Consider the following 57,671-nt stretch of genomic DNA (forward strand, 5'->3'; position numbering starts at 1 on the left):
AGTTGTATTTGAATAGAATCGGCATTACTGTCTGACCGCTATTCCTTGCCCACAGCCCATTTAAGATGCGTTTGCCCTGTTACTCCATTTAATTGGTACATTCAAATTGTCCAATAACTTACCTGCTTTATCTCTGATTGCGTCCTGTTCCCAGCTTAAGCCTAGGCTGTTGACTTTGATGGTTTTTGACCGTTTTTTATTCACGCTCTAATTGTGCCAATAAATTTATCACTCAAAAGCCTGTTTAGCTTGGGTTTTTGACCAAAGTTGACATCACAGATTTTGCGTGAACTTTTACCCCCTAAAAAGGTACAGAGTCAACACCCTAGCTTAAGCCTCCGAAATTCCGAGTTCGGTCACTCTGGGCAGGTAGAGATTCACTTGTACTCCTCAAGGGTGGGACTTACACCCACATATCAAGAACAGTTATGTATTAGTAAAGTGACTTTATTAATACACCTTAGCCATACTTCGCTATTTAAGGGCGTATCCTGCTAAGAACGAGCCGCACCCCTGTTAATCTTCCAGGCGCCTGTCCTAAGATATTGTAAAAAATGGAAATTAATTATCCAACTAATTTAAAAGCTATTAGTATCCATGCACGATTCGCATATGCTATCTGTGTTGGCTTGAAAAAAGAAGAATATAGAACACAACCTACTAAACGTAGAGGTTGGGTGCTGGTACATGCGTCTTTATCAAAAGCCAGTGATGAATATTGTTTTTTGATTGATATAGTCAGGAATGCTAATAATTTTATAGTTGGCAAACTTTTTATAGTCATTCAAGGCGCCGAAATCATGTATAGTACAAAATAGCTTAACTACCGCACCCTAATTAAACTGATTAATAATCAAAAACTTTCAGTTGGCGCCTATTCTTAAAAACGGCGCCTGTTCTAGTTTTGTGAGATTATGGTAGTAACTTTTGTGTAAACTAAAGTTAATTAGTTTTCTTGGAGTGCAAAGGGATGTCAATTAGCATCGAATCAGCCCGTCATATTTTCCCTGAAACACTTGCAGCGGATGTAGTTCCAGCGATTGTCGCCCGTTTCAAGCAATTGACAATTGAAGATAGATTGGCATTAATTTGGTTTGCCTATTTGGAAATGGGCAAAAAACTCTCAATCGCAACTCCCGATGCAGTGAACATGCAATTTGTGAGTAGCACCCTCAGTCAAATCGAGCGGATGAGTTTTACCGAGCAAGAAGAATTAATGCGCGACCTAGCGAGCGGTACGGATCGACCCATTTGTCGCATCTACGCAACCTGGTCGGTAAATATCAAACTCGGCTTCTGGTTCCAACTAGGGAAGTGGATGGAAGCGGGGATTGTCAGCCCAATACCCCAAGGTTACCAACTTTCAGGCAATGCCCTGGCAGTCTTGCAAGCAATTCGCAATGTAGACCCCGGTCAACAAATTACCGTTCTTCGCAATACAGTGGTGGACATGGGCTTTGACGCATCCCAATTAGGTAGTTACAGTCGCGTTGCCGAACCTGTAGCCCCACCCCAAGAAATATCCTCTTCAAACCGAATTACGGCGATTCCTGGTGTCGAAAACCCGATAATTTTGGAATACATGAACAACATGAACGCCAATCAATTCGATGCCTTGATTCAAATGTTTGCTCCCGACGGTGGTTTACAACCTCCATTCGAGCGTCCAGTTGTGGGTCGCTCGGAGATTCTCCGCTTTTTCCGGGAAGACTGCCAGAACTTAAAATTGATGCCAGAACGGGGAGTTACCGAACCTACGGAAGATGGTTATACCCGGATTAAAGTAACTGGCAAAGTGCAAACTCCTTGGTTTGGACAAGATGTGGGCATGAATATTGCTTGGCGATTTCTGCTCAATCCAGAAAATCAGATTTTCTTTGTGGCAATCGATTTATTGGCTTCTTCTAAGGAGTTGCTCAACCTAAGTCGTTAAGCCCACTATAAACAATTCGCTTTATCCATAATCAAATTGCCTTTCGTTGGAAAGCGGTTATGTAGGCTTTTGTACGGATTGTACAAATAATTATTTAATTACTGAGAATTTAAACGATTATTGACGCTACCAATTCTCAATGTGAGGATTGTAGGGGAATTAAGTAACTTTGTGGTGGTAAGTTTATGGACGTTCGGGAAGTTGAAATTAGTAACGAAGGAATTGAGAACGGTTGGTCTTTGCAGGAGCAGACAACCGCGCATCACTGTTTTGACCTAGCCTACGAGCGGGAAAGTGCTGGATTGATGCAATCGGTTCGCTCGAGGGCAAACATTATTACTACTATCGATGATATGTGGCATTTACACGATTTTTTAAGTGCAAGACGACACGACCTTGATGGTAAATACGATTTTCGCTATCCTTTTTTGATTATGGTGTTTGCCCAATTAGTTAAAGAAGGCTGGCTGCAACTTCAGGAACTGGAAGGATTGGACTCCTTAAAGCTCGCCAAAATTGGCGCCCTTTCCAAGATGTGAAGTAACTTTTGGTCACAGGTCAAATTAAAGTCTTGCCAGTATCAAAATAGTTTGCAATTGCTTTCATCTATAAAACAATCAGGAATGCCAATAATTTCATAGTTGGCAAACTTTCAATAAGTTACTGCATGTCGGCGGCGCCTGTTATTTATGAATATCCAGATATCTATAGTCACATCTAACCATAAGCTTGGATGCGGGAAATCCTGTATCCCAAATTATAGTACTTTAGTTCGTGCAATATTTTGGGAGTAGAAGTGGAGTAGTAATAATGTTCATAAAAATATTCGCACAATGTTCTAAGGACAACAGGCGCCTTTCCAAATTGTAATGTATCTAAATAAATGCTGAGGGAGTTCTTGTAGTTTAAGTATTACCCTTAGTTCTGAAATGTAGCAGCGCCTGTATTCGGTACTGATGTATTGCAGAGTGGGGAATTCGAGATGTATCTATATATAGGCGTCTGTTACTAATTATTCATGTAACGATTAAATTCTTACAAGTAGCTTTGGCAGCGGATGCAGTCAGAAAATATATGTAACAGTGGCGCCTGCTTTTTGCGTACTTAGATATTTAGATATCTGAGTATTTATAATATTGGCGCCGTATTACATGGAAAGTACTAGAATAATTACTCAAGCGCGGAGAATAAGGTAAGAGTTAAATAGGCGCCTGCTTTTCCTGACTGTATCTATAACAAGCGCGTGTTATGGCATTTGTTACAACTCTCGCTCACATACATCATAAGCCGTGGTTCAAGCTTCTGTTCTGTAACGGCGCCTGTTCCATCAGTTAAATTTAAGTCTTTAATTTTACATACAAAAACTTGACAGTACAGTAAGCTTCTGTACCAAAGCAAGTATTTATGTATAAATTATGTGTTTAGGTGCTTACTAAATTAGTGTTAGTGGCTTTCACCGCAGATGCAAATTCATCAAACGATGCTCCATAAAGGTTTAGTAGCTTCTCTGTTTGGAGAATATTAAGTGTTGGAATTGTTCTCCCCTGCTCCCAGTTGCGAACTGTCGCATATGAGACACCTACATACGCAGCCACTTCCTCAGCCCTCAATCCTGCTTTACGTCTTAATTCTTTTAGAGTCATATATAACAACTAATAATCTATTTATAGTATTGCATTTGTACGAATGGGTTAGTAGTATATAAGCATAAAGGCGAATGTACCAATGCCACTCGGACTTCGCCCTTATGTTAACCAGTTAGTACAGGTTAAATCTATTATGACCCAAATTATTGTTGACTCTCAAGTACTCATAAAACTTGAGCAGCATGACCATGAGCAATTTGAGCAACTTCCAGACGGGTATGAGGTTGATTCTGTAGAAAATACAGGCGCCCGTGGCTGGGGCATAGCTACGCCATACCCTTCGCCTTTGTTAAATTTTAGTATTTATGTATTATATTAATCTTTTTTAAGAAGGAATTAGTTTTATTTTTATATAGTTAAATAGTTGAGCATTGTTTGATAGTTGTACTTGGAGAGAGTTGACGCTGTTCTGTAACCCCTATTCCTTACCCTAAGCCAATTTAAGATGCATTTGCCCTGCCGAGAAGTAATAGTGCTTTGAGCAGCAGAAGCTGATTACCTTGTCACCAAGTGCTTCTGCTAGCTTTGATAAAACCGGATGAATAAAAAATTTGATTGGAACCAATTAGTAATTAGAAGTTTTACGTTGCTGACGATGCCATATATGGAAAAAACAGGTTCTAACAACCGTATTAAGTCAAGACAAGCAATTATTCGGTACAATGCACTGCTCATTACTGTTTCTAGTCTTGGATTATTTTTAACTGGATGTGGTGGTACAAACGCTCTTTATCCTGGCGCCTCTAATCAACCAATCTTGAAAAAAGTCTACACATAAATAATTTTAAAGCAATTCAAAATTATAAGCACTAAACATTATGTTTACCCATCTAAGATATTCACTGGAGATTTCTAAAAAAAAATTGTTGCCATGTTTACTATTAATTCTCATGATTTTTAGTTTTATTCTGACTTTACTGGTAGGAAGTTATAATCCTACCTTTGGGTTAAGAACAACTGAAATACTTTGGGATACTTATGGTATTCCCCATGTTTACGGCAAAGATGCACAAAGCGCTTTTTATGCGTTTGGTTGGGCACAAATGCAAAGTCATGGGAACCTGATTTTACGCCTATACGGACAGGCGCGCGGACGAGCCGGCGAATATTTCGGGGAGAAGTACTTAAAATCAGATCAATGGGTGAGAACAATGGGTATCCCGGTTCGCGCTCGCTCTTGGTACAACGCACAAAATCCGAAATTTCGTCAGTATCTTGATGCCTTTGCTGCCGGAATTAATACTTATGCTCAACAACATGCCGATCAGATTGATGAAGAAGCAAAAGCTGTACTACCAATCAATGGGGTGGACTTGCTAGCTCATACTCAACGTGTACTTAATTTCACTTTTGTAGTAGATCCACGAGACCTTGCTGGTATAAGTGATAAAGCTCCTTCAGTAGGTTCTAACGGCTGGGCAATCGCACCAGCACATTCTGCTAGTGGTAACGCGATGCTACTGGCAAACCCACATCTTCCTTGGTCAAATTTATTTCTCTGGTATGAAACCCATCTAACTGCCCCTGGTATTAATACTTACGGTGCAGCACTTGTTGGTGTTCCTGTTCTAGCTATTGCTTTCAACGATTATTTAGGCTGGACTCACACTGTGAACACACACGATGGTTGGGATGCTTACGAACTTACGCTGTCTGACGGAGGCTACCGTTTTGACGGCAAAGTTAAAGCCTTTGAGACAGAAGAACAAATTTTAAAGGTAAAGCAAAATGATGCCACGCTACGCTCGGAAAAACTTGTCGTAAAGCGCTCAATACACGGACCTGTTATTAAAGGAAAAGATAACAAAACTGTTGCACTCCGAGTTGTCGGATTAGATCACCCTAATGTACTAGAGCAGTGGTGGGATATGGGGCGTGCTACAAATCTTACCGAGTTTGAGACTGCACTTAAGCGCTTGCAGTTGCCTATGTTTACAGTATTGTACGCGGATCGAGAAGGGCATATCATGCACTTGTTTAACGGTCTTGTCCCAGTTCACTCTCAAGGCGATTTTGAATACTGGTCGGGCATTGTTCCTGGGAATACTTCTACTACTTTATGGACTAAAACTCACCCTTACCATGACCTACCGCGCGTACTCGATCCACCAAGCGGTTGGTTACAAAATGCAAACGACCCGCCTTGGACAACAACATTTCCACAGGTGCTTAACCCAGATAAATATCCATCTTACATGGCGCCACGCAGTCCTATGTCCTTCCGGGCACAGCGTTCAGCCAAGATGCTAGCTGAAGATGAACAAATCTCTTTCCAAGAAATGATTAAATATAAGCACTCAACACGCATGGAACTAGCCGATCGCCTGCTTGATGAGCTAATTCCCGTTGCACGCGAATCAAATAACTCCTTAGTGCGGCGGGCAGCTGATGTACTGCAAACTTGGGATCGTCAAGCCGATGCCAATAGCCGTGGCGCCGTACTCTTTTCCTTTTGGGTTAATAAAATCGACTTAGACGAATCATTCGCTATTCCTTGGAACGAGAAATCTCCACTCACCACACCCGATGGTTTAGCAGATCCAAAGAACGCAGTAACTGCCCTTAATGCAGCTGCTACCATTGTAGAAAAATCTTATGGTGCGCTTGATGTACCGTGGGGAGAGGTCTTCCGGTTGCGCTATCAAAAAATCGATTTACCCGCCAATGGAGGTGATGGAAATCTCGGTATCTTCCGGGTTCTCGATTTTGCACCTACTTCAGATGGACGATTTGCCCCCTTAGAAGGCGATAGTTATGTCGCTGCGATTGAATTTTCCAATCCAGTAAAAGCTATGGCACTCACCAGCTATGGCAACGCTACTCAACCTAAGTCGCAGCACATAGGTGACCAGTTGAAGTTATTCGCTCGTAAAGAGTTGCGGCAAGTTTTGCGAACCCGACAAGAAATTCAAGCCAATTTGGTCAAGCGCGAAGTTCTATAACTTTCTGAAAGTGAATATTTTGATTTCACTCATACATATTGATCATATAGAAAGCATTCCAACCAAACACAAAAATAAGTAGATTAGAACTAAAACAATTGTTATAGTAAATTTGCAAATCTAGTTGCGAGAGCTAATTATGGAATTACAAAAATGTGGTGCAGCGTATAGTAAAGCAAATCTACGAATATTTTGATCACAACTACTCTGAGCAGATGGAAAAAAACATCCAACAGTATATTAGAGAAAATCAGCAACACAAACATGGTGTTCATCGCTATAGCCTTGAACAATTTGGACTGAATACTGACGATGTTAACGAAAAATTTAAAGATTACTGTTAGTATTTATGCATATCTTGCTAAATACAGCGAATTTGTGTATTTGTGGTACATGTAGAGACGCGATAAATCGCGTCTCTACGAGGTTTTGGACATGAGTCATTTGCTCACCCAGTCGTCCGCCATACCTGATTGGGGAGAGGCTGCAAAAAATGCTCTCGAATCTTTTTTCCCTCAACTAGTAGTGTCTCTTCTTTTACTTAGTATTGAGCGTTTGATTCACCTTGCACGTAGTTATGGTTTTGACATCAATATTTCCAGGTGCAAGATATGAGCCTCCGACTAGCGGACTACGCCGCAAGTGATATATGAAAGAAACACAAGGAATACTAAGGAAAATTCTAGAGATTGATACTATAATTAGTAGTTACCCTGACAGTCAAAACCGTGTTTACAGTGGTGTTAGTTACGCCCGTATATGAGCCTGGTTCTGAGTGAAAAAGGTGAATTTATTGGTGAAGTGAGTGTTGAACATCACTATCCCGTGCGCGAAGATTAGATTTGGACACCACACTCAGGTTAGGGTACTTATTTACTGTTCAGAAATGCGATTGCGATGACGGAGGTCACCATGAGCAAAAAAGAATTGCAATCAAAATCACCAAATTCTAATTTACCACTAATTAACCTGAATGCGGCAGGTATAGATATTGGTGCAGATAGACACTGGGTAAGTGTTCCCGTAGACAGGGATAAAGATTTTGTACGGAGTTTCGGCTGTTTTACTGCTGACTTGTATGCGATGGCAAACTGGTTAAAATCATGCCGAATTGAAACAGTGGCAATGGAATCAACGGGAGTTTATTGGATACCTGTATTTCAAATTCTGGAAAGTAGCGGGTTTGAAGTAAAACGATGTTTTTGCTCATTACGTAAAAACTGTACCAGGTCGTAAAACTGACGTACTAGATTGCCAGTGGTTACAACAGTTGCATACTTACGGTTTGTTGGCAGGTTCCGAAGCGTCCAGACGACCAAATTTGTGTCCTCCGTAGTTACATGAGACAACGGGACAACTTAATTAAAAGTGCTTGTGTCCACGTACAAAGGATGCAAAAAGCTTTGACTGAAATGAATATACAACTACACCGAGTTATTAGTGATATTACAGGTACTACAGGTATGGCAATTATCAATGCCATTGTTTCTGGTGAGCGTGACCCAAAGAAGTTAGCTGAACTAAAAGACGAACATATTAGAGCAAGTTGTACGAGTATTGCTGCTGCTTTGACTGGAGACTATAGACCAGAACTTGTGTTTGTTTTGTCGCAGGAACTAGGACTTTATAAATTCTACCAGACACAAATAACTGAATGCGATGCTCAAATAGAGGAGTGTCTAGCTCGGTTTGCAGATAAAATAGACGTTAAAATTAATCCTCGCGGGCTCGCCAAAACGTCGTGGCAAAAAGCAACCAGGAAATGCTCCCCAGTTTGATTTACGTACTCCTGCAATACCGAATTACAGGCGTTGATTTTACTCAAATCAACGGTCTTGGAGCTTTAACTGTATTGGTTATATTGTCTGAAGTCGGATTAGACCCATCTCGTTTTCCTACGGTTAAGCATTTCGTTTCTTGGTTGGGGTTGTGTCCAGGTAGTCGTGTAACTGGTGGCAAAGTCAAAAGCTCCAAAACTCGCCCTGTTATCAATCGGGCTGCCAATGCTTTCCGTATGGCAGCACAAACACTTTGTCGCAGCGATTCAGCCCTAGGTGGTTTTTACAGACGAATGCAATCTCGCATGGGGGCGCTCCTCGGCAATTACTGCGGCGGCTCACAAAGAAAGCACGTATTTTCTACCGTCTTTGGACATCAGGAGCAGCCTATGTAGACCCAGGTGTTGATGCTTATGAACAAAAGTTCCATGAACGTATGGTGAACAACTTAAAGAAAAAAGCTCACGATGCAGGGGTTTGATTTAGTTGCTCAACCTACAATCACTGAGGAACAGTGCGCTGTATAAGATGCTTTCATTGCATGACTAAGGCGACGGCTTAACTCCCAATCACTTCGTCCATATAAAAACGCTCATCTCGTGCGCTGTTTTTTGATAATCAAGCGTGATAATTATCATGAAAATTTAACCGCCAATTTAAATCGTTACGCTCCTACCAAATCTATTGCTCCGGGGATGTGTTTCTTAGAAGAAGCAAACAAATTGGTGAAGCGAAAGTTGGGTTACAAAAAATTAATACTACTGGTATCAAGCAAATTAGTGAGGCAAGTCAAATGTGTTTCTTTTATGTTTCACTAACGCACGAAGCGCGCTAGTGAGGGGATCATATCTTGTACCTGCGGGGGGTCAGGGGGGATCAGATTTCAAAAAAATTTCTATCCCTCAAGCTCATCTTCAACGGGGTTAGAGAAGCCGTATTCTTCGAGTTGACCCTCGCGCCGCACGTCACAAGTAGCGCAGTGGAATGACCCGCCGAAAGTGTAGACATGACGGAAATCAACGGGAATCACTTTAAAACCTAAATCTTTTAAAAGCTTCTGCATGGGTTGCTCTTGTTTTTCCACAACAATTGTTTCGGGGTCTAAGCTCAAGATATTCATGCACACCCAACTACTGCACATATACATAGGCCAGTTGTCGGGAAGGGTAGAAGGAGCGGCTTCTACTAAATCCCAGCCGGCTTTTTTGAAAAGATCAGTTTGGATGCAAGGTCTGGCAGGGTTAATTAAAGCTAATCCTGGTCTGAGAGGAACTAGGGAAGCGTCAATGTGCATTGGATTTAAGTCTGGGAAGTTGATTTCATGAACCCGGAATTTGTCGCCTAGATTCCGTTTGAGCCAAGTAATTCCTATGTTGTTGGTAACGTGGCTACGCTGGACAAACAAATCTCGCCCAAAGCGCACAATATCAGCCGCATCGAAGCTGGGTTCAGTATCTCGGCTCACAAAATGCCCTTTTTCAGTCAGGGCATACCGTACTTCTACGGGTTTTGTGGCGAAGTCAACATCATAAAATTCGTCTGACATGGAAGGCTTAGGCGCCGTTGTCCACTTAGCCCCCCGCCGTAAGTAATCAAGCATCAAAGAGCGGTATGCGCGGTATTCAAAAAAGCGGGAGCGCCAAGCCATTGGGGCTTCAATAATCTCATTGCCAACAACGATCAGGATATCGCGAGGCATAGCGGCATAGAACCCATTCGCCTCAAAATCTGGAGTTTTGTAAGGCTGAGTAAAGTCGATGACATCAGGGCGCCGCACCGTCACACCCTCCGCTTCTAAAATCCGGCAAAACTCGTTCAATTCTTTAGCGGCAGCTTCTATAAGTTCTTGTGGGAACGGTTGACCCCCATACTTTTGGAAAAACCACAAGTTGCTTGGATATGAGTTGGTTTCCAAAGCTGGCTCTAATTTTGGAACTGCGGCGCCTTCAACGCGACCAACAATAACTTCTTTTAAGGGGTCCCATTCGTTGTAGCTGTTAACGACTGGTAGCTGTTGGTTAGATACTAAGCTTGGGGTTGGTTTGAGTTGTAAAAGTGTTTCCATTTTTAGTTATTGGATGATAGTTTGGATGAAAGTAGGGTGAAAGTAGGGTGGCTTAAGCCACCTTACAAATATGTGGATATTCATTTACGATGAAAGAGGTTTTGTTTTAGCACCGAAATTTTCTCCTGTGGATTGACTGCAATAATTGTTTCCAACACATTCTTAAAATCTCCAAGTAAACAATTAATTTCATCAGCGTCAAAGTATTGACAAGAATACGAAATCGCAATATTTAACTCGACACCAGGCACTACTTTTACCATCAGGGGATAGTCTAATTTTTCATCATAATCAATGAATTTTATTTCTAAATTATCCGGCAACTCTTGCAAGGCATCTATGACTGGGTAATTCTGAAATATTAATAAGCTATCGAACCAAGGCGATTCAGGCATCTTAACCCACTCTTCAACATGACTTATTAAAGGAAAGTAATCGTACTGGCGTAATTTAGCATGTTTAATTTGGATTTCTTTGAGCCAACTGAGCAATGGGTTTTCAACAGATACTTGTAGTTGCAGAAAAACTTCATTAATGAAAAGTCCTACCATTTCCTCAACTCCTGTCACAGTTGCAGGACGACCAGAAACAACAGTCCAAAAAAGAACTTGTTCTTGCTTAGAGTAGCGGCTCAAAAGCAATGCCCAAACCGCTTGCACAATTGTGTTTAAAGTTAGATGATGTTGTTGTACCCAAGTGTTAATATCTGTTGTTGTTAGTTGTGATAGGGCGATTTCTCGCGTATTGTAATATTCCTCCTCGTCTGAAAAAGGACTAGGTTCTTCGTCAACATCTACAGTAGTTAACTTAGTTAAACCTTGTAATTCCTGGCGCCATAATTTCTCAGCTTTTAATAGGTCTTGTTCCTGTAACCAAGCGATGTAATCCCGGTAAGGACGGGGTTTTTCTAAATATACATCTTTGCCTTGGCAGAATTCTCTGTACAAGATACTAGCTTCTTTGAAGACAAGAGATAAAGACCATCCATCCGTTAATAATTGGTGTTGAGTCCATATAAATTGATGGACATTTTCAGCCGTTTGTATAATATCAAAGCGCATCAGTGGCGCTTTAGAAAGGTCAAAGCTTTGATTCAGTTCTTTTCCTAAGAATTTTTTCAAACGCTTGGACTGCACTTTCGGAGATAACCCGCGCCAATCTTGTTGCTCCCAAGGTAGTGTAACTTGTTTATATACAACCTGGAGCGATTTATCTAGTTCTTCCCATAAAAAAGCAGTACGGAAAATCGAATGTCGAGCTACAACTTCCTGCCAAGCACGTTTGAACGCCGGGACATTTAAGGCGCCATGTAACTCCAAATGCAGACGAGATAGAAATATTCCCGGTTGCGAATCTTCATAATATTCCGTAAACTCAAATATCATCTCATCTTGTAGGGGCGAGGCGGGATAGATATCTTCAATTTGTCGGTTGTTGCCAAGTAATTTCTTAATTTTCTGCAAATTAAGTCCAGAATAGGGAAAATCTGAAGGTGTGTAGCCACCTGCTTCAGGTGACTGGCAATGAACGATAAGGTTTTGCAATGCTGCTATAAACTCTTGAGCGAGGTTTTCAATTGTTGCCCGATGATGAACCGCTTCGCTGTATGTCCAATTCAATTGCAGTTGTCCTCCACTTACCAAAGCGTTTATTTCCAGTAGATGACTACGGTTGCCTTGTGGGTTAGACTCTGCTCCGATGGACTGTTGTGCAATTTCAAATAGTGAACTCGATGATATTACTGTATCGAATTGACCAAGGTAGTTAAAAAGTACTTCAGCCTGGGGCATAGCTTGTAGTCGCGCGGAAATTGCTTTATCTTGCTTTAAGTAACGCAATAGACCGTAGTTTATCCCCTGCTTAGGAATTTGGCGCAACTGTTCTTTGACAGATTTTAAGGCTTCTCCTGGAATGATTGTCTCCTCCAAATCTAACAGCACTGGGAAAATTGTTGTAAACCACCCAACTGTGCGTGATAGGTTTACCCCTTGAAAGAGGTTTTCTCGTCCGTGTCCTTCCAAGTCAACTAATAGGCGCCTTTTTCCGAACGACGAATTAAAAGCTAGCACTAAGGCTGTTAGCAGTACATCGTTAATTTGAGTATTGTATACTTGTGGTACTTCCTGTAGCAAAGCTTTGGTATCTGCACTACTTAGCGCCACAGATACTGTACGACTCGATGCGACAGTATTATTCTCTTTAACAAACAAATGCTCTACTGGTAGAGAGGGAACCTCAAACCGAGGTTTTGCTAGCCAGTACTTCAGTTCCTCCTCTAGCTCTGGTGATTGTGTATACTCGCTTAAAGATTGTGACCAATGTTTGAAAGAGGTCGTTTTTGGAGGTAAAGCGATTGGCTCACCTTGATTAAGCTGCTGGTAAACAGTTTGCAAATCCTCTAGCAAAATGCGCCAGGAAACACCATCCACTACTAAGTGATGGATAACCCACAGTAACTTATTTGGTTGAGCAGAGCCGAGGTCAAATAAAGTGACTCTCATCAGTGGTGCATTTGACAGGTTCAAACTCGCCTGTAAGTCATTAGCTGCTGCCTCTAAGGCTAGTTTTTGTTCTGCTTCTGACAGTGCTGACAAATCAACTCGATCAAGAGATACAGCGACATTGGTATCGGCGTTGAATTGCTGCCAATGTGAGGCTTCTTGCACAAAATGTAGCCGGAGCGCATCGTGGTGGATAATTAATTGTTGTATGGCTTTTTCCAATCGATCAGGATCAAAATCCTGCTGCAAGTCTAGTAGAAGCGATTGGTTAAAGTGATGTTGTTCGGGAAGATTTTGTTCAAAAAACCAATGTTGGATAGGTGTTAATGGTACTGAGCCTACGATTGTATCTTGTTCCACTTGAACAAAGGGGATCGTCTCGGTTACAGTTGCTAACTCGGCAATGGTTTGGTGCTGAAAAAGCTGCCTTGGACTGATCTGCAAACCAGCTTGGTTCGCGCGAGCAGTAATTTGGATGCTCTGGATCGAATCCCCACCCAGTTCAAAGAAGTTATCGTAAATGCTGACTTGTTTTAGTCCCAAAACTTGAGTCCAAATAGTGGCTAAAATTTCTTCCGTTTGGGTGCGGGGTAGCACAAAGTCTTTTTCCAAACTTTTACTAGTATCTGGTACGGGTAGGGCAGAGTGATTAATTTTCCCGTTAGGTGTCAGGGGTAGCGTGTCAATGAACACAAAGATATTTGGCGCCATATACTCAGGCAACTTCTGCTTCACGAAGTCGGACAATTCACCTGTAGTGGATTGTTTTTGATCAGGAATAACATAAGCTACTAAACGTTTATTGCCTAATGTGTCTTCACGAACAATAACGACTGCTTTTTGTACCTGTGGATGTTGCTTAAGTACTGCCTCAATTTCTTCTAATTCAATCCGAAAACCACGTATTTTTACTTGAGAGTCAACACGACCGAGGAAATTAATGTTGCCGTCAGGTAAATAACAAGCTAAGTCACCAGTCTTGTACAGGCGCCCTCCTTTTTCTTGGCAAAAGGGGTTAGGGATAAATTTCTCAGCAGTTAACTCTGGACGGTTGAGATAGCCTCGGGCTATACCAGCACCTCCTATATACAGTTCGCCACTGGCGCCAATAGGAACTGGTTGCAAGTATTCATCCAATATATAAAGCTGAACATTCGCAATCGGACGACCAATGGGAATTGAATTTGCCAAGGAGCTTTGCTGCGGAACCTCATAGACACAACATCCAACAACAGTTTCTGTTGGGCCATATTCGTTGATTAATTTAGTGTGGGGTGCGTGCGTCTGCCAAAATGCAACACTTGTTGGTGGTAAAGCCTCACCACCAATAATAAAGGCTTTAGTTCGAGTTGGAACTTGGTTCTGCGGTAACAATTCGCTGAGTATTTCCAGATGAGCTGGTGTAATTTTAACAAGACTAAAATCATTTTTAGAGCTTAATAAATTACTAAGATATTCTATCTTTTGATTCTCTGGTAGCAATATTACTTTCTGCCCAACTAATAATGGAGAGAATAAGCTGGTGATTGTTGCGTCAAACCCAATCGAAGAGTTCACTGGGGCGCCTTCCCCATCTGCTACTGCATAAGCCTTTGCACACCAAGTTACATAATTAACTAGTCCTTGGTGAGAAATCATTGTTCCCTTGGGCTTCCCAGTAGAACCCGAAGTGTAAATTACATAAGCCAAATTTTCGGGTTTTACTGTACTAACTGGCTTTTTGTTGCTATCGTATGTAATTGCTTCCCAATCCTTGTCCAAACAAATTACTCGTGATTTGTCGGGAAGACTTTTTACAAGCTTTTGTTGAGTTAACACCAGCTGAACCTGGGCATCTTCTAACATAAAGGCCAGCCGTTCCTGTGGATATGACGAGTCTAACGGTACATAGGCGCCACCAGCTTTAAGGATACCAAAAATTCCAATAACCATTTCTAGGGAAGGCTCTAAGTAAATAGCTACTAATGCTTCTGGTTTTACTCCTAACTCCTGTAGTTCATGGGCTAGTTGATTGGATCGAGCATTTAGTTCTGCGTAAGTTAAATGCTCGTTTTCAAACACAACAGCAATGCTATCTGGTGTGCGTTCTACCTGTTCTTCAAATAATTGATGGATGCATTTGTGTTCGGGGTAGTCGGTTTTTGTATTATTGAACTCAATTAACAACTGCTGTTGCTGTATCTTACTAAGAATCTCTAAATCAGAGATTGCAGCTTCAGGGTTATTGATAGCACTTTCCAGTAATGTACAATATTGTTCTGACAAAGTTTTGATATCATCAACTAAAAATAAGCTAGAATCAAAGAAAAAATCTAAGAGCAAAAAGTCATCTCTACAAACACTAGAAAGTTTGACTTTGAATCTATCTGTACATGCGTATTGCTTGTAAACTGAAAACGATACGTCACCAGTAGTATATTTCTCAGCTTGCTCTGTAAAATCGAAACAGAAAGGGAAAAAGTGTGGTGCTAAGTCAGTATCAGTTACTGCAAGCTCCCAAGCAAAATACTCTTGCCATGTATCGATATTGTGTAAAGACCGACTAATTTGTTCTAGAACTTCTTGGAATTTAAAATTAGCCTTGAGATTAAAATGAATGGGTACATACTTTGCTAACAGTCCGAAAGCGTTTTTCAATTCCTGATGTTTACGCCCTTCACAGGCGGTTCCAATTACAACTTCTGACTTTTCAGTTAGGCGCCAAAGTAAAACTTGCCAGCAAGCTAGTAAAAATGCAGAAATCGAGGTATTATACTTTTGAGCAAGCTTTTTAATCTTTACTACCGTATCAGAATTAATGTTTAAGCTTAGAGATTGAGGTTCAAATCGCTCTTTCCCAGAAGGTTGACTTTCCAAAGGAAGTTTCAAGTTTAAAAGAGAAGAGATATTTTGTTGGCGCCAATACTCTATTCCTGTTTTTGTGTCTTCTGACTCAAGTAATTCATTCAGCCATTCAGAAATATCTGCATATTGCATTGATTCATCAGATATTTCCTGACCATGCAAGTAAGCTGTATAGGAACGACCTATTTCATAAACCAGATTATTGAGTGTCACCCAATCTGCACAAAGAACTGGTAAGCTAACAAATAAAATATGCTCATATGATGACAGCTTAATTAAAGCTATATGCAAAATTTGGCTTTTTTCCAGGTTAATATCTTGTAATCTTGCCTCTTCAAAAAGTGCATTTATTTTAGTTTGTTGTTCTTGAGCAGCAAGACCACTAAAGTCGTAATTATAAATCGATACCGTTTTGCTTTCAATTATACTCTGAACCGGAACAGTATCTCCAGGCAAGCAATAAAAATTAGTACGAAAAATTTCTTGTCGATTAACGATACTTTCTAAGGCTGCTTTTAAAATGTCTGGCTGAATATCTCCCTCAATGTGTACTCCAATTTGAGATAAATAGCTATGGCTGTTATCACTTTCTTGTAACAACCATACATGCTTTTGCTGAGGCGAAATCCGAAAAGCATTACCTGTTAAACTTTGCATAATTCTACTCCAGTTTTATATTCAAATGTTTAAATTGACTTGCGCTTGGCTTTATTTAGCTTCTGGGCAGTAGCCTCTTCCAGTTTTTTATCTTTAATGAGTTGTTTTTGTCTGTCCGCTTCAGCAAGTATCTGTTCTAGTGCATTTAGCCTGGTATTTAGCGGCTGTGTTACAACACTGTGTAAAAGCATTTCAAAATGTTCTAACAGTCGGGCAATGGTAGAAGCTTCAAACAGGTCTGTGTTGTATTCCAACGCTCCAACTAGCCCTTGTTCTGTCTCCTCCATGTCCAATAGCAGGTCTAACTTTGTCGTCCCGTAATTAACCTCTAAGAAACTTACATTAAGCTCCGAAAATTCTAAGGCTGATATTGGAGTATTTTGAAGGACGAATTTTATCTGAAACAGGGGTGTACGGCTGATATCTCGCTTTAGATTTAAGGCGCCTACTAGTTTATCAAATGGTAAATCTTGGTGGGTATAAGCTTCTAGTGACACCTCACGGGTTTGTGTTAGCAATTCTTGAAAAGTAGGGTTGCCGCTAAGGTTTGTACGCAATACTAACTGGTTAACAAAGAAGCCAATCACCTTTTCAATATCAGTATGGTTACGGTTGGCTACATCAGTACCTACGACAATATCATTCTGACCCGTATAATAATGTAATAATATCTGAAACACTGTAAGCATTGTTATGAACAAGGTGACTTGCTCCCTATGGCTTAATGCTTTTAGTTCCTCAGTTAGAGTTTTAGGCAGGTGCAGAAATTGCCTTGTCCCGCGAAAGGACTGGACTGCGGGTCGTGGGCGATTTGTAGGTAATTCCAGTATAGGTATATTGGCAAGCTGCTTCTTCCAGTAAGACAAGTTTGTTTCCAGCACCTCAGTTTGTAGCCATTGATGCTGCCAGCAAGCGAAATCAGCATATTGAATAGGTAAGTCTGGTAGGGGGGAAGGCGCACCTTTTGAAAAAGCTTTGTAGAGGATGGAAAACTCTTGAATGAATATCCCAATAGACCAGCCATCGGAGATAATGTGATGCATTGTAACAAGCAGCACATGAAATTTTTCGTTCAGCCGCAATAGTGTGACTCTCAGCAAGGGGTCCTTAGTTAAGTCAAAAGGTCGTTGACCCTCTGCGATTGCTAACCGTTGCACCTCGGTAGACTGCTCAACTTCTGGCAACGCCTGCAAGTTTACCAATGGTAAGGTCATTGCCCTAGCAGGATTAATTACTTGTACTGGGGCGCCATTGATTGCAACGAAATTGGTTCGCAAAACTTCGTGGCGCCGCACGATTTCCCGTAGGGTTTGTTCCAAAGCAGTTATCTCAATTGTTCCAGTCAACTGTAAAGCAGCAGGCATATTGTAAGCATCGCTTCCCTCTTCTAGTTGGCTCAAAAACCACAGGCGCCGTTGGGAGAAAGATAAGGGATAATAGTTTAATTCACTCTTGCGGGGGGTAATTACTTGTGTTTTGAGAGTATTTTGACCCTTTTCTCTAAGGAGTTTAGAAAGCAATGCAAGCTTTTTTGGAGAAATATCTGAAATGTTTTGTGATAATTCGCTCATATGAATTAGCATAATTTTTTAGAAGAGAACTCTAGAGGTAACAGTCGGACGAATACTTCGTGATTTTCTTAAATCTCTAGTTATGTTTATCCGTTTAAGCCAACGGTCTTTTCCATCAAAATTCGCTTTGAAACTTTTTCGACCATGCACTGCTTTGTAATTGTCAATAAAGCAAAAATCTCCTGGCTGTAAAACAAGGTTTATTAAGTTGCCTTCAATTACTTTGACTAATTGGTTAAGTGCATTTGCTGCCTCTTTATCATTTTCTAAATCATCCATGTAATATGGGTCAATACGAATGTATGGAGATTCAAAATCACCATATAATAGTGGTAGTTTTTGGGGGTTTATATTCATGTTATTTATTCGATTATAGGCAGATTCTAGAAACTGCTCACAATTCGTTGGCAGTGTGTTTAAGCTAAACTTATGTTTTTCTAAATGTGATTCATCTGGATGAATAGTAAAACGTTCTTCAAACAAAGTTTGGACTAGCTCTCGTTGGAGTTGTCCCTTCTCTATAGCTCCAACAGTAGTAGGAACTTGGTCTGGATTTCGTAAACACATTAGACCAATATAGTCACCTCTATAAGGATGAAATGCATCTTCGTTGTGCCACCAAAGTGGTTGTTCACTACTACTACCAATCTGCTCGTTTTCATGACCCTTAATTGGGCAAATATTATGGACGATATGTCCAGCTTGCTGAGTAGACCAACCAATAGCTTCACCTAATAATGAACCCAATAGCATAAAAAGAATTTCTTCTTCTAAAGTAGGTGAAGTTTCTGGTCTATCCTTCCAATGAGATGGTGTTTTTCCTATTTTACTATCTGAAATTGGATATCCGGAAATTAAGCAAATCCCTGATGATGGTTCTAATAATTTAAAGTTATTAATAAATGCACGTAATCTTTTAGGCAGTTCATGAGCTTCGGTGTTGACATTGTTCAGAAACTCGACATCTTCTACTGATGTATATTGAGAAGTAAGCCTCTCTAGAATTATTTTAATATGCTTTACTTCTTGCTCGGATAAAACAATCTTTTCCATTTTACTTTCTTCTTCTCTTTTGTTTGCTTGTTGTATTGCTGTTTCTTTTTTCTCAGCTATAGTGGTGAACCAATGGTTACAATGGTTTGGCTTGATAATTTACTAAGGCTTTTGACAGACGATTAAGACCTTCAATTAATTGAGGTGTAGAGCTTCCAAAACCCAACCTTACATAGTTGTCATAGTTAAAACAATTACCTGGTACAAGTAAGACTCCATAAACGTTAGCTAAATAACGACAAAATGCTTCGGAGTTTGAAATAGTGTGCAAACGTAAGAACCCACAAACTCCTCCTTGAGGATATGCCCAATCTACAAACTCTTTATGTCGGTAGATCCACTCAGATAAAATTTTTAAATTGGTATGTGCTTGATGTAAACGAATATTGAGAAAGCTATCTACTTTGTGTATAACCCTCTGTGCAATTAGTTCGACTAATGGTGAAAGGTGAAGGGTGATGTAGTCGCGCCTATAAACAAAACGTTCTAATATATTTGATGAAGCTATACACCAACCAAATCTTAATCCTGGCAATCCGTAGGCTTTGGAAAGGGTTCCTAGTGAAATAGAATTTTTGTACCATAAGTTGGGATTAGGAAGTGGGGAATCTTTATAAACAAGTTCGGCAAAAGCAGCGTCCCATACAAGATAAGCTCCAACCTCAGCTACTGCGTTAATAAGCTCTTGTTGTTCCTCTAAAGTGAGGGAAGCGCCAGTGGGATTATGAGGAAAGTTTACCACGACCATACGAGTATTTGGGGTGATTAAGCTTTTAACTTCCTCAATATTAGGAACAAAATTATACTCAGGTCGTAGGCGCCAAGGTTTCAACTTACATCCTATAGATTCAGCAATAGAATACAGCTGTTGGTAACAAGGGTCTAATACAACTACCTCATCATTAGCATTAAGAAGCGTACTCATAATTAAGTATATAGCCTCGCTAGAGCCATGAGTTACCATAACTTGTTCGGGGTTTTCATTTCCCCAACGGAAGGCAATTTCCTTACGTAAATCAAAACTACCATAGCTAGAACTGTCATTGAAAACAACACTATCAAGTTCTTTTTGTGTAAGGTCGGTAAGTTGGCGAATGTCGGCTAGCGAAAAACTTTCTACACTACTACTGCTAATATCAATATTAGTATTGAAGTAATAATTTCTCATCCAGCATTCTAAATGAGCAGGGGGAATTGTATTCATTATACTTCCTTTCTTTGTATTAATTGAAATAAAATGTGTTTATTTTTCTTTGCGTTAACTGGTTAGCATTGACTCTATTTCATCTTCCGAGAGGTCTTTAATATCTACCAGAAATTGTCCGATGTCTTCGATATTGCCTTGTTTAAGTTGATTTTGTACAACAGCTATACTTAAACCTGCCACAGTCGGGAATTCAAATAATGAACGCAACGGTATATTTACCTGAAAAACATCACTTAGACGCGAAACTATTTGAGTCGCTATTAGTGAGTGTCCGCCTAAATTAAAGAAATTATCGTGAATACCTACTTTTTTTAGCTGAAGTATTTCTTGCCATACAGTAGCAATAGTTTGCTCTATTTCGCTACGAGGTGCCACATAAGTTTCTGCTAACTCCAATCTAGTTTGATCTGGCGCCGGTAAAGCACGTCGATTCACTTTTCCATTTGGCGTTAGAGGCAGCGAATCGAGCAACACAAAGGCAGAAGGTACCATGTATTCAGGTAACTTTTGCTTTAGATTATCTCTGAGAGTTTGGTGGAAGTTGTTTGGATATTTTTTGGGAACAATATAGGCAACCAGACGCTTGTTGCCTGGTACGTCCTCACGCGCTAAAACTATACTTTGTTGCACAGACGGATGCTGGCTTAGAACTGCCTCAATCTCTCCCAACTCAATCCGGAAACCTCGAATTTTTACCTGTTCATCCAATCGTCCCAAAAATTGAAGGTTTCCACAAGGCAGGTAGCGAGCTAAATCACCAGTTTTATACAAACGTTCACCAGTGACATTACTGAAAGGGTTGGGAATAAATCGCTCTGCTGTAAGGTCAGAACGATTAAGATAGCCACGACCCAACCCCATACCACCAATATATACCTCACCTGGTACTCCAACACATGTCAATTGCAGATTAGAGTCAAGTATGTAAATTTGGGTGTTGGCAATAGGGCGACCAATTGGTAACTCAGACCAAACTGGTTGTATTTCTGTACCACCAGCTATATGATAAAGCGTTGATGTTACCGTTGTTTCGGTTAGTCCATAAACGTGGATTAAGGGAATGCAAAACTTTTGCCAATCTGCCAATCGTTCTGGTGATACTTTTTCTCCACCAATAATTACTAAACGCACACAAGCAGGCGGGCTTTTTTGTAAACGGGATAGTTCATATACCCATTGATTCCAGTAAGCTGTTGGCAGTTCAAATACTGTTAACTTTTGTTGCTCTATGAGTTGCAGAAAATCGGCATAAGAAATTATCTCGCTACTTTCTGGGAGGACGACCGTGGCGCCACTTAACCAAGTCGGAAAAATTTCTTCAACAACAACGTCAAAGCCAATTGCTGCAAATTGCAAAAAGCGATCGCTTTGTTGTAGATTAAATTGTTTAATAATATCTAAAGCATAATGTACCAAAGATTGGTGCGTGATTAGTACTCCTTTAGGTTGACCTGTTGAGCCTGAAGTATAAATTGCATAAGCCAAATTCTCTGGGTTAACGCTACTACTAAGATTTTCTTGGCTTTCAGTAGCAATTGCTTCCCATTCTGTATCCAAACAAACAATACGCCCTTGATAATCAGGTAATTCTTTAACTAGTTTCTGCTGAGTCAACAAAATTGGTACTTGTGAATCAGACAGCATATAAGCTAAACGCTCTTTGGGTAATTGCGGGTCATAAGGTATATAAGCCCCTCCTGCCTTAAGAACCCCCAACAGTCCTACTGCCATCTCTAAGGAGCGTTCCACAAAAACGCCTACTGGTACCTCTGGTTTTACCCCTAGTGTTTGCAAGTAACGAGCTAGTTGATTAGCCCGACTATTTAGTCCCTGATAAGTCAATTTTTGATCTGCAAAGACCACCGCTTCTGCATCTGGTGTCCGTTCTACTTGAGCTTCAAATAAATGATGAATACATTGCTCATTTGGAGACTCAGTTTTAGTAGAGTTCCATTCTACCAAAAGTTGATGCTGCTCGGCTTCCTTCAATAGCGATAAGTTAGAAATTCGTTGCTGTGGATTGGCAACAATGCTTTCAAGCAAAGTTTGGAAATATCCCGCCATTCGAGTTATTGTGGTTGCATCAAACAAATCGCTATTGTAGTCCCATCGTGCCTGAAGCCCCTCTTGGGTCTCCATCATTGATAAAGACAAATCAAACTTGGCGGCGATGTCCTCAACTTCCAATGGAGTTAGGGTTAAATCAGGCATTTCCATTCTTCCCACTGGAGCATTTTGCAAAATAAACATCACTTGGAATAAGGGGTGATGGCTCAAATTCCTTTCTGGCTGCAAAACTTCTACTAATTTTTCAAACGGTGCATCCTGATGGGAATAAGCATCTAAAGCAACCTGCCGGACTTGTTGAAGCAACTCTAAAAAACTTGGATTTTCTTTGATGTTTATACGTAGCACTAAAGAATTGATAAAGCAACCAATTAAAGGCTCTATTTCTGGATAGTTACGGTTAGCAATTGGCGACCCCATAACAATGTCTTTCTGACCACTGTAGCGAAACAGTAAAGTCGCAAAAGCTGCTAACAGGGTCATAAATAAAGTTGCTTCCGACTGTTGGCTCAATATTTTCAGCTTCTGAGTTAAATCTGAATTGAGTTGAAATTGTTGGGCGCCACCACGGAAAGTTTGTACAGAAGGACGCGGGCGATCTGTAGGAAGTTCTAAAAGGGGAGGAGCATCGGCTAACTGTTGTTTCCAATAGTTAAGTTGAGTATCTAACACTTCCCCACTCAGCCATTCCTGTTGCCAAACAGCATAATCTGCATATTGTACCGACAATTCTGGTAAGGGAGAAGGCATTCCGCAAGAAAAAGCTTTATAAAGTGCAGATAACTCTTGGATAAATATTCCCGTTGACCATCGATCCCAAACGATGTGATGTATGGTAAGCAGCATTAAGTGCTTTTCTTCCCCCAGCCTTAATAAAGTCATTCGCAGCAAAGGACCACTAGTAAGATCGAAGGGGCAACTTTGCTCTTTAACCATCAACCGTTGTACAACAGTTGACTGCTCCTGTTCTGGTAACGCTTGCAAATCCACAATCGGTATTACGCTTGAAGTACAGGTAATTTCTTGGACTGGGCGCCCATCAACAACCCGGAAAGTAGTACGCAAAACTTCATGGCGCCGAACAATTTCTGCCAAACTTTGTTTTAAAACATCGACTCGCAGCAAACCGACAATCTCTATAGCCTCAAATTCATTGTAGGTAACACTCTCAGCCTCAAGTTCGTTGAGAAACCATAGTCTAGCCTGGGCAAAGGATAGAGAAAAACAGCTACTATCTCTGTTTTGAGGCTTTATTTGTGTTTGTAAAACCTTTCCTTTATTAAGCTTTTGCATCAGAAGCTTACGTTTTTCTAAGGAAAGACCTGCAATACGTTTGTTAAAATCTGTCGTCATTTAAACCTCTTGTTTTAACAAGTTATTTATCTTCTCTTTCTTCGCGTCCTTTGCGTCTTTGCGGTTATTTTTTTAACGAACCGCTAAGGACGCAAAGTACGCTAAGGGGAAGATTTTAGTTCTATTCCTTGTTGTATTAATGTCAGTGCCTCATCTTCTGTAAGCTGCTCAATATCTGCTAAAGCTTTAGCCAGTTCTTCTTGTTCTGCCTGCTCAGACATTTTTTGTACGAGAATCTCAGCGATTTTAGCTATAGTTGGCTCATCAAAGAAGCTTTTATAGGGCAGTTCTATCTCGAATGATTTACGCAGTCGAGATAGGACAACAGTGGCAAGTAAAGAATCTCCTCCCAACTCAAAAAAGTTATCGTAAATACCTACCTGTTCAATACCAAAAGTTTCTTGCCAAATATCGGCTAAAGTGTTCTCAATCTCGTTACTCGGAGGAACATAAGCATTCGCTAGGTTAGGACGCTTGTGAGTTGATTTAGCTTGGCTAGCCTTACTAAATTCTTCTTCTAAAGAATTGAGCGTCGAGTGCAAATTAATTAGGTTTCGATTAATCAACTCATTAAAATCGCTGTTTGAGACAACTATCTGAGGCACTGTGCTACTATACAAAATACGCTTTAATGCCTCCATGCCCTCTTCAAGCGTTAAACCTGATTGTTCAAGTGTTAATCCTTGTGACACACGTTCTAAGTTTGCCTTAGCTATCCATTCAGGTGTCTTCCATCTATTCCAATTTATCGATTTAATCAACCTGCTGTGTTTAGAAGCACTATAGTGAGCAAATGCATCAAGAAAGGCACATGTAGCAGTATATTCAGCTTGTCCAATTCCACCTAAAATTGAAGCTTGAGATGAAGTCAGTATCAAAAAATCTAAATCGACATCTTGGAATATTTGGTTTAGCACTAAAGTGCCAAGAATTTTGGGTGAAAAAACAATTCCTCTTGTTGAAAGCGTTGTTTGTGCAATTAATTCTTGTTTGTCTTCAGCAGCATTATGGATAACCCCATGAATTTGACCAAATCGATTTTTGGCTTGAGTAATTGCTGCTTCCATTTGTTCTCGCTCAGTAACGTCGGCGTTCAGCACCAAAATCTCTGCACCTAACGCCTCAAGTGCCTGTATTTTCCGAATTTTACAACTAATGCTATCATCCGGCTCATGACTTGAGAGCCATTGTAACCACTCGTCTCGCTCAGGGAAGACAGAGCGTCCTATCAATATTAGCTTTGCGTGTACTGTTTTTGCCAAATATTCTGCATTAAATAGACCAACACCCCCCAATCCACCTGTAATTAAATAAACTCCTCCTTCTCTTAACTGCGGTGTTTCTTCTACGGTTTCATTCAAGCGGACGGGTTCAAAAGTCTGTACCCAACGATGAAGACCACGGTAGGCTACAACTCGATCTGATAATTCGCTCTTTAGTTCTGCTAGCAATTGATTTACAAGTTTTTTGTTTTGCCAATTTTCTGTTTTGGGAATAACATCAATATCAATGCTACGACAGAGAATGTTTCGGTACTCTTGCTCAATAACTTTACATGCTCCCAACACAAAAGCTTTTTCTGGACACATTAACTCCGAGCTTGTCACTTCTTGCATATTGTTTGAGACAATTGCAATTTCCAGGGAATGTGTTTGATTATTTTCACTAAGCGCTTGCGTTAAAAATAGCAAGCTGTAGAAGCTTTCGTATTGAGAATTTTCTAAGGAATCAATTGATAATTCTTCAAGGTTTGGTGTAACGCTCCATAAATGAACAATCGTTTTTGGAATTAAGTTCAGTGTGCGGAGTTCCTTAAATAGTTTATTATAATCATCCTGATGTTGAGGGTTTATTCTATATACCCGTTGAGGAAATTCGCTGTCTTGACTAAATTGCTCTCCTACTTTGACAGTAATTATATCTTGACCTAATGATGCAAGTTGTTGTGTAATTTCTTCACCTAAGCCGTACTCATCAGTAAACACTAACCAGCATCCCGGCTTTGTTTGAACTTTTACGTCAAAACGCTGCGGCGCCATCGTGCGTTTCCATGATGGAACATAAAACCAATCGGCAATGTCAGGTTTTTGCTCTAATGATTGAGGTATTTGGTCAGCATTTTTTGGAACTAATACAGTAAATGCTGAAGGTGTAGATAAATTTGTTAACGTCGAAGCTTGAGCTACTAAAACATCGTGCCCAAAAGCTTCAGTTTCAGATAAAGTTACTACCTCAACAAATCCACTATCGCGTAGTGCTTTATGCCACTGCTCTTTTGATAAAAATGGATTTCCTTGGCTGCGTTCTTCATCAGTAATCGGATTCATTAGCAACCCGTCTGTTATGTCAAATGATACTTCAGGTTGTGTAATTTCCCAGAGTAGTAACAACCCTCCAGGCGCCAACAAAGAGCGTACATGCTCTAAAGTTTGTGTCATGTTTCGGGTTACGTGCAGCACATTCACAGCTATCACGACATCAAAGCTGTGTGTTGAGTAGCCTTGCTCAGTTGGAGGTTGCTCAATGTCTAACAAGCGATATTCAACAAAGGGATAGGCACCAAATTTCTGTTGGGCTAATCGTAGGAACAAACTGCCTACGTCCGTAAAAGTGTAGTTAGTTTGTGGTGGCAATATTGGCAGCAAAGCTTCTGTAGCTATCCCCTGTCCACCGCCAATTTCCAAAATTCTAAGATTCACGTCTGGGGGCAATAACTTTACTACCTGTTCCAGACTAGTCTTGATTATATCTTTATAGTATTCGTATAAAGGTAACTTTTGATTTAAATTTTCTGTGTTTTGAGTCGAGCCTGCATACAATTCTAACGGTTCTTTTTCTCCAGTTAGTACACTTTCAAGATTTTCTCCACAGTGCTGAACAATATCTACAACTTCGGGTGTGTCAGCAAATTTGCTTCTGACTTCTTTTAAAAGAGCATTAAGAGAGTCATCAGAAAATGGCACAAAATTAGTAAATAAATCCTGGTCTTTATGCAGTTGACTTTGCTCTACTAATATATTAAGCCAACGACATAACAATTGACGGTAGCGAGGAATAATTTGACATTTCTCAAACAACTGCTCAATAGAATAGTTTTTATTAGGATTACTAAAAACACCACTATGGTTTAGATAAAGGTTTATATAGGCAGCGCATAACCGATCCAAGCAGTGTTGATTCGCCAGATAAGTTTGCTCATCAAATCCCTTAATTTCTGCACGAGCTTGGCTTTGAGCAGCTTTTACCAATTTCGACAGAATCGAATTGGGACTGCAAAAGCTGTGTTTGCTGTCGCTTGTTCGTTGTACCTGTTGCTGTGGTTCAATCCAGTAACGCTGACGTTCAAAAGGATACGTCGGTAAAGGGATACGATGACGCTGTTCATAAGCATAAAAACCAGACCAATCGATCTTAACCCCAAACAGCCAGAGGCGCCCCAAAGTATTGAGAATAAATGCTACATCTGAATGTTGTTCTTGGGGATGGCGCAGTGATGTTAACGCTACCAGTTCTTGAGTTTGATGCTGAAGAGCAAAGCTGCTCAAAGTTCGTCCTGGACCTACCTCTAGTAATATGCGTTCTGGCTCTTTGAGTATCTCAACAATTCCTTCGTTAAAACGTACTGTTTGTCTCAAATGTTTCGCCCAATAGTTGGGGTCTGTTGCTTCGGCTGCTGTAATCCAAGTTCCACTAACGTTGGAGACAAACGGAATTTTTGGGGGATTAAGTGCAACGTTTAACAATTGGGTAAATGGCTCAATGATGGGTTCCATCATTTGGGAATGAAAAGCATGGGAAACATGCAGGCGCCGACATATTACATTTTTTTGTTCTAAGTGCTGTTGCAATTGTTCCACCGCTTCGGTTGTACCCGACACCACGCAGTAGGAAGGTCCATTGCTTGCAGCTAAGGATAGTTCTGGCGCCAACAGGGGTTTTACTTCCTGTTCGGAAAGTTGAACCGATAGCATTGCACCACTCTTGCACTGCTGCATCAGTTTTCCTCTATTCGCCACTATTATAAGGGCATCTTCGAGTGAGAAAACCCCAGCTAATGTAGCAGCGACATATTCGCCAATGCTATGACCAATCATTGCCTCCGGATGCACACCCCACGCCATCCACAACTGAGCGAGGGCGTACTCAATTACAAACAGCGCTGGTTGGGCAATGGCGGTTTGTTGTAACAACTGTGTCGCCTCATCAACTTTTTGTTCGGGATATAACACAGTTCGCAAATCCAGACCAATGTGAAGTTTGAGGAGTTCGCAGCACTTATCAACTTGCTCTTTAAAAATAGGCTCACTCTCGTAGAGTGATCTGCCCATATTAACGTATTGCGCCCCTTGTCCAGAAAACATAAATATAACAGGTCGTTCTTTAGAATCTTGGAAGTTGTTTAAAACTCGTTTTGAATCTAAAGTTTTGAGTGCTGTAACTGCATCATCAAAATTCTCACAAATAACTAGTCTTCGATGACTAAAAGCACTACGACCAATATTTAGCGTATAAGCAACATCAGCGAGATTGAGATCGGGGTGTTTTTGATCGGTGTGTTTTTGATCGGTGTGTTTTTGATCGGGGTGTTTTTGTAGATGCTCAACTAAATTTTTAGTTGCATCTTCAAGAGCGGAGCTAGTTTTTGCTGATAGCAATAACAGTTGCCAAGGTCTAGATTTTCCAGAGGGTTTATCAAAACACGCTTCTTCTATAACAACATGGCTGTTAGTGCCGCCAATGCCAAAAGAACTGACGCCAGCACGGCGCGGAGTTTTATCTGTTTTCCATTCAGACAATGTAGTATTAACATAAAAAGGGCTATTTGCAAAATCTATCTTTGGATTTGGTTTTTCAAAGTGCAGGCTGGGCGGAATCATCTTGTGTTTGAGTGCCAAGACAGTTTTAATTAGACCTGTTACACCAGCCGCTGCATCTAAATGTCCAATATTAGTTTTTACCGAACCGATAGCACAAAACCCTTTTTTCTCGGTAGTCACACGAAAAGCTTTTGTTAAAGCTGCAATTTCAATGGGGTCTCCCAAAACTGTGCCGGTTCCATGAGTTTCTACATAAGTGATTGTTTCTGCTTCTACCCCAGCTATTGCTTGCGCTTCGGAAATGACCGCTTTCTGACCATCTACACTAGGCGCCGTATAGCCAACTTTTACAGAACCGTCATTATTAATAGCAGAACCTTTGATTATTGCATGGATGCAATCGCCATCGGTAATTGCATCTGCCAGCCGCTTCAAAACTACAATTCCAACTCCACTACCGTTGACAGTTCCTTGAGCGTTAGCATCAAAAGCGCGACAGTGCCCATCAGGAGAAAGAATCATACCCTCTTGATACAAATAACCAATTTCTTGGGGTATGTTAATGGAAATGCCACCTGCCAAAGCAATATCGCATTCTCCATTTAATAAACTCTGGCAAGCCAAATGGACGGCAACTAATGAAGTAGAACAAGCAGTTTGAATAGTAATACTTGGACCAGTGAGGTTGAGTTTGTAAGAAACACGTGTAGAGAGAAAATCTTTATCGTTTGTAATTGTCGCTTGGTAAATAGCCGTTGGTTCGCTAAGGTCAAGATTTGACAACAGGTTATTTAGCAAGTAAGTATTCATTCCTACACCTGCATAAATACCAATCGCACCATTATAAGTTTCTGTATTGTAACCAGCACTTTCAATTGCGTTCCAAGCACACTCCAAAAAAATACGGTGTTGTGGATCGGTCATTTCAGCTTCTCTGGCTCTAAAGCCAAAGAAAGAAGCATCAAACAGATCGATGTCTGGTAAAATAGCATTTGCTTTAACGTAATTAGAGTTATTTAGCACAGCAGGGTTTACACCTGAAGAATTTAATTCTTCATCTGAGAAAAATGAAATAGATTCTACTCCGTGCTGTAAATTTCGCCAGAACTCGTCAATGTCTTTAGCTCCAGGAAAACGACCAGTCATACCAATAATAGCTATTTCTGAAGGATTTAAAAAATCATTATTTAAATCATTGGTTAAAGGAAGAGATGGTTTATTCATTTGGAACTCCTTTCGCGTTAGTTTGCGCTCTGTGCGTTTGCCTAAGTTGTTTTTGTTGATTCCTCAAAGTTTGGCGGTCGCTGCGAATTTCAAGGCGAGAGCGGTTTTCTGAAACAATTTCTTCGCTGTGTTTGTTACTTAAGTATTTAGCTAACGTGTGTATACTTGGATACTTAAACATGTCAAGAATTGAAATATTGTCCAATATTGCTATTAATCTGCTGTGTATTTGAACCATGAGTAATGAATGTCCTCCTAGTTCAAAAAAATTGTCATAAATACCAACTTTTTCTACCTGAAGCATTTCTTGCCAAACAGCAGCAATTAAGCGCTCAATTTTTGTTTGCGGCATTACATAAGCCACATTTAACTCGGGGCGAAGACTTTCTGGTTCTGGCAACGCGCGGCGATTTATTTTACCATTGGGTAAGAAAGGCAAAGCTTCCAACATCACAAAAATTGCAGGAATCATATATTCAGGCAATTTTTCATTTAAAAAGTTCCGCAGTGTTGTAGTGGTTAAAGCTTGCTTCTTGGGAACAACATAAGCTATTAAACATTTATCGTTAAGTTGGTTTTCCTGAACAATAACCACAGCTTGTGCTACTTCTGGATGTTGAGTTAAAATTGCCTCAATTTCTGGAAGTTCAATGCGGAAACCGCGAATTTTGACTTGATTATCAATGCGACCAAGAAACTCAATGTTGCCGTCGCTCATGTAGCGAACTAAGTCTCCAGTTTTGTAGAGTCGCGCTCCAGGTTCATTGCTAAAGGGATTGGGAATAAACTTTTGAGCCGTCAACTCTGGGTGGTTAAGATAACCTCTAGCTAAACCGAAGCCACCAATATGTAATTCACCTGGTACTCCAATAGGAACTGATTGGAGATTATTATCGAGAATATAGGTTTGCGTATTGGCAATAGAGCGACCAATCGGTACGCAATGAGCTATGTCTTTTTCAGCACAGGGTACAGGTTGATAAAGTGTGGCGGTAATTGTAGTTTCGGTTGGACCATAAGCATTGTACCATTTAACATTAGTTCCAACCTGCTGGCGCCAAAAAGCTAATTGCTCTGGTTGAGTTTTTTCCATTCCCACCACTACCAAGCGCACGCTTTTTGGGCAATACACATCTAATTGAGACAATGCTCTCGTCCACTCAAGCCAGTATGGTGTTGGAAGGTTCAACACTGTCAGCTTTTCTTTTTCTACAAATTGGACAAAATCTACAATCGAGGTAAATATCCTGTCGGGTCGCATCACCATTGTTGCACCACTCAACAGGGGGGGGAAAATTTCTTCGCCAGCTTGATCGAAGCTGAATACAGCAAACTCTAAAGTTCTATCATTACTATTAATATCATATTTCTTGGCGATAGCGCAACTATGGTTGCTCAAACTAGAGTGTTGAATCAATACTCCCTTGGGCTTACCTGTAGACCCCGAAGTGTAGATAACATAAGCTAAGTTTTCTGGATGAACAGCACATCGAGGATTGTCCGATTTATGTTGCGATATTGTACCCCAATCTCTATCTATGCAAACTTTATGCAACTCACTCTCAGGGAGTTGAGGTAGTAATTTTTCCTGAGTTAGTAACACTCTCAACTGCGAGTCATTGAGAATTGAATGCCAACGCTGTTTAGGTAATTGTGGGTCTAGCGGGATATAAGCTCCACCTGCTTTCAGAACACCCAAAAATGCAACCAATATTTCTATAGAACGGTCAATGCAAATACCTACTAGTTGTTCAGGTTTTACACCCAGTTGCTGTAAATAGTGCGCTAATTTGTTCGCGCGCGTGTTTAACTCTCGATAAGTAATTTGCAAATCTTCAAATACTACAGCCACAGCTTCTGGAGTTCGTTCCACTTGCTCTTCAAACAATTGATGTATGCATTTATCTTGAGGATAATTGCTTTGAGTTTGATTCCATTCTACCAACTGATGCCGCTCAAATGCAGTTAGCAGGGGCAATTTAGAAACTGGCTGCTCTGGATTAGCAACAATTTCCTCCAGCAAAGTTTGTAAATGTTCCGACATTCGGTATATGGTATCTGTATCAAACAAGTCAATGTTGTACTCAAGCGATGCGGCAAGTTCAAGCTCCACCTCAGCTATTGTCAGTGTCAAATCAAACTGAGCTATCCGTTGTTCCAGTCCTAAAGACTCCAGTTGCAAATCTCCCAAACTCATTTTAGCTCCCGTTTCGCCCAAAGCAAACGCTGTTAAGCCTTCGTCATGAAGCAAGTGCGCTTTCTGCATGACAAACATAACTTGGAACAGTGGAGATATACTGAGGTCTCTTGTTGGTTGTAATCGCTCAACTAAAAGCGCAAAGGGATAATCTTGGTGTTTAAAAGCATCTAGTACTTTGGAGCGTACTTGATTGAGAAACTCTTTAAATGTTGGATTTCCAGATAGATTTGCACGGCATACTATCGGGTTAACAAAATAACCAATTAATCCCGCTAACTCAGCTCGAACCCTACCCCCTGTTGGCGAACCAACCAATAAATCTTCTTGACCCGTGTAGCGCAGCAATAGCACCTGAAAAGCTGCGAGTAAGGTCGTGTAAAGAGTAGTACCGTGAGCGCGGCTTAATGCTTTGAGCTTAGACGTTAATTCTGCATTTAACTTGAAGGACTGGGAAGCACCTTGATATGTTTGAACAGGAGGTCGAGGCCGGTCGGTAGGTAAATTCAGCGTCGGCAACTCTCCTGCAAGCTGTTTCTGCCAATAAGCCCAGTGTTTCGCTCCTTCTGCGTTTGCCAGCATTTGTACTGAAGCGTGCGCGTAATCAGTATACTGCAATTCTAAAGGCGCCAGTGCTGCTGTTGTGCCATCTTTTTCTGCCTGATAAAGTTTTCCCATCTCCTGTAGGAGTACTGACAAAGACCAGAAGTCAGCAATAATGTGATGTACAACTAGCAGTAAGATATATTCATTGGTTGAACGAGTGAATAAATTGACTCGCAGTAAAGGACCTTGCTTTAAATCAAAGGGTCGGTAAGCATCTTCAACAAGGCGATTATTAAGGAATGTCTCGCTCCAAGCAGATGCATTTTCTACCTGGAAGTAAACCTGTTTAAAATTGTGAACCTGTTGTTTAGGTTCGCCATCAGGCGCCATAAAAGTCGTCCTTAAGGCAGGATGGCGATCTACCAATTTCTGAAACGCGCGTTGCAAAGCAGGAATATCCAAATCTGCTTTTATGCGTATAGGCGCCGCAATATTGTAAGCAGGACTATCGGGTGTTAACTGGTGCAGAAACCACAGAGAGCGTTGCCCATAGGAGAGGGGGTATTCAGCATTAGCTTGCTGAATTGGAACAAGAGCAGTTTCTAAGGTAGGGCTACTTGCTGTAAATTGATTAAGTATTTCAATCGCTATCTGGGCAGTGCCAGAACTTTCGAGGAAACTGGTCATTGGTAAAATTACACCAAAGCTAGTTTCAATCTCGTTTTTTAGCTCGACAGCCATCAAAGAATCAAAACCTAAAGTGGTGAGAGGCTGGTGTTGGTCTAATTGAGAAGGCGCCACTTTGAGTACCTGAGCCACTCGCTTTTGAAGGTAAGATAAAAGCCACCCCTGTTGATCTTCTAATTGCATTGCTAGAAGAGTTTCCCGGTCTAGTTTATTTATACTATCGACTAGATAAGAATCTTCTAAAATGCTACTACCTACAATATCTAAACTTTCATCAAGAAAGCCAACTTTGCAAGCATGGCGCTGAATTTTACCACTAGAAGTTTTTGGGATACTTGCAGTTCTGAGCAATAAAACAGCATAAGCTTGTATCTCGTGCTGCTGTGATATTGCCGAGCGGATGGCCCCAACTACTTCATCCACATTTAGCTGACGCAAGTAACTTCGCTCTACCTCACAAGCAACAACCAATTTTTCCTCGCCATTAACTTCAACCCCAAATGACGCACTACAACCAAATCGCAGTCCTGGATGGCTCTTTTCGAGTGTAAGTTCAATATCTTGAGGATAATAATTGCGCCCGCGAATAATAATTATATCTTTCAAGCGACCTGTAACAAACAACTCTCCGTTTTGGAAAAATCCTAAATCTCCAGTTCGCAAAAATGAACCACTAGCTTTTGGCGCCGAATTCGCGTCAATAGCATCAGTATTTGCGATATCAGCATTGAAAATTTGTTCTGTTAGTTGCGGTTGATTCCAATACCCCTGAGCTACACTTGAACCTGAAACCCAAATCTCTCCCACTTGGTCAGATCGGCATTGGAGCATAGTTTTGGGGTCAACAATTGTAATTTTATCAAACAAAGTTAAACCACAACCCACAATTGTCCGGGAACCGACTTGATCTAATGTCGATGAAAGCACCTGGTTTTGTTCGAGGGCTGCTTCCTCAAGATTATATAAAACAGGAGGCGCCGTTTTTAAACCTCCAGAGACAAATAAAGTTGTCTCAGCCATCCCATAGCAGGGGTAAAATGCTGAGTAACGGAAACCACAATCAGCAAACTTACGAGCAAATTGTTGTAATGTCTCTGCACGAATAGGTTCAGAACCGTTGAAAGCAACTTCCCAACTGCTCAAATCAAGACTAGAGATTTGTTCGGGAGTAATCTTGTTTACGCACAGATCGTAAGCAAAATTTGGGCCACCACTAGTAGTTGCTTTATAGCGGGAAATAGCTTGCAGCCAACGAACGGGTTGCTGCAGAAAAGCTACAGGTGACATCAGAAAGCTTGGTATTCCTAAATACAAAGGCTGTAAGACGTTTCCAATCAGCCCCATATCATGGAATAGAGGTAGCCAGCCAACAAAGATAGTTTCCTTCGTATGCCCAAAAGCCATTTGAATCAGTCTTTCATTGTGTAATATATTACCGTGACTGACCATGACTCCCTTCGGCTTTCCTGTAGAACCGGAAGTGTACTGAAGAAAAGCTAAAGTATTTTTGCTTAATGTTGGTTCTTGCCAGAAACTACTCAAGTTTTTGTCTATTTCATCGGTTGCTAGCCAGCGTAACCCAGATATTTCTGAATTCAACGCCCATCGACTCTCTAGGTTCGCTAACTCTGAGGATATGGTGAGCGCAAAAGTCGCTTGGGCATCTACAACAATTGTCTCTAGCCTGGACATATTATGGTTTCGCCTCGGCGGGTAAGCGGGAACTGGTACAATTCCGGCATACAAACACCCAAAAAAAGCAATAATAAACTCTAGACTTGGCGGATAGAGCAGTAACGCGCGTTCGCCAGTAGTTCCAAGAGACTGGAGAGAAGCTGCAATCCCTTGTGCTTGTTGGTCTAATTCTCCATAAGTAAGGCTGCTTGATTCAATTTCTCCATCTTGTAAAAAAGTATAAGCAATTTTATCACCCTGGTATTGCCCTCGGTAGCGCAGAAGCTCAACTAAAGTTGAAAAGTTATACATGGTATTTTTTAAGTCATCTAACATCTAAGATTTCTCCATCTTCTGACGAAGACTAAGTGGTCTCATGTCAGTCCATACTTGCTTAACGTATTCTAGACATTCTTCTTTTAAACCAGTTTTACCTGCGTTGCACCAGCCGAGTGGGTTATCTCGCTCAGATGGCCAAATAGAATACTGTTCTTCGTGATTGACTACAACTTTATAAGTTGTTTTGTTTTCTTTGTCATCTATATTCATTATTACCTTCGGGTCGTTTCCTTGTAAAAGGGCATCTACCCTTATATTCGTATCGCTTCTAATGCTTATTCATTACTTCCCTTCCACAACCAACAAGGTTTTGTAACTGTGATTGTAAAGAAATGTAAAGAAATTATATAAAAATTTGTTTTTAGGAAAAATAAGTAGTAGCGTGATGTTATAACGTTAATAGCAGCGTTTCCAAGTTTGACTCAGTAGGTCAATAGTATTAACAAAAAGTATCTGCTGTAATTAATATCTTAGAGACTTTTTAGGGTATAAAACTCTTCTTCTTTGCACAAAGGGTAGCTTGCTACAGATGTCCAAGTTTTGCTTTCCCAGTAGCAGCGCGCTCATTGTTATAAGTCTTTAGTACCACTAACCATACTATCACGAAACAGAAGAGACTCTTCGTCAGTTTGATATTGACATTGCTAGGAAAACTTCTAGTTAATAATCAACACTGAGTAACGATGCATTAACAGTATACTCCATTTACTTAATACAGTCATATGTTACACAACGACTTAAACATTGCTCAAAGTAAACAACCTGGCTTTTTGATGAATGTGCCATTCTCTCTATCTACTGAGTTTCCGAATAATGCGTGGATGCTAGACTTAGAGCCTGATGAATTGGTGATTGATAAAGAAAAAACTTTATCCCAGTTCATGTCATTGTACAGTTTCATGTCACGTTATGCCGTTGTTTACTTGCTTCCAAGCGTTCCTGGACTTCAAGACCAGACTTACGTAGCTAACTTAGGGATTGTACTGCCACATACACCAGAAAAAACAGTTGTCATCTCTAATTTTTATTCCGAACCAAGACGGAATGAGAGCGAGATTGGACGTGACTTTTTCAAGCTAATGAAATTCTCCATTCAAGATGCTCCTGAATATTTCGAGGGTGAGGCGGATTTAAAGCATATACGAGATAACGTTTACGTTGGTGCATACGGTCTTCGCACATCAAAAAATGCATTAGACTGGTTTAGCAGAACTTTTGACATGAAAGTTATTCCCTTGTTGATGCAAGATGAATATCTGTATCATTTAGACTGTTGTGTTTTACCACTTTCTCCGGAACATTTAGCAGTATGTACAGAAATTGTAGATAAAGAGACTTTACATGAATTAGAAAAGTATACTTGTATTCACGATGTAAGTGTTGATGATGCGTATAGTGGGTTAACTAACAGTATAGTGTTAGGAAAACATCTACTTTGTGCATCTCATATTCAAGACCTTTCTCCCTCTCATGAAGATTATGAATACGAGAAGAACAAAATAGAATCAGTTAGCTCACTATGTTCTTCTTTAGGTATGGAACCAGTTTTCTTTAATCTGTCAGAATTTTGCAAATCTGGCGCCCTTTTATCCTGTCTAGTTATGCACCTCAACCGCAATAATTACATAATGGGTGAATCGCTTAACGAAGCTGGCAATGTTAAAGTTTTTCAGTTCGAGTCTCAGCAAGAATTAGTCGCTCTTTAAACCGACATTTTGCACTATCGTAGGGTCGTCACTGACGACCTTACCCAAGCTAACAATAAATTACCAAAGGTTAAATCATGGATATAAATATGAATCAGGAATACTTTCCACATTTTTCTGATGTGCGTTCCCTTGTTAAAACTTTACAGCCAAATTACCCAGTTTATTGTGTAAGACCAAAGTTTATTCAGCAGACAGCAGAAAATTTTATCTCTCAATTTGCAGGGACTGTAATGTACGCAGTAAAATGTAACCCTCATCCACTTGTTTTAAACGCTTTATCTTCTGGTGGAATCAAACAATTCGATGTAGCATCACAGTCAGAAATCGCGCAAATATTTAATACTTATCGCACTAGCCCGCATTTTATGCATCCTGTCAAGAATCGCGAAGCTATAAGAATTGCTTACTTCAAGTATGGAGTAAGGTACTATGCAGTTGACCATCTAGATGAGCTTGAGAAAATAGTTCAAGAAATAGGAACGGATCCTAATGTTGTTATAGTGACACGTGTTAAGACTCCAGAATCTGATAGCTGTCTTTATCACCTTGCTAAAAAATTTGGAGCAGAACCAGAAGAAGCAGCTAAATTGATGCAAACAACTGAAAAATATGGATTGAAAGCAGGTATTACTTTTCATGTCGGTTCTCAGTGTACTGACCCAAAACTTTACGGCAAAGCCCTAAATATTGTGGGCGAAGTGTTAGACTATGCTAATATAGAGCCAACGTGTGTTGATGTGGGAGGTGGATTTCCCGCAGCTTATCCAGGTACAAAGGTGGCGCCTTTGGAAAAATATATGCTGGAAATCAAAAATGGTTTAGATCGAATTAATTTAGCATCGTCCGTTCAAATCTTAGCAGAGCCTGGTCGCGCGTTAGTAGCATCTGGCTGTTCTTTAATAGTACAAGTGTTGCTGCGAAAGTCTAATCAACTTTACATCAACGATGGTATTTTCGGCGCCTTGTCTGAGTTACTAGACTCTGAGACTGTTTTATTATCCCAGCTAATTCGTCCAGATGATTCCGTTTCTGATGAGTTGGAGGAATTTTCTATATGTGGTGTTACTTGTGATTCGACTGATATGATACCATGTAATTTTAAACTACCAAAAGACGTGCGTGAAGGAGATTGGATTGAAATCGATCAAGTGGGCGCGTATTCCAATGCATTATCAACACGGTTTAATGGTTTTTATTCTAAATCTTTTGCTTGTGTATATGACGAACCAATGAGCGTCTGCAGTAGTAAAAATAAAAATAAAAATAAAAATAATTTTTCCCGTCAAAAAAATAAGTTGAAACAAATAAAAGAAATGAAAGAAATATGCATCTGATTCCAGATTGGGAAACTGACCATGTCACTTTGGTATTACCAACAGTTTACATGGACATTTATAACGATTATCTTTGTGAACTTGAACTATTTTATGCTGATTTTTTAGTTGAGATATCAAAGTTCGATAAAGTTACTTGTATTGTCCCCAATCAAGCACATCGTGAAAAAATGTCACGGCTAAGTGGGGTAAATCCATCAATCTTTTACATTTCCTGTGTTAAAGATATTTGGTTAAGGGATTTTACCCCAGTTCAACTAGATAAATGCTATGCCAAATTTATTTACAACCCTTCCTATTGTGCTAGTCATCTTAATGAAAGTACAGAACAATCATGTATGGAATATTTTAGGGTTGCCTCAGAAGGTAATGCTAATATAATACCTATAGATATATGCCTAGAGGGTGGTAATTTTATTTGTAACGGGCAAGGTACAGTAATTATGACAGAAAAGCTGTACTCTCGAAATAAAAGCAAATCTAGGGAAGAAATAGAAAGTTTACTAAAGAATAACCTGCCTATTGAAAAATTGGTAGTGATTCCTGTAGAGCCAGGTGATAGAACTGGACATATTGATGGCATGATCCGATGGCTTGATCGAGAACGAATTGTAATTAATGACTACAATTATGCGAATGTTCACTCGCGTAGATTTGTAGACAAATTACATGCATGTCTTGATAAGCATCTACCAAATGTTGAGAGAATTGAAATACCATACTGTCCTTCTCCTAATAAAACCTATGGTTGGTACAATGCATCAGGAAATTATATAAATTTCTTAAGAACGAAAAATATGGTATACGTACCAATTTATGGTATCCCAGAGGATGAAGATGCTAAAGAAAAATATAGCCAAATATTTGGAAAACACGTATGCTTTTTAGATGCAAATGCAATCGCTAAATACGGAGGCGTATTTAATTGCATCACCATTACATATAAATCAGGACTTATACCAATTTAATATAAAGCTGCAATTAATAAAATCCCCCCAGCCCCCCTTAATAAGGGGGGAGTAAGAATAATAATGTGCATCTTCATGTAAAAATAGTGTTGGTTGCTCCCGTCCTGAAAGATTAGCAAGTGATCAGGTACTTAGAAAAACATATGAATAACATAGTTGAAGTTAACAACCTCGTTAAACATTATTATGTACATGAGAAAGAAGCAGGGCTTAAAGGTAGCCTCAAATCTTTTTTTAATCGCAATAACAAAATTATCAAAGCTGTTGATAATATTTCTTTAAGAATTGCGCCAGGTGAAATAGTGGGTTTTTTAGGAAGCAACGGTTCTGGTAAAACAACAACGCTAAAAATGCTTTCTGGATTGCTACACCCAACTGAAGGTCAGATAAAAGTTGCTGGTTTTACACCTAAGTATCGGCAGCATGGATTTTTAAGTTCAATTACCTTAGTAATGGGTCAAAAACAGCAACTAGACTGGGACTTGTGTGCCGAAGACTCATTTTTACTTCATCAAGCAATTTATGAAATTCCCGATCGTACCTATCGACGGCGAGTAGCAGAAATGACTGAGATGTTGGAGCTTAAAGGTCTTTTAAACAAGCAAGTGCGTAAGCTGTCATTGGGTGAACGCATGAAGTGTGAATTAGCTATAGCCTTGTTGCACCAGCCCAAAATAGTTTTTCTCGATGAGCCAACTATTGGTTTAGATGTCAATATGCAACAGGCTGTACGTGAATTTATCGCTCAATACAACGAGTATTATGGTGCGACAATCATTCTGACCTCGCATTATATGGCAGACCTTACAGCCTTAGCCAAGCGTATTCTAGTCATTAACAGTGGGAAACTTATATTTGATGGAGATTTAAAAAGCTTTACAGAACAAAAAGCCCCTCACAAAGTGTTGAAGCTCCAGTTTATTGAGCCTCAACCAGCTCATATCTTGCGTCGATATGGCACTGTTCGCAGCCATGTTGCTAATATCGCAGAATTACTCGTCGAACACGTTGCAGTCACAAAGACAGCTGTAGAACTTCTGAAGAATCTTCCCGTCGCCGATATCAGTATCGAAGACATACCTATAGAAGAAGTTGTCCGTGAAGTATTCCGTAGTGGTCAAGTCAAACTGAAGCACAGTAATAATTTTGAAAAATCATGATGTATAAAATTTGGAAAGCTCGAGCTTTATTAGTCAATGCTTTCTCAGAAGCTACTGCATATAGGGTAGAGGTCGTAATTTGGCTCATATCTGGTTTTCTGCCTTTAATAATGATGTTTATTTGGATGGGGCTAGCAGAATCTGGTCCGATGGGTGATTATAGTGCAAAAAATTTTGCCACGTACTTCTTAATGGTTTTTTTCGTTACTCAGACAGTCGAAGTATCGACAATCCAAGATTTAAATAGTGACATTCGCTTAGGTTATATGTCATTTAAGTTACTACTGCCCCTTAATCCTTACTGGATGTATATGACAGCCAATTTAGGTGATCTGGTAGTACGTTTACCATTGCTTGTGCCATTTACACTAGCAGGCTTTTATATAGTAGGGGCATTATCTGACCTATCTATATTAAGCGTACTAGCATTTATTCCAGCTCTTGTAGCAGCTTGGTTAATTCACTTTAACATGAGCTTTAATCTCGGTTTATTGGCATTCTGGATTGATAAAGCAGACGTTACCCACGAACTTCTTTATACCCTACAGCTTATTTTAGGTGGTGCATTAGCACCTTTAGCTCTTTTTCCAAAAGTTTTACTGTCTGTACTGGCTTACACGCCGTTCCCTTACGTTATAGATTTTCCCATAAATGTGATACTTGGATTGCACGGGGTAGAGTTGGTTGAAGGGTTTATAATTCAGATTTTTTGGGTTGTTGTTTTAACTGCGTTATATCGGTTACTTTGGCGTAAAGGTCTTCAGAAATATTCGGCGGTGGGTTCATGAAGCGTTATCTAAAATTTTTACAAATCTTCGTAGCTAATTCGTTAAAATTAGAAACTGAGTACCGAGTTCAATTTGTTTTAAGTGCCTTAAATTCTTTGGTGATTTTAAGTGCAGGTTTCATTGTTATTCAAGTAATGTTTAATCATACTAAGTCAGTAGGGGGATGGTCGTTCTATGAAACTTTAGCAATTTTAGGTGTCTTTATGATTATTGAGTCCTTCATAAATTGTGTGGTTGAACCAAATCTGACTCAGATTCCTACAGACATCCATACAGGATATATGGATTTCAATTTACTTAAACCTGTAAATGGTCAGTTTTTAGTCTCTTTCTACCGCATAAACATCTGGAGTATTCTAGACCTTTTTTTAGGAGTAGGAGTTTTAAGTTATAGCATGATTATCTTGGGAACAGCTAACATTAAAAATTTCCTATTATCACTGATGTTACTTTTCTCCGGCGCCGTTATTATATATTCCGTTTGGTTTTTGCTTAGTATCACCTCCTTTTGGTTTGTAAAAGTCAGCCAAATTTCTGAGATATTTTTGACCTTTTTTTCAGCAGGACGTTTTCCAGCTTCGGCTTATCCTCGTTGGGCACGCCTTTTCTTAACTTTTATAGTACCAATTGTTTTCGCCACTACAGTCCCAGCTTCAGCAGCAGTAGGACGGCTAGATTGGAAAATGGCATTAGGAAGTTTGCTGCTCGCTGGAATCTTTTTGCTACTCAGCAATCTTGCTTGGCGTATAGCAGTAGCAAACTATACTAGTGCGAGTAGTTAAAAAGAAATACAATGGGATAGTAGTTACAAACTTTCTTGAATCATATAGTTTTAGCCATAAAGTCATGCTATCTAGATACTAAATAGAGCAATATGTCCAGACAAATTAATTATTCTTCATCGAACCTAGGAACTTTTTTACTTGGCTTCATTCCCTTCTTTAATAAAGAGTTAAAAGAATGGAAGCGTAAAAAGTTCACAATTGCGATACTTGTATTAATTCCTTTGCTCACATCAATTGTGGCGAATGTGTCAACAAGTTTTATTGTAAAGCAATCGGATAAACCTCTCCCACCAACGGATTTAACGCAAGTTGCATCGAGCTATGGATTAAATTCTTTCTGGCTACTGCCTGTTACAATTCTTTTATCAATTGGTTTAATCTCTAAAGAAGTAGATGCTGGTACAATTGCTTGGAATCTAAGTAAACCTCTATCGCGCAATGCTTTTTTACTGAGTAAGTGGTTAGTCACAACGCTTATGACCTGGTTAATTGCAGTTGTGACAGCAAATATAATTTCGTTAGTTGTAGCTGTTGTTAGTCTTAAATATACACCACCAAGATTTAACGAAGTTATAATAGCAAATATGGCAGGTCTTTATTGTGTTGCTTTTTGGGTGTTAGTTTGTATAGTATTAGGTCTGCTATTTAAAAACCAATCATCTATAGCTGCTGGCGCTTTAATGCTTGCGGTAGGTGGGTTTTTTATAAATATTGTGCCAAACAATAATTTAAGGTTATTTGCACCATATTACCCTAGTAATACTGTTGATTGGTTAGTTAGTTCACCGAGTATTCAAAAAGCGATAGCATCTTTTATATATGTTATCTTAATGGCAGTAATTGCCAAAGTTATTTTTGACAGCAAAGAATATTCTTAACACCACATTCGTTTTGATTCTAACATTAAAAATTGGCAATGACTTCTGCAATTTCAATCTCAAACCTTAGCAAAAACTACGGCAAGCTCCAAGTAATCGACAATTTGAGCTTAGAAGTACCATTAGGCTCAGTATGCGGTTTTCTTGGACCCAATGGTGCAGGTAAAAGTACTACTATTAAAATCTTGGTAGGATTGAGTAACCCAACTAGCGGTAGTGCAAATATTAACGGTGTTCCTGTGACAAAAACAGGTTTACATCGGCGCCACTTAGGTTATGTAGCACAAGACCCACGCTTCTATGGTTGGATGACTGGGCGGGAAGTGTTAGAGTACGCTGCTAGTTATCACAGTAATGTTCCAAAATCACGTATTGATAATTTGCTTGAACGAGTTGGTATAGCAGATGCAGCTAATCGTCGCTGTAGTAATTATTCGGGTGGTATGCGACAACGTTTAGGCATCGCTCAAGCTTTAGTTAGTAAACCTGCTGTGGTCATTTTAGATGAACCAGTATCTGCTATGGACCCAGTTGGACGTGCAGAAATTTTAGAACTAATGCGTGATTTAAGAGGAGAAACAACTGTTTTTTACTCTACTCACATTCTTGAAGATGTTGAACGTCTAAGCGACTATGTTGCAATTTTAAATCGAGGAAAACTTGTAAAAACCGCACCAACTAAACAACTTTTGGGCAGCTACAGCAAAGGTGCCTTAAAAGTTGTTTTGAGAGGAGCAAACAATGTCATTACTAATAGCTTAAAACAAATTCCAGGTATAAACAATGTAACAATAGCTGAACAGCACGGTGATGTTTGGACTTACAATGTACAAGCATCAGAAGAATGGGTAATGCAAATTCAGCGATTGATAACACGTTTTGCGGCAGAGCAAAATTTAACATTGATTAGAAATGAACCTTTAGAGATGTCGCTAGAGAAGATTTTCTTGCAATTAATCGAAGCATAAGTAAGCCCTAGGTATATGTCAGGTAGCTTGAGCCATCAACACCTTTAAAATTTAAAAAACCTCTCCTTGCAGGAGAGGGGAATATTTTTTACATATATACATGTATATGTTTATACCTACCAATTCGTGACAGCTAACTCCTGTTTTGAGTGATGCTTGGGCAATTTTATAACTTTGTTGTAACATTGCTATTATTTCGTTATCCCACATAAGATTTAATTAAATCGCTGCCAAATTCGCCATGCATAAAATTGTACTTGTTTACTAAATTTGTACAAAACGTTTAACTAAGTGATTGTGTTATTTATCACATGCTCTGATTCTCGTATTGACCCTTGTTTGATTACCCAAAGTCAAAAGGCGTGAATTATTTTTTGTTCGTAATATTGGTAATATTATACCTGCTTACGGCGCCGCAATAGTGGAGAAGGTGCAGCTATTGAGTACGCAGTTGGTGCGTTAGGTATTAAAGATATAGTCATTTGTGGTCACTCACACTGCGGTTCAATGAAAGGATTATTGCAAATAGGTAATTTAACTCAACAAATGTCATTAGTTTATGACTGGCTAAAAAATCACGCTGAGTCAACTCGTCGTTTGGTTATAGATAACTATGAAGGTTGTTCTACTGAAAAACTACTACAAATCGCTATTGAGCAGAACGTACTAACGCAAATAGAGAATCTAGAAACATACCCAATTATCCGTACCTTGCGAATTTAATTAAATCGGCACCAATTTTATAAGAGAAATGCTTCGTTAACTGCTGTATTTTCATAGCTGACTTCAATTTGAAATTGTTTACCAGGCGCCTCACTAAATTCTAATTGAATGACCTCCGAAGTTTGTCTTGCGATAACTTCCTGACTTTCGGATTCTGTTGTATTGGGATTAAGGATAACTTTTAATTTTAAGCCAGATGGTAAATATTCTTCATGGTGAGGTATAACTTGTGCAAGTACTCCTTTTTCTTCGTTTTCGTCTTTAATGCTAATAACTAAGGCTATAGGTTTATTTTGCAGTACTATACCCAAATCAAATAATTTAGTGCGCGAAAGGGGAAAATTATTTGACACTTGAGTGCTTCTAACGTAACCCCAAGCGAAATTATTGGAAATACCGTTCCAAATAGATTCTGTAGATTCCCAACCTTCTTCAAAAACTCCATTCCACCATTCACAAAGATTGACTAATGCGGTTTGCGTTGAAGCTTTTATAGTTTCTCTAAGTGTATTATTACTTGCTGCTACAGGTAATTGAATTGCAGATGGTGGTAAGAAGCGAGTGTACAGCAAGAGGTTATTTATCTCTCTATCAAATAAAGATAGTGGTAGTTGATAACTATCTGATAATAAAGATTCTAAATTTTGCCTTTGAAGGTATTTAAATAACTCGTCGTGCCGTACAAATCCATGAATGTTTAATTGTTGTTCTTCTTCAAAAATTTCTATTAACACATAAAAATGAGCATGTTGAGATGAGTTAATAAGTTTTTTGGGTATAGTCGCAAGTTCGTCAAGTAAGTTATCGCAAATAATTAAGCAACAACTAAATTTATTACTCGTTAGGTAGAATATATTATCAAATGCTAGATTGTGATTGTTCTGATTAATGGTGATATTTGGGTTTCTTTCTTTCAAGTATCTTTGGAAACCCTGAAATACTAATGTGTTTAGATATATTTGCCATTGGGTTATTCCTTTGGTCTTATTGAAGTTAGTCTCGCAATTAAAGCGCGCTTGTTCAAAATCTTCTGTTTCTAACCAAACGACTCGTGGTAGAAATTGGTCTTTCATAATTAGTGTATTTAGGTTATAAAGAGTTGAAGTTTTCATTTTTGCTTCGTATTTATTATCTGATTTATTATTTAAGCAGTACAATATAAATTGTCAAGGTAAATGCGAATTTTCTGAGCAAATAAGCTGTTTTTTGTTTGTTTTTTACTAGCGAGTAGTTCTGCTTTAGCTTCTTTAAAAGCTTTACTGAAAACAAACTCTCTAATTGACTCAACAATATTTTTTAGATTCTCTGGTTCATTATCAAATGGTGCTATTTGAGATTTATTAAGCAATTTTAAAAATTGCTCTAAGAAAGCTTCTTCAGTTCGATATTGGACAATATCTAAAAAATTTTCTAGTTGAAAAATACGTCGTGCTTTACTCCATTCTATTTTCCATTTTTTACTAATATCACCTAAAGATACATTTTCTTGATAGTAAAGTCGTAATCCTTCTGGATAACATTGAGCAAAGTTATTATAAGCTTTACTTTTTCTCAATTCTTCAATACGTTGTTGGACTACTTCTGCTATTACTTTGTCTAAAGTTTGGTCAAATAGTTGTTTACAAATTTTTTGAAATTTTTCTAATTCTATATCCTCCAAGTCACGGTCTTTGTAATAAGGCAATTCTGGGTTGGCAAAGTAATTATTTGTTGAATCATTATAAACCTCTATCGATACAGTTTTAGTGCTGCCTGTTTTTTTGTAAAGCCAATCTTGACGTAAAATTTCAGCAATTTGTTTAAGATTATTAATTAACTCTTTAACAGAAATAACAAGATTTTTTTGCTGCAACAAACTTAATATTTCTTGCAGTTGGCTTTGTGTTGGTTCAGAACAGCGTCCTTTTTGGCGTGTTTTTATTCTATCGCGTTGATAAACTGTTTGAAAAGCTTTTATAATTTCAAGTTCTTCTGCCGAAAATAGTTTTGAGAGGGGACGAGGTATAGTTTTACACAAAAGTCCCCAATCACTAGGAGTTGCTAATCCAAACTCCCACAAAAATGACCGGATATTTTCATTGTGACAGGTAAGTCTTTTAACCCAATTATCTAAGTTTTCATTATTAACTAAGTCGGGATTATATTTTTGTAATATATTAACGCTAAAAAGTTCTGCTCCTTTTGGAATTAATTGAGTTGTATTATCATGATAATTCAAGATGTGTTGGGTTTTACCCTGGCTATCTAAAATTACCAGTGCTTTACCATCGTCGTTTAAAACTAAGGGTAGTAAATCAGTATGAGTGAAAAGCTTTTCTCCGCTGATATTGTAGATGTTAGGAATGTTTCGGCAGGTAATACATATTTGATGTGAAACATAACACCGTAAACAAAGTCCAGCTAACGCGCGATCTTTAACGTCATCAGCTTTACGAAATACTTCCAATAACACCGTTTGAATTTGTTTATTGTCTTCTACTGATAGTGTGGTCTTTTTACTTAGGGAAGGAAATTGTAATTCAAAAAATTCCTTGACTCTATCGATTTTTTTGTCGCTGATTGACGGCAATTGAATTTTCCAGTAGTTTGTCGGTAATATCATAATGATTTAATTTATTTCATACTTAACAAAACATGACATAAACAACGGTAAGATTGGTGCTTTCTTAAAAAATGATTCACCTTCTAGGGGCTACATTATATATAGATATATAGAGTTGATTTTAAGAACCTATACGCTTTATCGTAAGGTAGGCACTGCCCAGCTTACCGTTCAGAACTATTTATTACACAGGGTGCGGTCGCTCTTATTCACATGAGGATTAGTCTTTAGATAATCTCGTACCCAGTCGCAACCATATGCTAGTACCTTATTTAACTCGGCAGCATGGTCTAAATTCCATAGAATTACTGTTTTGTCATCACTAGCCGAGGCGAGAGTTTTATTATCAAGACTAAAAGCAACTCTCCAAACCCTACCGCTATGACCGTTGAGAGTAGCAAGTTCGGCGCCTGTCTTCAAATTCCACAGTTTGATAGTTTTGTCTGCACTTGCCGAAGCTAAAATCTTACCGTTAGGACTTATTGCCACTGCAAAGACTACAGCTTGATGCCCTTTAAGAGTGTTTAGTAGTGTGCCGTCACGCTTCCAGAGTTTAACGGTCTTATCTTCGCTAGCTGAGGCAATTATATTACCGTCTGGGCTAAAAGTTACACCCCAAATTCCAGAGTCGTGTCCCTTAAGAGTGATAAGTTCGGCACCGTCTCGGTTCCAAAGTTTAATCGTCTTATCTGAACTAGCTGAGGCAATTGTATTACCATCAGGACTTATTGCAACATCCCATACCGTTTCTTGATGCCCGTTAAAAGTTTTAAGTTCGGCGCCGTTTTTATTCCATAATTTAACTGTTTTATCCCAACCTGCTGAAGCGATAGTGTTTCCATCAGGGCTAAAAGCTACAGCCCAAATACCAGCTTTGTGTCCAACAAGAACTTTGAGGAGAGTGCCATTTTTATCCCACAGTTTGACCGTACCGTCTACACCCGCCAATGCAATTGTACTATTGTCTGGACTAAAAGCTACTCTGTAAACTGCTGCTTTGTTGTCAATCGTAACGGGTAATGTGGTATCTTGACTCCAAAGTTTAAGGGTTTTATCGTCACTTGCCGAAGCAACAGTTTTACCGTCAGGGCTAATAGCAACTCCGATAACCGAAGCGTTATGACCTTGGAGGGTAGTTAGCAAAGCACTATCTAATTTCCATATTCTGATAGTATTATCCAAACTTACCGAGGCTAAAATCTTGCTGTCAGGACTAAAAGCTACTTTCCAAACCCGATCTGTATGTCCAGTTAACGTTGTCAATAAGGCGCCGTCCTGATTCCAAAGTTTAACAGTGTTGTCCCAACTTGATGAAGCTAAAATTTTACCATCTGGACTAAAAGCAACTCCCGAAACAGGAGCTTGATGTCCTCTGAGAGTTTTTAACAAATTACCCTCTTTATTTGAGAGCTTGATAGTGCCATCTGCACTCGCGGAGGCAATTATATTTCCATCGGGGCTAATTGCAATATTCCAAATTTTATCATCATGTTGAGCAATTGTTTTCAAGAACGCGCGTGTTTCCACGTTCCACAATTTAACAGTTTTATCATTACCAGCCGAAGCTAAAATCTTACCATCTCGACTAAAAGCAACTGTCTCAACCGCTCCAAGATGTCCCTTTAGAGTATCTAACAACGTGCCATTGCGGTTCCAAAGTTTGATGGTTGTATCATTGCTAGCCGAAGCTAAAGTCTTGCCGTCTGGACTAAAAGCAATTGCCTCAACCGCATCAAGATGTCCTTTAAAAGTATGCAATAAGGCGCCTGAGTTGCTCCACAATTTAATTGTATTATCTTCACTTGCTGAAGCTATTTGACCATCGGGGCTAATTGCAACACCTAAAACCCCAGCTTCATGTCCCGGTATAGTATTTAGCAAGGCGCCGTCACGCTTCCAAAGTTTGACGGTCTTATCGCTACTGGTTGAGGCAAGCATGTTACCATCTGGGCTGAAAACTACGCTCTTAACTTCACCAGTATGTCCTTCCAAACGGTTGGACTCAACCGCTCCATAAACTGCCTGCCGTAGCACCAATTCAATCTTATTCTGAGTTAGAGCGTCCACACTTCCTAAGTTATGCAATTTTTGTTTAGCCCTAATTGCTTCTCTAAGCGCGTCCAACCTCTGATTAGAAACGAACAGTGCTGCTGAAGATGCACTAATAGCTTTAACTTCGCTTTTCGCTGAGTTTTGCCATTGCCACCATGCATTCAGGGCTAGCATTAAGGTTATTATTAAAACACTTGTAAGCGTAAAAATAGTTAACTGTCGTCTGCGAAGAAGTTTTTGCTGCTCTTTTTTGCGCCATTTAATGCTAGCGGTAATAAAAAGTCGTGCTTGTGATGTTATTTCATCTGTACGCTGTTTATACCAATCTTCTGCTACTGCTAACCGCACTCCTTGCAATAAAGCTTCTGGGTTTTGAGCGCTGGAAACCCAGTCACGGATTTCTTGCTTAAGTCTTTCTTGCCAAATGCGAAACTCACGGTTAGTCTCTATCCACTTCTGCAAAGTTCTCCATTCTTGAATTAATGCTTCATGGGCAATTTCTACAGTTTCTATTTTCTCGGTTTCATCCCATCCAGTCACTACTAAACGCTCATCAGCTAAACGTTTGACTAAACCCCAATTTTTTTTTCCTACGTCGTAGCGAGTTGCCACACGCCTAGTATCTTGTGTCCCTTCCCCTGGACGCACTAATTGAATAAAAACCCTTTCTGCTTGTTGTTTCTCTGACTCAGATAAGTTTCTTAATGCTTCATCCGCGTGGAGTGCTAAAGCTTTTTCTAACCCGCCAATTCCCTCGTAAGCTTGGTGAGTTAAAAACCAATTTTCTTGTTTCTCCCACAACTGCGTTAAAGCAAATTCTAACAAAGGTAAGCGTCCAGGATGATTGCCCAAATCATCGATTAATTTATTTGTTAATCCAAAATGCAATTCTACCTTCATTAAAGCTGCTGGTTTTTCGATAGCATCCCTCAATTCTTCGGAGTTCATCGGCGCCAGTAATAAAGGGGTATATTCCTGCAATGCTTTACCAAATAAAGAATTTAAAACAATTCCTAAAAAATCAGCCCGCAGTGTTAGGACTAAGGTAAAATTTGACGTATGCTTAATAACAAGATATAAAGCTTTTAGAAAACTGTGCCGTTCGGTTTCTTCTGTCAAGGTATAAATTTCTTCAAACTGGTCAACAATTAATACTAAACGGTGATATTTTGAAACCGAAATAATATCTTGAATATAATTATGTAACTTTGTTTCATCATGGCACCAGTCCAAGTCTAAACTCATTTGTGCTAGCCTGCTATCAAATTTTGATGCAGCGTCTCTGATGTTAGGGTCAAGGTGACTTAGAGCAATAACCAAATTATCAAAAGGTTTATTCTCAGGACGAAAACTGATTATTTCCACATCGTGCGCGCTTCGCAACCTCGGTACCAAACCCGCAAACACAACGCTAGACTTACCACTTCCAGAGGCGCCAATTACCGAAATTAAAGGCATATTATAAACAACGTTTAGCAAATCGGCAATAAATTTATCTCTACCGAAATAAAAGGGTGCGTCAGATTCTTGGAATGCAGACAAACCCCGATAAGGATTATCAGGAAGTACACCAGTTAGTCCACCTAAATCTGACCACAGGGGTGGAGGTTCAACTGTATTTTGACAGATAATTGGTAGCCAAGTTATCCCTGGTAATTGCTTTTCTGAATTTTGTGACTCTGCAAGCTCAAACAGCTTATCTCTCGTTTCCCTTACAGAAGCAAATAAAGATTTACCACTTGCAAAAGAACTTAAAAAGTAGCTAATAAACTTTTGGGCAATAACATCTGGCACCACCTCTCGCCATACAATAATGTAAGGAAGATTCAATTCAGCTAATTGGGTTGCTAAACCCAGACCATCACAAGAATTGAATATTGCTAACTTTAAACCCTTCGCTATTGCAGCTAGAAGTGTTTTTTTAATATCCGCCAGACTTAAGCTCTCGTGACGATTAATTTTAATTATCCCTGTAGTACCATCGTTTTTAGTTTCACTATGACCTGCAAAAAATAAAATATCACACGGTTCATCCCAAAGTTTGATAAAATCAGCAGGACTTGGTTCAATAAGATTAATTAATTCTGCCCCTCGTTTTTTTAACTTTGAGAGCAGTTCTTTATCGGCATTTGTATTAATACCTTGGCTATCACCAAATATACTGATAATTTTCACCCTTCTAATTTTGTCATTGTTAAAATTGTAAGCAGTATTGGCTTCATTAGAATTAAAGCAAAGCGCTGCTTCACCTGTATAGTTTTTTATAACATTATTTCCGTTGGATAAATTTTGAAAACATAAATTCCATTCTTGCCAAGGTAGGCGATGTAAAATATCTTTCGTTGTTAACGATATGACTTTCTCTGTATGAATGACTAAATGAATTTCTGAATCCGCGTATTGCTGTAATATTGTTTCTAATTCTAAATTTACAGGTTCGAGCCACTCATGCAGCTGGCGCCGTAGAGCCTTTGCTTGTTGGTGACAATCTTGTGATGAAATGTGAGTGGGTTGATTGTTTTTAAACCCACGTTGCTGCCTTCTTTGTAGTAGATAATAATATTGATGTTTCCAATGTTCATATAATTTAGGTATTTCTGGACTTGGAGATAGCTGTGTTGCTATTTGCGTATTCTTGGAGTTTGAAGTAGCAATTGTTATTAAAAATTGACCTTGCTCAAACCCATGCTCAAAATCGCCATCACCGAAATCTAAATTTATTGATACTACCATAATTTACTATATATAAGATTACTTAATATATAAAATCTTTAATATTAATGTTGCAGCGCTTAATCACCAAACATTTATTATAAACAGAGGATTCCTTACTCCACAAGTAACTATTTTGGGGAAAATTTAGTAATATTGTTCTAATAAAGCTCAGGGCTACTGACATCTTGCACCATTTGAAATAAGCCCAAAGTGTATAGGCTTCAAAAAATGGACATATTAGTTTTTGGAAATCAGGGAAAGAACACATAATTACGGATCGCAACGGGAAACAAGACAACAGTCAAGCGAAAGCTAATCCAACTATAAGCAACAAAAACAGAAATTTATAAGCATAATTGATTATGAAGAAATTACTATTTTCTGCACTTATCGTAGTATCTACTTTCACGTGTCTGGCGCCATCCGCGCGTGCTTTACCAAGACCAAAAAACCTATATAATATATCAAACGATAGACAAGCAATAGTAGTTCAACTGGCTGACCGTGGAAAACCAGGAAATCCAATACCTGCTGGTCGTCGCTAGTAATAACAGCGTCTTTCAGTCCAATAAGTGTATTAATTTGTTTACCAGTAGTTAGATTCCACACTCCCCATAACCAGCCCACTCTTATAGCTTATTAGGGGAGACATTGATTAATTTATTCAGCTCATAATCTTCTCGCATCGTGTGAACAGACAATTTGCTGTAAATATGGCTAAGTTATCCAATGCCCGCGCGTTAATGGTAAAACCTCGCTTATTGTTACTAGATGAACCAAGTATGGGTTTAGCACCGAACTTAGTGCAAGAAATCTTTTTCCTCATCAAACAAATAAATCAAGAGCGAAGAACAACAATTTTGTTAGTTGAACAAAATGCTCGTCAAGCATTAGAGGATGTTTGAAAAGTGTGCTTTCATGTCATGCTGAGGTACGAAGGGCGCAGTTTTCCCGCTTTCGCGCGCATCTCGGTATATAGTTTCAAACCCTAGATTCTAGCAGTAAGGGCAAATGCTCCGCATTACGTTCCGTAAGACTCCACTCGCTTGGAACAATTTATACCTTATCTGACTTTTCAAACAACCTCTTAGGGTACTTTCGTTGGTCAAAAGCGGAACACTGTTTATTTTATACAAATATGAAATAATCACAAAATCAATAATTTTAAACTTATTGATATTCATGTTGAGTAATAATTATTACAGTTGGGTTACGATTTAATCACCTACATTAATTACATCCAAGTTTGATTTAGTGATTAAATCATAACTGGATTTGAAGGGCGCCTTCCGAGTTTCTTTTTTAGGTATATTAAGAAGAGGTAAATTTGTGATTTAATCAGAATTATGAGAAACAACCGGGGAGGAAAACGAGAAAATGCTGCTGGAAAGCCAATTTGGAAGAATCCATACACTTGTACTATTAGGGTTCCCAAGATATATGCTCAAAAAGTAATGCAGCTAGCTCACCGACTGGATTCTGGGGAAGAATTTGATAATGACACAAAATTAAACTCAGTTACTCAAGCTATTGATACCAATATTCAACCAGAACTAGAAACGAAAGAAATAATTACAGAATATTTACTGATTAACCAATTACACGAGAAATACTGGTATTAATTTTATTGATTTTACTAAAATATCCCCCTTCGGCCATCTTTCTTACGTCGAACTCAGGTTAATAAGGATAGCTTTAAACACTCTTTTTCTCCCCAACCGAAAGCGGAGCGTTAGGGGGGATTTTAAAGTTTTTTCAATCTTTACTCGCCTTATTCAACAGGCAACATCCTGTAACTACAAAAGCTATGGCTGGAGGCACAAAAGGTATCCAGGTTGAATTGTAAGCAAGAAAACTATAACAAATAACATATAAGATAACCAAATTTAAGCTAGCTGCCAAAGCTAAATAAACAGGCGCCCGTCCTAACCGCCAAACTAATAAACCACCACAAAAAGACCAAGCCAATATCCAAATAGCCTCAGCTTGTACTGACCAAACTTTAAGTAATGGGCGCTTGCCTAAAGCTGCATTAATAATTTGGCTTGTCATCTGAGCATGAAGGATTACACCAGGCATCTGTCCTTGTTCGTCTTGAGTATATGGTGTCAAAAAATGGTCTTTGGCGCTACCTATCGCATCTATACCAATTAATACAATTTTGTCTTTGACTACATCAAGTTTCACCTCATCTCTAAGCACTTGCTTTAATGTGAATATATTTGGAGTCAATTTTAAAGGAGAATCATTTACAGAACGATAATTAATTAATATTTGATGTCCATTCGCTTTTAATTTTTGATAGCCACCGTTATGATTTTCTAAAGGTTTAAATACTGCATTTCCTAATTGTATATACTCTTCGGGAGTAGATTTTAGTTCTATACCTTGTTTTGTTAAATAAGTTTGTGCTATTTTTAAACTGAACGAGTACTCCACCTGACAAAGGTCTGTTGCTTCTGGTTCAATTGCCAAAACAGCACGACGCATTATATTATAAGGAAGGTCTGGAAAAACATCTGCATATCCAATTTGTATTTGTTTTATTTTGGCTGATGGAGAATTACCTTCTCTGTCGGCATTGCCAACAAAACATGTACCAATAAAATTATCTTGTTGTAGATTCAAAGCTAAATCTTTATACTTAGGGTCGGCTTCAGAATCACGAAAAATATCTAAACCAATTACTCTTGGTTGATGCGGTTTTAACTTTTTAAAAACCAAATCTAACGCTTGGTCTGATAACGAACCTTGTCTGTCTTTCTGTTCGGGTAATTGAAAATCATTCTCTGTCACTTTTATAATCACAAAATTATTATCTGGAGATTCTTGGGGACGCATCCGCATCAAAAGGTCATAAGCAGGTAATTCTAATCCTTCTAGCATTCCAGAAAAACGCACTCCCATCACCAAACCAGTCACTATTGCACTTGCAGCAAATAATACCCCTAACTGGCGCCAACGAGTGAATTTTTTACCTTTATCTGGATTAGACAATTTTTCCCAAGTTGGTGGTATAATTGTAGGATTTTGGAAAATAATCGGCAACCAGCTAGCACAGGGAAATTTGTCTTCCATCCCCTGCAACCTTTCGCGCGCTTTTCTTTCGGCAACATACAACGAGTCACCACGCGCGAAAGCATTAAGGAAATTCTTTAAAAACTCATGTGCAACCTTATCTGGCACAGGGGAGCGCATGACAATAAGTTGTGGCAAGTGCAACTGTTCTAGTTCATGAGCTAACCCTAAGCCATCACACGAGTTAAAAATAGCTAACTGTAATCCATTTTTGATTGCCTGTCGTAAACTGTATTTAAGTTGGTCTAATGTCAAGCTATCTTCACGATTTATATAAATTCGACCTTGGTTTTCATTTGTTTCACTGTGTCCAGCAAAAAACAAAATATCCCAAGCTTGCTCCCAAAGTAAGTCATTAATTTGTCCAAGAGAAGGTTCTACTAAAAATTTCACCTCCGAAGAAGGAAGTTTTTTTAAGATTTGACCATCAGCTTCTATATCAATTCCTTCACTCGAACCTAAAATTGCCAGAACTCGAACTTTTTTATCAGGTTTACCAATACTTATCTGACCTGGCGCCGTACTAAAAGCAATTTCTGATTGAGGATATATTTCAATAAACTCCCATAAATGCCAAGGTAATTTACGCAGTCGATTATCAGGGGTATAAATCAAGACGCGAACAGCTTCTTGCTGACCTAACACTTCTCGCAATCGTTTCTCAACATTTTGGAACTCAGCAGACTCTAACCAGTGTTTAAAACAAGTTTGTAAATTTTGAGCTAAATGACGACAAGTATCGATTTGTGACAAGTGATTAGTTTTAATTTTGACTTTTTGGAGAGTAATACGAGTATTTTCCAAAATTTGACGGTAATTTTGCTGCCATAAATCTAAACACTGAATCAGTTCAGTATTTTTAGGTAGAGAACATGTAGTTTCGCTGAAGTGAACATGTCCTTCTTCACCCACTTCTAAAGTAACTTTAAATCCTTGTTCTAAGTATCCGTCTAATTTTAGAATAACTCTTTTACTCATGGAATTTTATCCATTTACACCTACAAGCTTAAATTACAAAATGTTCAGTTATTACTTGACCACCACAAGTTACCTCGATACTAAACATTTCACTTTGTTGACCACCAAATTGAAATTGAATAGTTTGAGTAACCAGAGCGTTTGCTTGTCCAACCTCATCGCCATTTTCATCAAGTAGCCTAACTTGTACATCATTTGGCAAGTAAACAGCATTATCTATTGGTCGAATCTCAACACCAATTGTGACTTCATTATCGCTAATTGGCAATATGCCTATTAATAAAGCTACTTGTTCGTTACCTGAAGAAGCAAAATCTAATATTTTGACTCGGTTAATAGTAAATATGGGGTTTTGATTTTGAGTAGTTAAGCTTTGTGTATTTTGGCTTCTCCAAGCTGTAGCAACTTGCTGGTTTGATAACGTATTTTCAATTGTTTGCCAGATATTATCAATTCTTCCGTGTAACCATTCGCTTAATCTTGTTAACTGGGTTATTGTTGCACTGGTTTCTATTCCTCGTCGTGTTGCGAAAAGTGAAGAAAGCCAATTTTGATTTTTCAGTAAGGCGCCCCAAGTTGTAAATGGTACAGCCAAACGTGGGAAAACAACTTCAGCATTACCTAAACACTTAATCAAATTTTCTGCCTGGGCTACAGATAATTCGGGTAGAAAAGAAACATCCCCGCGCGTACTGGTTTCAGGGTAACACTCGTACCTTACCCAAAAAGTATCCATATCGCATGTCAAATTTGATGCATCAATACAATAAGTTCGGTCTTCTGGGTCATAGGTACTATTATTTTTCAATTCTTGATGAGTCGTATAACCCCAAATTCGTAAATTACCTTCAGACCTAAACTGTACGGCAATGTAATAATCTCCAACCCAACTAGGAATATCCACCCATTCCTGGGGAACTTCTAACTCATCATCAATTGCTTCAGTAGGAATTATAACTATTTTTGTCGTGCCTATAGTAATTGCACTACCATTCACAATATCCCACACAGCAGGCATATTCGACGCGCCGAGCCATATACTCGCTTGGGGAGCATCATCTCGTATCAGCTCTAACATCGTATAAAGGCATATCCGATTAACATACGCATTCCAGCGACTATTAACTGTTGTATGTTGTTGGCTTTGTTCCCAAAACTTTTGTTGTTGAAGTGAGGGAACTTCCAACCACCATTCTTGTGGCTTTGCTTCGAAAATCACTCTTATCTCCTAATCGATTTAAAATATATGCCTACTAATTTTGTTTAAGACCAACTACGAGCAGCAAGCCATTGCTCTAAAGCAACGCTCCTATCCTTTAATTCGTTTGGGTTTGGGGAAACATTCACTCTTCCTTGACTTTGTTGTGACTCTTGCTCCCACTTCGTTAGTTCCATCAACAGCGTCTCTCTGCTTTTGCTTAACTTGCGAGAAACCCAAACTTGCTTTTTATCTAGTTGAACGGCAATTTCCTGTTGAGTTAGATTTTTTTGATAGTAGAGGTATAAAACTTCATGCATTTCGGGAGTAAGCCTTTCTAAAGTAGCTAATAAAAAATCGTGTATTTGCTGCCTTTGATTTTGACGTTCCTGAATATTCTCCTTCGCAATTAATTCGCTCATTAAAGACTCGGATGTCAATTCAGGTAAATTGCATTCTCCAGACGAGTCGGTATCACTATTATGTATATTCAGAGAATTAACTGCTGGATAAAGGTAAGAACGTAGCCACACCGCAGCTTTTTTCATACACTGCTCAACAGTCTCTGGGTTTAATTCACTAAGAGGAGATAGTAGTTTACTCAGGCGTTCTCGGTTATAAAGATTTGCAATTT

34 protein-coding genes and 3 pseudogenes (1 of these 37 running past the window's edge) are annotated in these 57,671 nt (G+C 39.2%); 21 read left to right on the forward strand and 16 right to left on the reverse strand.

The features are described 5' to 3' along the window. Positions 1 to 554: 554 nt before the first annotated feature. The 3 genes from DSM106972_RS46120 to frp all read left to right on the forward strand — a co-directional run bounded on the left by DSM106972_RS46120 (position 555) and on the right by frp (position 2,472). The gene (locus tag DSM106972_RS46120) at positions 555 to 818 is read left to right on the forward strand and encodes an ASCH domain-containing protein (RefSeq protein WP_127087008.1); all 264 of its coding nucleotides are present in this window, start codon (positions 555 to 557) and stop codon (positions 816 to 818) included. A gap of 152 nt (positions 819 to 970) precedes the next feature. After that, entirely contained in the window at positions 971 to 1,933 is a 963-nt protein-coding gene (locus DSM106972_RS46125; RefSeq protein WP_127087009.1) for an orange carotenoid protein N-terminal domain-containing protein, read from the forward strand. Between the two features lie 185 nt (positions 1,934 to 2,118). After that, entirely contained in the window at positions 2,119 to 2,472 is a 354-nt protein-coding gene (frp, locus tag DSM106972_RS46130) for a fluorescence recovery protein (protein ID WP_127087010.1), read from the forward strand. Positions 2,473 to 3,354: 882 nt separating this feature from the next. On the opposite strand, the gene DSM106972_RS46135 is transcribed toward frp, so the two are convergent. Next, positions 3,355 to 3,576, reverse strand: coding sequence for a helix-turn-helix domain-containing protein (locus DSM106972_RS46135; RefSeq protein ID WP_127087011.1), 222 nt, complete (start codon positions 3,574 to 3,576; stop codon positions 3,355 to 3,357). Positions 3,577 to 3,658: 82 nt separating this feature from the next. Between DSM106972_RS46135 and DSM106972_RS46140 the strand changes: the two genes are divergently transcribed. The 6 genes and pseudogenes from DSM106972_RS46140 to DSM106972_RS46165 all read left to right on the forward strand — a co-directional run bounded on the left by DSM106972_RS46140 (position 3,659) and on the right by DSM106972_RS46165 (position 8,780). Beyond that, on the forward strand, positions 3,659 to 3,898 hold the full coding sequence (locus DSM106972_RS46140; RefSeq protein WP_127087012.1) for a hypothetical protein: 240 nt from the start codon (positions 3,659 to 3,661) through the stop codon (positions 3,896 to 3,898). A 219-nt stretch (positions 3,899 to 4,117) separates the two neighbouring features. Next, positions 4,118 to 4,357, forward strand: a complete 240-nt coding sequence (locus tag DSM106972_RS46145) for a hypothetical protein (RefSeq protein WP_127087013.1) — start codon at positions 4,118 to 4,120, stop codon at positions 4,355 to 4,357. Between the two features lie 112 nt (positions 4,358 to 4,469). Continuing rightward, complete coding sequence (locus DSM106972_RS46150) at positions 4,470 to 6,521, forward strand: acylase (RefSeq protein ID WP_170213649.1); 2,052 nt, start codon at positions 4,470 to 4,472, stop codon at positions 6,519 to 6,521. Positions 6,522 to 6,676: 155 nt separating this feature from the next. Next, positions 6,677 to 6,865 (forward strand): hypothetical protein, encoded by a 189-nt coding sequence (locus DSM106972_RS54475; protein ID WP_127087015.1) that lies wholly within the window; start codon positions 6,677 to 6,679, stop codon positions 6,863 to 6,865. 91 nt (positions 6,866 to 6,956) lie between these two features. Then, on the forward strand, positions 6,957 to 7,136 hold the full coding sequence (locus tag DSM106972_RS46160) for a hypothetical protein (RefSeq protein WP_127087016.1): 180 nt from the start codon (positions 6,957 to 6,959) through the stop codon (positions 7,134 to 7,136). A 297-nt stretch (positions 7,137 to 7,433) separates the two neighbouring features. Continuing rightward, a pseudogene (locus DSM106972_RS46165) lies at positions 7,434 to 8,780 on the forward strand (IS110 family RNA-guided transposase). A 414-nt stretch (positions 8,781 to 9,194) separates the two neighbouring features. On the opposite strand, the gene DSM106972_RS46170 reads toward DSM106972_RS46165, so the two are convergent. The 9 genes from DSM106972_RS46170 to DSM106972_RS46210 all read right to left on the reverse strand — a co-directional run bounded on the left by DSM106972_RS46170 (position 9,195) and on the right by DSM106972_RS46210 (position 35,311). Further along, positions 9,195 to 10,364: an amidinotransferase gene (locus tag DSM106972_RS46170; RefSeq protein ID WP_127087017.1), complete on the reverse strand. Its 1,170-nt coding sequence runs from the start codon at positions 10,362 to 10,364 to the stop codon at positions 9,195 to 9,197. 80 nt (positions 10,365 to 10,444) lie between these two features. Next, the gene (locus DSM106972_RS46175; protein WP_127087018.1) at positions 10,445 to 16,366 is read right to left on the reverse strand and encodes a non-ribosomal peptide synthetase; all 5,922 of its coding nucleotides are present in this window, start codon (positions 16,364 to 16,366) and stop codon (positions 10,445 to 10,447) included. A 29-nt stretch (positions 16,367 to 16,395) separates the two neighbouring features. Then, complete coding sequence (locus DSM106972_RS46180; RefSeq protein WP_127087019.1) at positions 16,396 to 17,937, reverse strand: condensation domain-containing protein; 1,542 nt, start codon at positions 17,935 to 17,937, stop codon at positions 16,396 to 16,398. 18 nt (positions 17,938 to 17,955) lie between these two features. Then, a complete protein-coding gene (gene gntD / locus DSM106972_RS46185; protein WP_127087020.1) occupies positions 17,956 to 18,990 on the reverse strand; it encodes a guanitoxin biosynthesis L-enduracididine beta-hydroxylase GntD in 1,035 nt (344 codons plus the stop codon). 76 nt (positions 18,991 to 19,066) lie between these two features. Continuing rightward, a complete protein-coding gene (gene vioD, locus DSM106972_RS46190; RefSeq protein WP_127087021.1) occupies positions 19,067 to 20,194 on the reverse strand; it encodes a capreomycidine synthase in 1,128 nt (375 codons plus the stop codon). Positions 20,195 to 20,248: 54 nt separating this feature from the next. Then, positions 20,249 to 23,617, reverse strand: coding sequence for a non-ribosomal peptide synthetase (locus DSM106972_RS46195; RefSeq protein ID WP_127087022.1), 3,369 nt, complete (start codon positions 23,615 to 23,617; stop codon positions 20,249 to 20,251). Between the two features lie 101 nt (positions 23,618 to 23,718). After that, the gene (locus DSM106972_RS46200; protein WP_127087023.1) at positions 23,719 to 29,658 is read right to left on the reverse strand and encodes a type I polyketide synthase; all 5,940 of its coding nucleotides are present in this window, start codon (positions 29,656 to 29,658) and stop codon (positions 23,719 to 23,721) included. Continuing rightward, positions 29,651 to 35,098: a non-ribosomal peptide synthetase gene (locus DSM106972_RS46205; protein WP_127087024.1), complete on the reverse strand. Its 5,448-nt coding sequence runs from the start codon at positions 35,096 to 35,098 to the stop codon at positions 29,651 to 29,653. The genes DSM106972_RS46200 and DSM106972_RS46205 overlap by 8 nt, the downstream gene beginning before the upstream one ends. Then, entirely contained in the window at positions 35,099 to 35,311 is a 213-nt protein-coding gene (locus DSM106972_RS46210; protein WP_127087025.1) for an MbtH family protein, read from the reverse strand. Between the two features lie 512 nt (positions 35,312 to 35,823). Here DSM106972_RS46210 and DSM106972_RS46215 point away from each other — a divergent pair. The 9 genes and pseudogenes from DSM106972_RS46215 to DSM106972_RS46255 all read left to right on the forward strand — a co-directional run. Beyond that, positions 35,824 to 36,807: a dimethylarginine dimethylaminohydrolase family protein gene (locus tag DSM106972_RS46215; RefSeq protein ID WP_127087026.1), complete on the forward strand. Its 984-nt coding sequence runs from the start codon at positions 35,824 to 35,826 to the stop codon at positions 36,805 to 36,807. Positions 36,808 to 36,884: 77 nt separating this feature from the next. Beyond that, positions 36,885 to 38,144 (forward strand): type III PLP-dependent enzyme domain-containing protein, encoded by a 1,260-nt coding sequence (locus DSM106972_RS46220; RefSeq protein WP_127087027.1) that lies wholly within the window; start codon positions 36,885 to 36,887, stop codon positions 38,142 to 38,144. Next, positions 38,135 to 39,112: an agmatine deiminase family protein gene (locus tag DSM106972_RS46225; protein WP_127087028.1), complete on the forward strand. Its 978-nt coding sequence runs from the start codon at positions 38,135 to 38,137 to the stop codon at positions 39,110 to 39,112. Before DSM106972_RS46220 ends, DSM106972_RS46225 begins: the two co-directional genes overlap by 10 nt. Positions 39,113 to 39,255: 143 nt before the next feature. Continuing rightward, positions 39,256 to 40,272: an ABC transporter ATP-binding protein gene (locus DSM106972_RS46230; protein WP_127087029.1), complete on the forward strand. Its 1,017-nt coding sequence runs from the start codon at positions 39,256 to 39,258 to the stop codon at positions 40,270 to 40,272. After that, a complete protein-coding gene (locus DSM106972_RS46235; protein ID WP_127087030.1) occupies positions 40,269 to 41,060 on the forward strand; it encodes an ABC transporter permease in 792 nt (263 codons plus the stop codon). Before DSM106972_RS46230 ends, DSM106972_RS46235 begins: the two co-directional genes overlap by 4 nt. Continuing rightward, a complete protein-coding gene (locus tag DSM106972_RS46240) occupies positions 41,057 to 41,842 on the forward strand; it encodes an ABC transporter permease (protein WP_127087031.1) in 786 nt (261 codons plus the stop codon). Before DSM106972_RS46235 ends, DSM106972_RS46240 begins: the two co-directional genes overlap by 4 nt. A gap of 92 nt (positions 41,843 to 41,934) precedes the next feature. Beyond that, positions 41,935 to 42,723 (forward strand): ABC transporter permease, encoded by a 789-nt coding sequence (locus DSM106972_RS46245; RefSeq protein ID WP_127087032.1) that lies wholly within the window; start codon positions 41,935 to 41,937, stop codon positions 42,721 to 42,723. A gap of 38 nt (positions 42,724 to 42,761) precedes the next feature. Further along, positions 42,762 to 43,691, forward strand: coding sequence for an ABC transporter ATP-binding protein (locus DSM106972_RS46250; RefSeq protein WP_127087033.1), 930 nt, complete (start codon positions 42,762 to 42,764; stop codon positions 43,689 to 43,691). Positions 43,692 to 43,988: 297 nt separating this feature from the next. Beyond that, positions 43,989 to 44,402, forward strand: a pseudogene (locus DSM106972_RS46255) (carbonic anhydrase); the annotation flags it as partial. Positions 44,403 to 44,431: 29 nt separating this feature from the next. Here the strand turns inward: DSM106972_RS46255 and DSM106972_RS46260 are convergent. The 3 genes from DSM106972_RS46260 to DSM106972_RS46270 form a co-directional block, all read right to left on the reverse strand. Beyond that, a complete protein-coding gene (locus tag DSM106972_RS46260) occupies positions 44,432 to 45,487 on the reverse strand; it encodes a DUF1822 family protein (protein ID WP_186538770.1) in 1,056 nt (351 codons plus the stop codon). A gap of 71 nt (positions 45,488 to 45,558) precedes the next feature. After that, positions 45,559 to 47,016: a hypothetical protein gene (locus DSM106972_RS46265; protein ID WP_127087035.1), complete on the reverse strand. Its 1,458-nt coding sequence runs from the start codon at positions 47,014 to 47,016 to the stop codon at positions 45,559 to 45,561. 177 nt (positions 47,017 to 47,193) lie between these two features. After that, on the reverse strand, positions 47,194 to 51,801 hold the full coding sequence (locus DSM106972_RS46270; RefSeq protein WP_127087036.1) for an nSTAND1 domain-containing NTPase: 4,608 nt from the start codon (positions 51,799 to 51,801) through the stop codon (positions 47,194 to 47,196). A gap of 344 nt (positions 51,802 to 52,145) precedes the next feature. On the opposite strand from DSM106972_RS46270, the gene DSM106972_RS46275 reads away from it, so the two are divergent. From DSM106972_RS46275 to DSM106972_RS46285, 3 genes and pseudogenes are all read left to right on the forward strand, one after another. After that, positions 52,146 to 52,328: a hypothetical protein gene (locus tag DSM106972_RS46275; protein WP_127087037.1), complete on the forward strand. Its 183-nt coding sequence runs from the start codon at positions 52,146 to 52,148 to the stop codon at positions 52,326 to 52,328. 177 nt (positions 52,329 to 52,505) lie between these two features. After that, positions 52,506 to 52,679 (forward strand): annotated as a pseudogene (locus tag DSM106972_RS46280) (ABC transporter ATP-binding protein); the annotation flags it as partial. A 450-nt stretch (positions 52,680 to 53,129) separates the two neighbouring features. Beyond that, entirely contained in the window at positions 53,130 to 53,405 is a 276-nt protein-coding gene (locus DSM106972_RS46285; protein ID WP_127087038.1) for a hypothetical protein, read from the forward strand. A 133-nt stretch (positions 53,406 to 53,538) separates the two neighbouring features. On the opposite strand, the gene DSM106972_RS46290 is transcribed toward DSM106972_RS46285, so the two are convergent. The 3 genes in view from DSM106972_RS46290 to DSM106972_RS46300 are tightly spaced (at most 44 nt apart) and all read right to left on the reverse strand, a layout consistent with a single transcriptional unit that may run on beyond the window. After that, the gene (locus DSM106972_RS46290; protein ID WP_127087039.1) at positions 53,539 to 55,839 is read right to left on the reverse strand and encodes a CHASE2 domain-containing protein; all 2,301 of its coding nucleotides are present in this window, start codon (positions 55,837 to 55,839) and stop codon (positions 53,539 to 53,541) included. A 28-nt stretch (positions 55,840 to 55,867) separates the two neighbouring features. Continuing rightward, positions 55,868 to 57,058 (reverse strand): DUF1822 family protein, encoded by a 1,191-nt coding sequence (locus tag DSM106972_RS46295; protein ID WP_158632995.1) that lies wholly within the window; start codon positions 57,056 to 57,058, stop codon positions 55,868 to 55,870. Between the two features lie 44 nt (positions 57,059 to 57,102). Further along, positions 57,103 to 57,671: the 3' portion of a sigma-70 family RNA polymerase sigma factor gene (locus tag DSM106972_RS46300; protein WP_127087041.1), read on the reverse strand. Its footprint extends 631 nt past the window's final position; the window shows 569 of its 1,200 coding nt (coding positions 632–1,200); its start codon lies beyond the right edge, outside the window; it ends in the stop codon at positions 57,103 to 57,105.

Source organism: Dulcicalothrix desertica PCC 7102, from assembly GCF_003991905.1.
In the GTDB taxonomy this organism is placed as follows: Bacteria; Cyanobacteriota; Cyanobacteriia; order Cyanobacteriales; family Nostocaceae; genus Dulcicalothrix; species Dulcicalothrix desertica.

Coding starts and splice junctions, on each gene's coding strand:
- DSM106972_RS46125 (WP_127087009.1), top strand. CDS start 971: ATGTCAATTAGCATCGAATCAGCCCGTCATATTTTCCCTGAAACACTT.
- DSM106972_RS46120 (WP_127087008.1), top strand. CDS start 555: ATGGAAATTAATTATCCAACTAATTTAAAAGCTATTAGTATCCATGCA.
- DSM106972_RS46265 (WP_127087035.1), bottom strand. CDS start 47,016: ATGATATTACCGACAAACTACTGGAAAATTCAATTGCCGTCAATCAGC.
- DSM106972_RS46195 (WP_127087022.1), bottom strand. CDS start 23,617: ATGACGACAGATTTTAACAAACGTATTGCAGGTCTTTCCTTAGAAAAA.
- vioD (WP_127087021.1), bottom strand. CDS start 20,194: ATGAATACAATTCCCCCTGCTCATTTAGAATGCTGGATGAGAAATTAT.
- DSM106972_RS46275 (WP_127087037.1), top strand. CDS start 52,146: ATGAAGAAATTACTATTTTCTGCACTTATCGTAGTATCTACTTTCACG.
- DSM106972_RS46290 (WP_127087039.1), bottom strand. CDS start 55,839: ATGAGTAAAAGAGTTATTCTAAAATTAGACGGATACTTAGAACAAGGA.
- DSM106972_RS46260 (WP_186538770.1), bottom strand. CDS start 45,487: ATGAAAGACCAATTTCTACCACGAGTCGTTTGGTTAGAAACAGAAGAT.
- DSM106972_RS46285 (WP_127087038.1), top strand. CDS start 53,130: ATGAGAAACAACCGGGGAGGAAAACGAGAAAATGCTGCTGGAAAGCCA.
- DSM106972_RS46200 (WP_127087023.1), bottom strand. CDS start 29,658: ATGAATAAACCATCTCTTCCTTTAACCAATGATTTAAATAATGATTTT.
- DSM106972_RS46180 (WP_127087019.1), bottom strand. CDS start 17,937: ATGAGCGAATTATCACAAAACATTTCAGATATTTCTCCAAAAAAGCTT.
- DSM106972_RS46205 (WP_127087024.1), bottom strand. CDS start 35,098: ATGTTAGATGACTTAAAAAATACCATGTATAACTTTTCAACTTTAGTT.
- DSM106972_RS46225 (WP_127087028.1), top strand. CDS start 38,135: ATGCATCTGATTCCAGATTGGGAAACTGACCATGTCACTTTGGTATTA.
- DSM106972_RS46235 (WP_127087030.1), top strand. CDS start 40,269: ATGATGTATAAAATTTGGAAAGCTCGAGCTTTATTAGTCAATGCTTTC.
- DSM106972_RS46135 (WP_127087011.1), bottom strand. CDS start 3,576: ATGACTCTAAAAGAATTAAGACGTAAAGCAGGATTGAGGGCTGAGGAA.
- DSM106972_RS46145 (WP_127087013.1), top strand. CDS start 4,118: ATGAATAAAAAATTTGATTGGAACCAATTAGTAATTAGAAGTTTTACG.
- DSM106972_RS46170 (WP_127087017.1), bottom strand. CDS start 10,364: ATGGAAACACTTTTACAACTCAAACCAACCCCAAGCTTAGTATCTAAC.
- DSM106972_RS46215 (WP_127087026.1), top strand. CDS start 35,824: ATGTTACACAACGACTTAAACATTGCTCAAAGTAAACAACCTGGCTTT.
- DSM106972_RS46175 (WP_127087018.1), bottom strand. CDS start 16,366: ATGCAAAGTTTAACAGGTAATGCTTTTCGGATTTCGCCTCAGCAAAAG.
- DSM106972_RS46250 (WP_127087033.1), top strand. CDS start 42,762: ATGACTTCTGCAATTTCAATCTCAAACCTTAGCAAAAACTACGGCAAG.
- DSM106972_RS46140 (WP_127087012.1), top strand. CDS start 3,659: ATGCCACTCGGACTTCGCCCTTATGTTAACCAGTTAGTACAGGTTAAA.
- DSM106972_RS46240 (WP_127087031.1), top strand. CDS start 41,057: ATGAAGCGTTATCTAAAATTTTTACAAATCTTCGTAGCTAATTCGTTA.
- DSM106972_RS46230 (WP_127087029.1), top strand. CDS start 39,256: ATGAATAACATAGTTGAAGTTAACAACCTCGTTAAACATTATTATGTA.
- DSM106972_RS46270 (WP_127087036.1), bottom strand. CDS start 51,801: ATGGTAGTATCAATAAATTTAGATTTCGGTGATGGCGATTTTGAGCAT.
- DSM106972_RS46150 (WP_170213649.1), top strand. CDS start 4,470: ATGATTTTTAGTTTTATTCTGACTTTACTGGTAGGAAGTTATAATCCT.
- DSM106972_RS46220 (WP_127087027.1), top strand. CDS start 36,885: ATGGATATAAATATGAATCAGGAATACTTTCCACATTTTTCTGATGTG.
- frp (WP_127087010.1), top strand. CDS start 2,119: ATGGACGTTCGGGAAGTTGAAATTAGTAACGAAGGAATTGAGAACGGT.
- DSM106972_RS46245 (WP_127087032.1), top strand. CDS start 41,935: ATGTCCAGACAAATTAATTATTCTTCATCGAACCTAGGAACTTTTTTA.
- DSM106972_RS46160 (WP_127087016.1), top strand. CDS start 6,957: ATGAGTCATTTGCTCACCCAGTCGTCCGCCATACCTGATTGGGGAGAG.
- DSM106972_RS46210 (WP_127087025.1), bottom strand. CDS start 35,311: ATGAATATAGATGACAAAGAAAACAAAACAACTTATAAAGTTGTAGTC.
- gntD (WP_127087020.1), bottom strand. CDS start 18,990: ATGGAAAAGATTGTTTTATCCGAGCAAGAAGTAAAGCATATTAAAATA.